The sequence below is a fragment of the Luteimonas saliphila genome, from assembly GCF_016774335.1.
In the GTDB taxonomy this organism is placed as follows: Bacteria; Pseudomonadota; Gammaproteobacteria; order Xanthomonadales; family Xanthomonadaceae; genus Luteimonas; species Luteimonas saliphila.
Map to the genome: position 1 here is coordinate 184823 of NZ_JAETWA010000042.1, position 57200 is coordinate 242022.

Below are 57200 nucleotides of genomic sequence, written 5' to 3' on the forward strand. Positions count from 1 at the left end.
TGCTGGCGGGCGTGGCCGCGCTGCTCAAGTACGCCAACGACCAGGGCTGGCTGCAGTTGCCGATCGAGCTGCGCCTGGCGGGCGTGGCGGCCGCGGCGCTGGCCGGGCTGGTGTTCGGCTGGCGCAAGCGCTTCGACAAGCCGGCGTTCGCACTGGCGCTGCAGGGCGGTGCGATCGGCGTGCTGCTGCTGGTGGTGTTCGCGGCCTTCAAGCTCTACGGGCTGGTCCCGGCGAGCGCCGCGTTCGCGCTGAGCATCGCGCTGGTCGCCGGGCTCGGCGTGCTCGCGGTGCTGCAGGATTCGCGCACGCTCGCGGTGCTGGGCATTCTCGCCGGCTTCCTGGCGCCGATCTGGCTGTCGACCGGGAGCGGCAATCACGTCGCGCTGTTCTCCTACTACGCGGTGCTCAACGCGGCGATCTTCGCGATCGCCTGGGTGAAGTCGTGGCGGGTGCTCAACCTGCTCGGCTTCGCGTTCACCTGGGGCATCGGCATCGCATGGGGCGTGCTGGCCTACTCGCCGGACAAGCAGGCCAGCACGCAGCCGTTCCTGCTGCTGTTCTTCGTGTTCTACCTGCTGCTGCCGATCCTCTACGCACGGCGCCGCCCGACCGGCCGCCGCGACCTGATCGACGGCTGCCTGCTGTTCGGCACGCCGCTGGTTGCGTTCGCGCTGCAGGCGGCGCTGCTCGATGGCGCCCGGATGCCGCTGGCGTTCTGTGCACTGGCGCTGGCCGCCGTGTATGCCGCGCTGGCATGGCTGCTGCGGCGCCGCGAAGGCTACGAGGTGCTGACGCAGGCGCACGCGCTGCTGGCGGTGGGGTTCGCCACGCTGTCGGTGCCGCTGGCGCTGTCGGCCAATGCCACCGCCAGCGTGTTCGCGCTGGAGGGCGCGGCGCTGGCCTGGCTGGGGCTGAAGCAGCGTCGCCTGCTGCCGCAGCTGGCCGGGCTCGGGTTGCAGCTGGTGGCGGCGGTCGCCTACGCCATCGGCATGTCGGTCGCACCCGCGTCCGACGTACAGGCGATCGCCAATCCCGCGTTCATGGGCGCGTTGTTGATCGCGCTCGCCGGATTCGCGAGTGCGTGGACCTATCGCGACGCCGGCGAGCCGCGCATCGCGCTGGGGTACTACGTGTGGGGCCTGCTGTGGTGGTGCGGCAATCTGCAGCATGAGATCGTGGGGTTCGTGGACTTCGATGTTCGCGTCGACGCCATGCTGGCGGCTGCCGCACTGACCGGCTGGCTGGCGGCGGAAGTGCATCGCTGGCGGCCGGCCCGCGCGCTGGCGGCGACGGCGCTGCTCGCGCTCGCCTCGGCGATCCCGTTCGCGCTGGCGCAGACCGCGGTGCATGCGCATCCGTTCGAAGGCGTGGGCCTGTGGGCCTGGCTCGCCTACGCGGCGTTCGGCATGCGCAGCCTGTTGTGCCTGCGCGACGACCAGGACCGGATCGGCGACTGGGCGCAGTTCGCGTGGTGGCTGGCGTGGCCTTCGGTGCTGGCGCTGTTCGCCGGCTGGCTGGCCGAGCACTTCGGCCTGGCGCAAGGCTGGATGCTGGTGGCGATCGCGTTGCCGTGGACGGCGCTGGTGGCGATGTCGATGTGGCGCTGGCGCTGGCTGCGCGCGCCACGGGGCGCCCGGTTCGATGCGCTGCGCCTGCCGCTGCAACTGGTGGCGTTCGCCCTCCTCGCGCTGTGGTGGGTGGGCACCCAGTTCGCGGCCGGCGCCGCCGCGCCGCTGCCGTGGGTGCCACTGTTCAACCCACTCGAGATCGGCCAGTTGCTCGCACTGGTGCTGCTGGTGCGCTGGCTGTGGTCCGACCAGGCCCCACGAGCGCTGGTCTCGCTGCGCGTGCCGCTGCTGTCGGCGGCAGGCTTCCTGTGGATCACCCAGGTCACGCTGCGCGCGGTGCATCACTGGGCCGGCGTGCCCTGGGACGCGGGCATGATGGACGACACGCTGGCGCAGACCGGCCTGACCGTGGTCTGGAGCCTGCTCGGCGTGATCGGCTGGATCGCCGGGTCGCGTCGCGGCCAGCGCATGCTGTGGCTGGCCGGCGCGGTGCTGATGGGCGTTGTGCTGGCCAAGCTCGTCCTGGTGGATCGCCAGCACCTGGGCGACCTGCTCGGCATCGGCTCGTTCATCGCCTATGGCCTGTTGTGCACGCTGGTGGGGTATTTCGCGCCGGCACCGCCGCGAGACGCGGCGGCGTTGCAGGAGGAGCCCGCATGAAGCGCAGTATCGCCGTGGCCTGGCTGGCCCTGATCGCGAACTTTGCTGGCGCTGCGCCGGTCGACGACTACGCCGTGCAGTGGCCGCTGGTCCTGTCCGACGACCGCGCCGGCGCCTATGGCGTGATGCTCGATGCGGCGGTATATCGCGCGGCGCGTTCGCCCGTACTGCGCGACGTCGATGTCATCAACGCGGCGGGTGCCACGGTTCCCGCACAGCTGTTCCGCTTGGACGACGGCGTGGCGGAGAGCCGGCGCGTGCCGGTGCGCTGGTTCGTGCTGCCGCGACACGCCGCGCTGGTGCGGGGCGATCTGACGATGGTGGTCGAACGCAGCCCTGACGGACGGGTGCTGCGCGTGGAGGCGCGCGACGCCAATGCGGGCGAGGTGGCCGGACCGGATGCCTGGCTGGTGGACGCCAGCGGGATCGAGGCGAGGATCGAGGCCTTGCACCTGGACTGGCAGGCAGGCGACGGCGACCTCGATCGCGCCTATCGCGTCGAGGCGAGCGAAGATCTTCGATCGTGGCGGCTGGTACAGTCGGTCGCGCAACTGGTGGCGCTCTCGCGGGACGGCGAACGCCTCGTGCAGCGGCGCGTTCCGGTGGGCGCGCAGGCCCGCTACCTGCGGCTGACGCCGGCCGATGGCCAGGGGATGGCGAGGCTGGTCGATGTGCAGGCCGAACTGGCGCCGGTGGCGAAGCGTCCGCCGTTGCAGTGGCATTCGCTGTCCGGCACGCCGCTGGACGATCGTGGCGTGCGCGCGCACCTGTTCACGCTCGATGGCCGTTATCCGGTGGATACCGTCGACATCGAGTATCCCGGCAACGACACCGGCCAGTGGACGCTGTACAGCCGCGACGACGCCGAGGCGCCCTGGACCCTGCGTGCCGGCCCGTGGGTGGCCTATGCGATCGGCGGCGGCGATGGGGCGAACCGTTCCGCCCCGCAGCCGCTTGCACGACCGACGCGCGATCGCCAATGGAAGCTGGTCGGGGCGACGCCGGCCGCGCAGACACCTGGTCTGCGGCTGGGCTGGCGGCCGGAAACCCTGGTGTTCATCGCCCAGGGCACGCCGCCGTACCGCCTGGTGGCCGGGAGCACCCGCACCGGACGCGCCGACGCGCCGGTGTCCCGTTCGCTCGAGGAGATCCGGCGCGCACAAGGCGCGGGCTGGCGACCGGGCGTGGCGACGCCGGGTACGATGCAGCCGTTGGCCGGCGATCGCGCGCTCGGTCCCGCGCCACCGGACTGGCGCACCTGGCTGCTGTGGGCGCTGCTGGTGGTTGGCGCGCTACTGGTGGCAGGCTTCGCCGCGAGCCTGCTGCGCAAGCCCCGCGCCTGATCGCGATCGGTCGCGGGTGCAACGTTTGCCTGCGGGGAAGGCGCCGCCGACAATAGCCGGCGACGCCAACCCGACGGACGCCCATGACCATCCTCCGCATGACCGATCTCGACCTTGCAGGCAAGCGCGTGCTGATCCGGCAGGACCTCAACGTGCCGATCGAGAACGGCGTGATCACCTCGGAACAGCGCATCACCGCCTCGGTTCCCACGCTGAAGCGCGTGCTGGAGCAGGGCGCCGCGGTGATGGTCATGTCGCATCTGGGCCGGCCGAAGGAAGGCGAGTGGAGCGAGCAGAACTCGCTTGCGCCGGTGGCGCGCCGGCTGGGAGAGCTGCTCTCGATGGATGTCCCGCTGCTGCGCGACTGGGTCGAGGGCGTCGAGGTGGCGCCCGGCCGGGTCGTGCTGCTCGAGAACTGCCGCATGAACCCGGGCGAGGGCAAGGACGACGAGGCGCTGGCGAAGAAATACGCGGCGCTGTGCGACGTGTTCGTGATGGATGCCTTCGGTACCGCGCACCGCGCGCAGGCCTCGACCCATGGCGTGATCCGCTTCGCGCAACAGGCCGCCGGCGGCCCGTTGTTGATGGCCGAGCTCGATGCGCTGGCCAAGGCGCTCGACAAGCCGGCGCGGCCGCTGCTGGCGATCGTCGCCGGCAGCAAGGTCTCGACCAAGCTCGAACTGCTGTCGAACCTGGTCGGCAAGGTCGACCAGCTGATCGTGGGGGGCGGCATCGCCAACACCTTCATCGCCGCGCAGGGCTTGCCGGTCGGCAAGTCGCTGCACGAGCCGGACCTGCTCGATACCGCCAGGCAGATCATGGCGGATGCGAAGGCGCGTGGCGCGGACATCCCGGTGCCGACCGACGTGGTCGTGGCCACGCGGTTCGATGCCGATGCGCAGGCCACGGTGAAGCCGGTCGGCGACGTCGCCGAGGATGAACTGATCCTCGATATCGGCCCGGAAACGGCCGCACGCTACGCCGGCATGATCGCCAGCGCGGGAACGGTGGTCTGGAACGGCCCGGTCGGCGTGTTCGAATTCGACGCCTTCGGCAAGGGCACGCAGACGCTGGCGCAGGCGATCGCGGCATCGAGCGCGTTCTCGATCGCCGGCGGCGGCGATACGCTCGCGGCGGTCGACAAGTACGGCATCGCCGACGACGTGTCCTACATCTCCACCGGCGGCGGCGCCTTCCTCGAATTCCTCGAAGGCAAGACCCTGCCGGCGGTCGCGGCCTTGGAGGCGCGCGGCTAGGAACTTCGGACGCCGGCCCGCGCGAGGATGCAGGTGTTTCCTGATGGCCCGGCAGCTTGCCGCTCGCGCGGTGTTCCCTGCCCGCGAAAGGAGTACGCCGTCGCAGAACGCGACGCGTAGCGTGCCTGCCAAGGAATCTCTAACGATTGCTTCATCGCCAAGTGGGGGCGACCCACCGACGCTGTCCACGGGACAGGGACACGGATCGTCAATCCGGCGACCATTCACACCAGGGAGGAAGGCGACGATGAGAATATCAACGCGAAGCGTGAGGCTGGCGGTACTGGCCACATTCCTGACTTTGTCGCTTGGCGTGGGCGCCGCTACCGAAACGGGAGGCGAGGCGAACTGCTGCTATCCCGGATCGGTGATCTACTACGACGAGGCGGGTGCCGTCGTGGGCGTACGCATGTACGGATGCGGCGATCCTGGCTGGGGCGTGGTGACGCCGCGAGCCAGGGCGGTCGACGGCTGCATCATGTAGCTGTCGCATCGCCATTGCGGCAGTGCCAACGGCAACGGCCCGATGTCGCGGGCCGTTGCGGTCGGCATCAACGCGGACGATCGCGCCAGTCCTGCACGAGCAGGCCGTGGAGCTCGGAGTCGGTAGGCTCGTCGCCGACGAAGAAGCGCTCGCGCAGCACGCCCTCGGGGCGGAAACCCAGCCGCCCCAGCAGGTTTCGCGAAGCCTCGTTGCGCGGGTCGATGTCGGCCTCGATGCGGTGCAGGGCGAGGTCGCGGAAGCCCCAGTCGAGCGCGAGGGCGACGGCCTCGGACGCCAGCCCGCGACCCCACAGTTCGGAACGCAGCGCGTACCCGATCTCCGCGCGCCGGTGGCGGGCGTCGAAGCGGAACAGGGTGCAACTGCCGATCACGCGCCCGTCGCGGGGGTCGGCGATCAGCCAGTTCAGCATCTCGCGGCGGTCGAACGCGTCGAGCATCTCTTCGATCTTGCCCTGCGCCTGCTCAAGTGCCTGCATCGGCGCACTGCTCCAGTAGCGCATCACCGCGGCATCGGAAAACAAGGCGAATACGTCATCCGCGTCCTCCGGGCGCGGGCCGCGCAGGCGCACGCGCGGTCCCGACAGCGTGGGAAACGCCGGGAGGGCGGCGAGGCGGGTGTTGATGTCCACGGACATGTGCGATATCGCCATCTGGCTGGGCTAGGATAGCGGGCTTGCGCAGCGGCGACGCCGCGAATCCTTACGTCTGCAACGAGTCCCTTCATGTCCGAGCATCGCCGCCGCACCCGCATCCTCGCCACCCTCGGTCCGGCAACCGATCCCCCGGGCGTGCTCGAGGCCATCATGCGCGCGGGGGTGGACGTGGTGCGGCTGAACTTCTCCCATGGCGATCCTTCGAGCCAGATCGCGCGTGCCCAGGCCGTGCGAGAGGCCGCGGCGCGGGTCGGGATGGAGGTCGGCATCCTCGCCGACCTGCCGGGGCCGAAGATCCGGGTCGAGCGCTTCGCAGAGGGCAAGGTCGCGCTCAAGACCGGCGACCGGTTCGACCTGGTGGCCAGCGAGGACGCGCCTCCGGGCACGCAGCACGAAGTGGGCGTGAGCTACCTGGGCTTGCCCGGCGACCTGTCGCCCGGCGACGTGCTGATGCTCGACGACGGCATGGTCCAGCTCAAGGTCGAGCGCATCGAGGGCCCGCGCATCGTCAATACCGTGCTCAACGACAGCGTCCTGTCCGACCGCAAGGGGCTGAACAAGCTCGGTGGCGGCCTGTCGCTGGGCGCGCTCACCGAGCGCGACCGCGAGCTGATCGGGGTCGCCGCGCAGATCGGCGTCGATTTCATCGCGGTGTCGTTCTGCCGCAACGCGGCCGACATGGAGGAGGCGCGCTCGATCGCGCGCTCCCACGGCTGCGATGCGGCGCTGGTGTCGAAGGTCGAGCGCGCCGAGGCGATCGAGAACCTCGCCGAGGTCATCGATGCCAGCGACGTGGTGATGGTGGCGCGCGGCGACCTGGGCGTGGAGATCGGCGACGCCGAGTTGCCCGGCCTGCAGAAGAAGATCATCCGCGAGTCGCTGGCGCGCAACAAGGTGGTGATCACCGCGACCCAGATGCTGCAGTCGATGGTCGAATCGCCGATCCCGACCCGTGCCGAGGTGCTGGACGTGGCCAACGCGGTGATCGACGGTACCGACGCGGTGATGCTCTCGGCCGAGACCGCGGCCGGGAACTTCCCGGTGCGTGCGGTGGAGGCGATGGCGCGGATCTGCATCGGCGCCGAACGCCAGTTCGCGCACGACACCGATTTCGAGAAGGCGCAGCGCAACCTCGAACGCGCCGACCACGCGATCGCGATGGCGGCGATGTTCCTCAGCGAACACATCGGCGTCGGCGCGATCGTGGCGATGACCGAATCCGGCGGCACCGCGCGTTACCTGTCGCGGTTCCGTTCGGGCGCGCCGATCTACGCGTTCTCGCGCCACGGCGGCGCGCGCCGGCGCATGGCGCTGATGCGCGACGTGTTTCCGATCGACTACGACAGTCGCGGCCAGACTCCGCGCGAGGCCGCGCGCGGCAGCGTCCGCCTGCTGGTCGAGGCCGACCTGCTGGAAGCGGGCGATCGCGTGGTGTTCACCAGCGGCGAACACATGGAGATGCACGGCGCGACCAATACGCTGCGGCTGCTGCAGATCGGCGAAGACGGCCGAGCCGAGGGCCTGGGCGAGTTGTAGCGGCGCGGCGCGAGTGCTGCCGCGCCGGGCGGGTTCCGCCCGAGGCCGCGCGGCGGCCGCAGCGGCGGCAGCCGCTATAATCCCGCATCTTTCCAGCGGGGCCGAGACCACATGAGCATCGAAACCCTCGCCGAAACCGCCCGGGCGATGGTCGCCGCGGGCAAGGGCATCCTGGCGATCGACGAGTCGACCAGTACGCTCGCCAGGCGCTTCGAAGGCGTCGGCGTCCCCAACAACGAAGCCAATCGTCGCGCCTATCGCGAACTGTTGCTGAGCACGCCGCGGCTGGGCCAGTACATCAGCGGCGCGATCCTGTACGACGAGACGATCCGCCAGTCGACCCGCGACGGCGTGCCGTTCACCCGGGTCATGGCCGACAACGGCATCCTGCCGGGGATCAAGGTCGACAAGGGCACCCAGCCGCTGGCCGGTTGCCCCGGCGAGGTGGTGACGGAGGGCCTCGACGGCCTGCGCCCGCGCCTGGAGGAGTACTACAAGCTGGGCGCGCGTTTCGCCAAGTGGCGCGCGGTGATCCGCATCGGCGACGACATCCCGTCGGGCACCTGCATCGAGGCCAACAGCCACGCGCTGGCGCGTTACGCCGCGCTGTGCCAGGAACAGGGCCTGGTGCCGATGGTCGAGCCGGAGGTGCTGATGGACGGCGATCACGACATCGAGACCAGCTACGAGGTGCACGAGGTGGTGCTGCGCTCGCTGTTCGACGCCCTGTACCAGCACAGCGTCGCGCTGGAAGGCACGATCCTCAAGGCTTCGATGGTGCTGCCGGGCAAGGACAGCGGCGAGGACGCCACCATCGAGGAAGTCGCCGAGGCGACCCTGATGTGCCTGAAGTCGACCGTGCCGGCGATCCTGCCGGGCATCGTGTTCCTGTCCGGCGGGCAGGACGATCAGGCCGCCACCGCGCACCTGGACGCGATGAACCGGATGGGTCCGCATCCCTGGCCGCTGTCGTTCTCCTACGGCCGCGCGATGCAGTCGGCGGCGCTCAAGATCTGGTCGCAGGACCTGGCCGGCAATGTCGGCAAGGCGCAGGACACGGTATTCGCCCGCGCACGGGACAACGGCCTGGCGGCGCAGGGGCAATGGGGCGAAGCGGCCTGACCCGATCCGGGAGTGTTCGCCCCGTCTTCACGCGGCGCCGTTGCGGTGGTCGTCCGGTGGCTGCGGACACACCGAACGTCGATCCAGCGCGTCGCCGCGTCGCGTTCGCCGGTGCAGGCTCCGTAACGCGCGTCGACGGTATCGGTTGACGCGATCGCGCTCGATCGAGGCCCCGCCTAATGGCAGGGGTCCGGGTTCACGCCGGCCCGATAGAATCGAACGGTTTCCCCACCCGCGTCGACGATGCCTGCCCACCTCCGCACCCTGTCGCCCCAGATCCTGCTCCTCGCCGGCGTCTGCCTCCTGCTCGGTGCGTGCGGCAGGGACGCCACGTCCGCCGGCCCGGGGATTGCGGTGCCGGCCGCCGTGGTGACCACGACGCGGGTCGCGCTGGAGCCGTGGAACGACACGATCTCCGCGCTCGGCACCGCGACCGCGCGCGAATCGGTCACGATCACCGCCAAGGTCAGCGAGACCGTCGAACGCGTGCATTTCGACAGTGGCGACGAGGTGGCCGCGGGCGCGACCCTGATCACGCTGTCGGGCAACCAGCAGTTGGCCGCGCTGCAGGCCGCCGAGGCCGAGGCCAAGGAAGCCGAACAGCAGTTCCGCCGGGGCAGTGAGCTGGTACAGCAGCAGCTGATCGCGCGTTCGCAGCTCGATACCCAGCGAGCGACCCGCGACGCGACGCTCGCACGCGTCGCGCAGATGCGCGCGGATATCGGCGACCGCAGCATCCGCGCACCCTTCGCGGGCGTGCTGGGCATCCGCCAGGTGAGCCCGGGCGCGCTGGTCACGCCGGGCACGGTGGTGGCCACGCTCGACGACATCTCGCGCGTCCACGTCGACTTCCCGGTCCCGGAGGTGCACATCGCGCACCTTGCCCAGGGGCAGTCGCTCACGGGCACCAGCGTCGCGTACCCCGACCGCTCGTTCGAGGGCGAGGTGTCGAGCGTCGACACCCGCGTCGACCCCGGCACGCGCGCGGTGCTGGTCCGCGGCGATTTCCCCAACCCCGAGCGCCGCCTGCGCCCGGGCATGCTGCTGCAGGTGCGACTCGCCAAGCCCGGGCGGGAGGCGCTGGTGCTGCCCGAACTGGCGGTGGTGCAGGTGGGTCGCGACACGTTCGTCTGGCGGGTGAAGGACGACGACACGGTGGAGCGCGCCACGATCACCGTCGGCGAGCGCCGCGCCGGGAGCGTCGAGGTGCTGGAGGGCGTCGCCGCGGGCGACCGGATCGTCGTCGAGGGTACCGGCAAGCTGCGTCCGGGAGTGGCGGTGAGCGAAGCGCCGGCGCCCGAGCCGGGGCCGCAGACGGCGCAGCCGCCGGGCCAGGCGCAGCGACAGCCGGCGGCGGGCGTCCGGGAAGGCTGACCGGCCATGATGCTCTCCGACATCTCCATCAAGCGGCCGGTCTTCGCGATCGTCATGAGTCTGCTGCTCGTGGTGCTGGGCCTGATGTCGTTCATGCGCCTGACCCTGCGCGAGCTGCCCAACATCGACCCGCCGATCGTCTCGGTCGAGGTGACCTATCCCGGCGCGTCCGCGGCCGTGGTCGAGACCCGGGTGACGCAGATCCTCGAGGACGCGCTGTCGGGCATCGAGGGCATCAATACGATCCAGTCGCAGAGCCGCAACGGCCGCGCCGACGTCACCATCGAGTTCAACCTCACCCGCGACATCGAGGCCGCCGCCAACGACGTGCGCGACCGCATCAGCCGGGTCATGGACCGGATGCCGGACGAGGCGGATCCGCCCGAGATCTCCAAGGTCGAGGCCGACGCCGAAGTCATCGTGTGGCTCAACATGCGCTCCACGGTGATGGACACGATGGAGCTGACCGACTACGCCGACCGCTACATCGTCGACCGGCTGTCGGCGCTCGACGGGGTGGCGCGCGTGCAGCTCGGCGGCGGCCAGCGCTACGCGATGCGGATCTGGCTGGACCGCGACGCGATGGCCGCGCGCGGGATCACCGCGTCCGACGTCGAGAATGCGCTGCGCAGCGAGAACGTCGAACTGCCAGCGGGCCGGATCGAGTCGGAGACGCGCGACTTCACCCTCCGGGTCGAGCGCGGCTACCGCGAACCGGCGCAGTTCGCGCAGGTCCCGCTGCGCAAGGGCGACGACGGCTACGTGGTCCGGCTCGGCGACGTCGCCCAGGTCGAGCTGGGGCCGGAGGAGCGCCGCGCCTACCTGCGCAGCAACGGCGTGCCGAACGTCGGCCTGGGCATCGTGCGCACCTCGACCGCGAACGCGCTCGATGTGGCCCGCGCCGCGCGTGCCGAGGCCGAGGTGATCCAGCAGACCCTGCCGGCGGGCACCGAGATCTTCATCGCCTACGACGGCACCACCTTCATCGACGCCTCGATCAAGCGCGTGTACTGGACGCTGTTCGAGGCCATGGCCCTGGTCTTCCTGGTGATCTGGCTGTTCCTGGGCAGCCTGCGCGCCGCATTGATTCCCGCGGTCACGGTGCCGGTGTGCCTGATCGCGGCATTCATCGCCCTGTACGCGTTCGGCTACTCGATCAACCTGCTCACCCTGCTGGCGCTGGTGCTGTGCATCGGCCTGGTGGTGGACGACGCGATCATCGTGCTGGAGAACGCGCAGCGCCGGGTCGACCTCGGCGAGCCCTCCCTGGTCGCGGCACGGCGCGGCACGGCGCAGGTCGCGTTCGCGGTGATCGCGACCACCGCGGTGCTGGTGTCGGTGTTCCTCCCGATCGGTTTCATGGAAGGCAACACCGGCCGCCTGTTCCGCGAACTGTCGGTGGCGCTGGCCGGCGCGGTGGCGTTGTCGGCCTTCATCGCGCTCACGCTCACGCCGATGATGTGTTCCAAGCTGCTGCGCCCGCATGGCAAGGTCACCGGCTTCAACGCGTGGATGAACCGGCAGCTCGGGCGCGTGAGCGCCGGTTACGGCCGACGGGTGTCGCGGCTGGTCGCGTTGCCGGCCGGCCGTCTGCTGCTGGTGGTGCTGTCGGTGATGGCGCTGTGCGCCGCGCTGGCGGCGCTGCTGTTCCTGCGGGTGCCGAGCGAGCTGGCGCCGGCCGAGGATCGCGGCCGCTTCTTCGTGATGGTGGACGGCCCGGAGGGCGCCGGTTTCGATTACACGGTCTCGCAGATGCAGCAGGTCGAGCGGATCGTCCTCGGCCAGGTGGGCGAGGGCAAGCCGATCGAGCGCGCCAACTCGCGCGTGCCGCGCGGCTGGGGCGGCAGCGAGGAGATGCACACCGGCCAGGTCATCGTGTTCCTGGAAGACTGGGGAATCCGCAAGGAAACCACCGACGAGGTGGTGGCCGACCTGCGTGCCCGGTTCGCGGCATTGCCCGGCGTGCAGGCGCGCGCCAACGTGCCGGGCGGCCTGGTCGGCAGTCGCGGACAGCGCTACCAGCTGGTGCTCGGCGGACCGGACTACGCGGAGCTGGCGCAGTGGCGCGACCGCGTGCTCGCCCGCATGGAGGACAACGACGGGATCCAGGATCCCGATTCGGACTACAAGGAAACGCGGCCGCAGATGCGCGTGGAGATCGATCGCGCGCGCGCGGCGGACCTCGGGGTCTCGGTCACCGAGATCGGGCGCACGCTGGAGACGATGATGGGCTCGCGCCGCGTCACCACCTACGTCGACAACGGCGAGGAGTACGAGGTGGTGCTGCAGGCGGGCCGCGAGACCCGGATGACGCCCGCCGACCTGGCCGACACCTATGTGCGCGGCCGCGACGATTCCATGATCCCGTTGTCGAACCTGGTCACGCTCGGCGAGATCGCCGAACCGGGCAGCTTCAACCGGTTCAACCGCCTGCGTGCGATCACCATCAGCGCCGGCCTCGCCCCGGGCTACAGCATGGGCGAGGCGATCGACTGGACCCGGCAGGTGGTCGAGGAGGAACTGCCGGACTACGCGCAGATCGACTGGCGGGGCGAGTCGCGCGAGTACCAGAGTGCCGGCGGTGCGGTGCTGCTGACCTTCGCCATGGCGCTGCTGATCGTCTACCTCGTGCTCGCCGCGCAGTTCGAGAGCTTCCTCCACCCGCTGGTGATCATGCTCACCGTGCCGCTGGCGGTGCTCGGCGCGCTGATCGGGCTGTGGATGACCGGCGGCACGCTCAACCTGTTCAGCCAGATCGGCATCGTGATGCTGGTGGGACTGGCGGCGAAGAACGGCATCCTGATCGTCGAGTTCGCCAACCAGTTGCGCGACGAGGGCCAGAGCGTGCGCGAGGCGATCGCCGAATCCTCCGCGGTGCGGTTGCGGCCGATCCTGATGACCTCGGCGGCGACGATCATGGGCGCGGTGCCGCTGGTGGTGGCCGGCGGACCGGGCTCGGCCAGCCGGGCCACGATCGGCGTGGTGATCATCTTCGGCGTGGCCTTCGCCACCCTGCTGTCGCTGTTCGTGGTACCGGCGTTCTACGCCCTGCTGGCGCCGTTCACCCGCTCGCCCGACGCGCTGGCGAAGAAGCTGGAGAAGATGGAAGAAGAAGTCGCGCCGGTGAGCGGGCACGCCTGAGGCGGCCGACAGCGAGCGCGTTCCGGCGACGGGCGGGAGCGACGCGCATCCGCGCGACGTGTAACCTGCCGCCGGCATTTCTTTCGGCACTGCGATGCATCCGCCTGGCACGATCCTCACCGTCGACACCGGCATCCGCCTGCGCGCCTGGCGCGCGGACGACCTCGACGCGCTGCTGCGCCACGCGAACGACGCCCAGGTCTCGCGCGGTACCAGCGACCGTTTCCCGTTTCCCTACACCCGCGCCGATGGCGAGGCGTTCCTCGCGGGCCGGGTCGTGGACCTGTCCGATCCGGTGTTCGCGATCGAGATCGACGGGCAGGCCTGCGGCGGCATCGGCGCGCGCCGGCTCGCCGGCGAGCGCGACGTCGGTGCGGAGCTGGGCTACTGGCTGGGTCGCGCGCACTGGGGCCGGGGGCATATGACGCGGGTGGTGTCGACGTTCGCGCCGTGGATCATCGAGGCGCTCGGTCTGCTGCGTCTGCAGGCGACCGTGCTCGACTTCAACACCGCCTCGGCGCGCGTGCTGCTGCGCAACGGCTTCGTCGAGGAAGGCGTGCTGCGCAGCGCGGTGCGCAAGCGCGGAACGGTGCACGATCTGCGCCTGTTCGCGCGGGTGGTCCTGCCACCCCCGGGGCAGCGCTGAGGCCACGGAACGCGAGGCGAGTGCATGCCGGGGGCCCGGTCCGTGCGCCCGCTAGGCCGTCGCCGGCGCATCCTGGCGGCGATTCCGGTCCCCGCCACCCGCGTTGCCCGGCGAGCGCTTCGCGTTTGCGGGCCGATGGGTCAGAATCGGCCGGTCCGCCAGCCGCGCGCCGGCTGCCGACCTCCCATCCGAAGCAAGGGGAACGTGCGTGGAACAGATCGTCAACACCCTCAACAGCTGGATCTGGAGTCCTCCGCTGATCTGGCTGTGCCTGGGCGCCGGCCTCTACTTCTCGATCCGCACGCGCTTCCTGCAGGTACGCGGCGTGCGCGAGATGATCCGGCTGATGCTCTCGGGCGAGAAGTCCGCGGCCGGCGTCTCGCCGTTCCAGGCGCTGGCGCTGTCGCTGTCCGGGCGCGTGGGCATCGGCAACATCGCCGGCGTGGCGACTGCGATCTACTTCGGCGGTCCGGGTGCGGTGTTCTGGATGTGGGTGGTCGCCTTCCTCGGCGCGTCGACCGCCTACGTCGAATCGACGCTCGGCCAGATCTACAAGGAGACCGACGACAAGGGGCAGTATCGCGGCGGCCCTGCGTACTACATCGAGAAGGCGATGGGCCAGCGCTGGTACGCCTGGCTGTTCGCGCTGGTGACGGTGGTGGCCACCGGCTTCCTGCTGCCGGGCGTGCAGGCCAACGGCATCGCCGCCAGCATGTTCAACGCCTGGGGCATCCCGCCGACCGCGACCGCGACGCTGCTGGTGGTCGCGCTGGGCTTCATCATCTTCGGCGGCGTCAAGCGCATCGCCGCGTTCGCGCAGGTGGTGGTGCCGTTCATGGCGCTGGCCTACATGCTGGTCGCGCTGGTGATCATGTTCCTCAACTACGCACAGATCCCGGAGATGTTCCTGCTGGTGTTCCGCAGCGCGTTCGGGATGGAAGCCGCGTTCGGCGCGGTGCTCGGCCTGGCGATCGAGTGGGGCGTGAAGCGCGGCATCTATTCCAACGAGGCGGGGCAGGGCACCGGTCCGCATGCCGCGGCGGCGGCCGAGGTCTCGCACCCGGCCAAGCAGGGCTACGTGCAGGCGTTCTCGGTGTACGTGGACACGCTGCTGGTGTGCAGCGCGACCGCGTTCATGATCCTGTCGACGGGCATGTACAACGTCAACAGCCCCGAGGGCGGCATGCTGTACGAGGCGCTGCCGGGCATCGAGGTCGGGCCCGGCTTCGCGCAGAACGCGGTCGAAGGGATCCTGCCAGGATACGGCGCGGCCTTCGTGGCGCTCGCGCTGCTGTTCTTCGCATTCACCACGATCCTCGCCTACTACTACATGGCCGAGACCAACGTCGCCTACATCAACCGCAGGGTGCACCGGCCGTGGATGACGTTCGTGCTGCGCGTGGCGATCCTCGCGGCGGTGACCTTCGGCGCGGTACGCAGCGCGGAGATGGCGTGGACGCTGGGCGACATCGGTGTCGGGCTGATGGCCTGGCTCAACATCATCGCGATCCTGATCCTGCAGAAGCCGGCATTGGCCGCGCTGCGCGACTACGAGCGGCAGAAGGGCGAAGGGCTCGATCCGACCTTCGACCCCGAGGCGCTCGGCATCCGCAACGCCGATTTCTGGCGCAAGCGCGACTGACATGGCGGGCAGGCGCACGCCGCCGTCGCCGGGGCGCGACAGCCCCTGGGGCGCACGCGCGCCAGCCGCGGTCGGCCCGGCGCGTGACGACCGGGTCCCGGTCCGCGACAAACCCGGGGAGCTGCGCCTGTACGGGCTGAACGCGGTGCGTGCGGTGTTCGCGCGCCGGCCGCAGGCGATCCGCAAGCTCTACCTCGCGCAAGACCGCATCGCGCAGCTGCAGCCGCTGCTGAAGTGGTGCGTGGCGCAGCGCGTCGGCTACCGCGTGGTCGACGATGTCGACGAGCTGCGGCGGCTGGCGGCGAGCACGCATCACGAGGGGGTGGTCGCGGACGTGCTGCGCGAGGCGCCGCGCACGCTCGACGACTGGCTGGCCGCGCTGCCGGCGGGCCCTTGCTGCGCGCTGTGGCTCGACGGGGTCGGCAACCCGCACAACCTGGGCGCGATCCTGCGTGCGTCCGCGCATTTCGGCGTCTCGGGCTTGCTGCTGGCGGAGCGCTCGCCGCTTGCGCTCTCGGGCGCCGCCGCGCGCGTGGCCGAAGGAGGCGCGGAAGCGGTGGCCATGGTGCGCCTGGCCGACGATGCCGATGCGATCGCGCGCCTGCGCGGTGCGGGCTTCATCCTCGCCGCGACCGTGGTGCGCGACGGTGTCGACGTGTTCGCCGCGCCGTTGCCGCAGCGGCTGGTCTACGTGCTCGGCGCCGAGGGGGAGGGCATGGACGCGTCGCTGGCGGCCGCCTGCGACCTGCGCGTGTCGATTCCCGGCACCGGTGCGGTGGAAAGCCTCAATGTCGCCGCCGCGACGGCGGTGCTGCTGGCGCAGTGGGCGCGTGCCCGGGCCGTCGGTCGCGACACGGAGGGCCGCTGACCTGGCGGCTGCACGGCGAGCGCGCAGCCGTCCGGGCCCCGGTCGGGCGACGGCGCTCAACGCGCCGGCGAAAGCCTGATCGCCGCGCCACCGCCGGACGACAGCTGCAGCGACATCCGCCGTTCGCCCGCGACCAGCGTCCGCACCTCGCGGCGCACGTCGGTGGGCGCAGCGCCGTCCCGCCACAGCGTGGCGTCGTAGCGGCCGTCGCCGAGGAACGACAGGTCGACCTCGAGCGTGCGCGGCGATTCGTTGGTCATCGCGCCCACGTACCAGTCCTCGCCCAGGCGTCGTGCGACCGCGATGTGTTCGCCGATGGCGCCCGACAGCACGCGCGTCTCGTCCCAGCTGGTGGGCACCAGGGTGAGGAAATCCGCGCCCGGCGCGTCGACGTACACGTCCGGGCTGTCGGCCACCATCTGCAGCGGGCTCTCGTAGACCACGAACATCGCCAGCTGGTGCGTGCGCGTGCTCATCACCTGCGGACGCACGAACGACACCTCGAATTTGTCCGGCGTGGTGTTGCGGAAGCCGCCGGGCGTGTAGTCGATCGGCCCGACCAGCATCCGCGTGAACGGCACGGTGACGTTGTGCGTCGGCGTGATCCGGCGGCTCCACTTGTTGTACTCGGCGCCGAGCACGCCCTCCTGGGTGAGAAAGTGCGGCCAGGTGCGATTGAGTCCGGTGGGCCGATAGGCGCCATGCAGGTTGAGCATCAGCCGGTGCTCGGCGGCGCTGCGCATCATGCGGTGGAAGAACGCGACCATCTCCTGGTCGTTGCGGTCCATGTAGTCGACCTTGACGCCCTTCACGCCCCACTTGCGGTACAGCGCGAACAGCTCGTCCATGCGTGCGTCGAGCGCCTTGAAGTGCACCCACAGCCAGATGTCGACGCCGCGCTCGCGCGCATGCGCCAGCAGCGCGGGCATGTCGATCTCCGGGATGGTGCGGCCCGCATCGGCGGACGGATCCCACAGGTCGCCGCCGCTGCTGCCGGGATACCAGCCGGCGTCGATGAGCATGTACTCGAGCCGCATGTCCGCGGCGTGGTCGATGTAGCGGCGCATGGTCGCGGTGTTCATGCCCGCTTCGGGCACGTCCGGCGCCACGCTGCCCGACCACCAGTCCCAGGCGCTCTTGCCGGGCCTGATCCAGGAGGTGTCCGCGATCGGCGTGGGCGCATTGAGCGTGGAGATCAGGTTCGATTCGACCAGCGCGCCCGGCGTGTCGCCGAGCATCACCACCCGCCACGGCGTGAGGTGACCGCCGGCCGCCACGTCGCCGCGCGGGATGCGCACCGCGATCTCCGGCGTGTCGTGGCGTGGCGACAGGCGCGTGTCGAGTCCGAGGCGGCCATCGCCGCGACCGCCGAGATAGAACGCGGCGTAGCGGTCGAGATCGGCCTCGGCGATCGCGAAGGTCGTCTGTCCGTGGCCGGTCTCGCAGACCAGCGGCAGGTCGATCAGGTGCATCGGGCGGATCTTCGAGGCCTGGATCGGATCGAACTCGCCCTCGTGCGCCGTGTTGAAGCGCCCGACGTTGAACGACCAGCAGCGGTAGTCGCGGGGGAACAGGTAGCCGGTGAGGTCCTGCCGCACCACCAGGTCGCCCTGCGCCGGCAGTGGCAGCCTGTAGCGGAACGCGATGCCGTCGTCGTAGGCGCGCAGCACCAGGCCCAGCGTGCGTCCCTGCGCGTCGGCCAGGTCCACTTCGAGCTGGGCGTGGTGATCGCGGCCCTCGTGCGCCTTGCCGGCGACGAAGCGATAGGCCGAATCGTGCTCGCTGCGACGGCTGTCGACGATGCGCAGGCCGCGGTCGAGCCGATCGTCCATGCCGAACTGCACACCGAGCGGCGAGGGCAACAGTATCCGCTCGCCGCGCCAGGACACCGCCAAGTGCGGCTGTGCCTGCGCATCGAGCGTCAGCGTGGCCGATGCGCTGCCGCCAGGCGACTGCAACTGCAACTGCAGCGGTACGTCGGGTGCCGCGTGCGCGAGTCCGGCGACGCACAGCATCGACAGCAGGATCGGCAGGACATGACGGCTGCGCATCGGCGGACTCCTCTCCCTCGGCAGGCCCGGAGCGTAATGCCCCGGCCGCACCGTGTGTGGAATAGGTCGAGTACGAAATCGCATAGCGTGGCGGCGTGCAGACGGGCGTGTTTGCACGCCGACCGCCCGGTGCGTTACCAGACGCAGCGTAGGAGCGGCTTCAGCCGCGACTCCCCAGCGCAGCCACGACCCCAGCGCAGACGCAGAGGCGACGCCCGCCGCGACGCGTGCGGGACGCGAGCCGCCCGGCACGCCTCCCATCCTCGAAACCTCGGGCAACGAACGCGAGAAGCCGGTAGCCCTGCACGTCGCCGGCCGCAGCGGCGGATCCACGCTGCCTTGCGGACCGCAGCGGCAGCACCGAATTCCCCTGCGCGCCGTGGACGTGAGCGCCGATCCGGAGGCGTTCGTCCGCGTGCGTATCGCGCCTGAAGGCGCTCCTACGGGCATGATGAGGATGCGGCGACGGATGATCCATGCAGGAACGGCGTCGGCCGCGACCCCACCGCCACGCGATTGCGCTCAGGGTGTGGCGACCTGCTTCGGCGCGCTGCCGAAATCGCCCTGCGCTTCGGCGGCCAGGTAGGCGAACACCGCATAAGCGGCCACGTTCTGCGCCAGCGCCTGCGGATCGATCTTGTCCAGGGTGTCGTCGGCATTGTGGTGCAGATCGAAGTAGGTCGATCCGTCCTGCCCGAGCCATGCCCAGGCGCCACCGACCGCGGCCAGCGGCGTGATATCGGGTCCGGGGCCGCCCTTGCCGGGCATGTGTTCGATGCCGAGCGGCGTCAGCGCCTGGGCGAAACGCCGGGTGGCGGCGTCCGCGTGCGCGGGCGCGCTGGTGCTGAAGCCGTAGATGCGCCCCGCACCGAAGTCGCTTTCGGCGGCGATCACGTGGTTCGTTACATCGTCGGCATGCCGGCGCGCATACTCGCGCCCGCCGAGCAGGCCCTGTTCCTCGTTCGCGAACGCGATCACCCGGATCGAGCGCCTGGGCCGCTGCGGGAGTTGCCCGATCAGGCGGCCGGCGGCCATGGTGATGCCGACGCCGGAAGCGTCGTCGATCGCGCCGGTGCCCAGGTCCCACGAATCCAGGTGAGCGCCGATCACCACCACCTGCTCCGGCGCCTCGCGCCCGGTGATCTCGCCGATCACGTTGTGCGAGGTGTACTCGGCACCGGTCCAGCCACAGTCGAGCGCCAGGCGCACGCGCACCGGGCCGCGTGCAAGCAGCCGCGCCAGCTGGTCTGCATCGGGCAGCGACAGCGCCGCCGACGGGATCGGCGTGAGCCCTTCGTCGAAACGGGTGATGCCGGTGTTCGCCACGCGATGCGGGCTGGTGCCGATCGACCGCATCAGGTAGCCGATCGCGCCCTTGCGGATCGCCTCCGACGGCCCGCGGCTGCGCACCGCGCCGGCCTTGCCGTAACCGCTGCCGTCGCGCGTACGCTGCATGTCGAAGTCGACGAACGCGATCCTGCCCGCGAGCGATCCTGCCGGCGCGGCCTGCAACGCCTCCATGCTCTCGAAGCGCACGATCTGCGCTTCCACCGTGCCACCGGGGCTGCCGCCGAGCGCGGTGACCACCACCGGCTGCGCGTTTTCTCCGAGCACGGCGGCGTGTTCGCTACGCCGCTCCCATGTGGGAAAGCGCACCGGCTCGATCCAGACCCGGTCGAAGCCGAGTTCGCGGAACTTCGCCTGCGCCCAGGCCACCGCGCGCGCATCGGCCTCGCTGCCGGCCAGTCGCGGGCCGACCTCGGTGGTCAGCGATTCGACGATCTTCCAGCCGGTGTCGTCGGCGAGCGCGCGCTCTCGCAATGCTTCGGCGGTCGCGAGCGCCGCATCGGGCACCTGCGTCGGTTCCGCGGCGGCGGCGAGGACGGGCAACAGGCAGGCGGGCAGCAGCAGCTTGGCCAGGCGCATGGGCGGCTTTCCGGAAACGAAGAAGCCGCCAGCCTACAGGCCGGCGGCTTCGCGTGGATGTGCGGGAAGTCGCGTCAGCGCCTGAGCGAATCGCGGATCTCGCGCAACAGCAGCACTTCCTCGCTGGGCGCGGCGGGCGCGGGTGGCGCTTCGGGTTTGCGATGGAAGCGGTTGATCGCCTTGATCACCATGAAGATGGCGAAGGCGATGATGACGAACTGGATGATGGTGTTGACGAATGCGCCGTAGCCGAGCACGACCGCGGGGACTTCCTCGCCGGCCGCGTCGACAGTCGCCGCGCGCAGCGTCCAGCCCATGTCGGCGAAGTCCACGCCGCCCAGCAGCAGCCCGATCGGCGGCATGATCACGTGATCGACCAGCGAGGTGACGATCTTGCCGAACGCGCCGCCGATCACCACGCCCACGGCGAGGTCGATCACGTTGCCGCGCATCGCGAATTCCCGGAACTCGTTGATCATGCCCATCGGCGTCTCCTGTCTCGGGGGAACGGCCGCCGCGCGGCCCGGGCCACTATGCCGCCGGTGCGCGCACCTGGCAACGCAGTTCCAGCAGGTCGTCGAGCCGCGCCACGCATTCGTCGCCCGGCTGCAGCGCGGCCACGCCCGCGGGCGTGCCCATGAACACCAGGTCGCCCGCACGCAGCGCGTAGAGCTTCGACAGCTCGTGCAGGATCTCGGGCACGTCCCAGATCAGCTGGTCGAGCGTGGATTGCTGGCGGCACTCGCCGTTGACGTCGAGCGACAGCAGGCGCGGCGCGAGATCGCCCACGTCGGTCGCCGGCACCAGTTCGCTGACGGGCGCGGACTGGTCGAAACCCTTGGCGCTGTCCCAGGGCAGGCCCTTGCCCTTGGCGGCGGCCTGCAGGTCGCGGCGGGTGAGGTCGAGGCCGATGCCGTAGCCGAACACCAGCGCGGCCGCGCCGTCCACCGGTAATTCGCCGGGCGGTGCGTCGCGGCCGAGCGCCACGACCAGTTCCACTTCGTGGTGCAGGTCGCGCGTGGCCGGCGGGTAGTCGACTTCGCCATCGACGACGATCGCGTCCGCCGGCTTGTGGAAGAACACCGGGGTGCCGCGCTCGGCCTTCGAGGCGGGGGCGGCGGCGCCCATCTCGCGCGCGTGGTCGGCGAAGTTGCGACCCACGCAGTAGACGCGGCGCACCGGGAACGTGCCGCCGCCGCGCACCGGGACGCGCGGGACCGGCGCCGCTTCAACGACGTCGTGCGCCTGCATGCGATCAGCGCAGCGCGGGCTGGCCCGGCTTGGAGACGATCCGGTATTCGGCGTCGAGCACGTCCGCAGATTGCACGGAACCAGGCTTGCGTCCACGCAACGCGGCCCGCAGCAGCCCGAACGACACCATCGCGGCGCCGACGAACAAGCCCACCACCAGCAACAACGCGAGGATCGCGATGCCGACCAGCCCCAGCGCCACGCGCAGCAGCGGATTGCGCGGCTTGCGGGGCGTGAACAGTCCGCGCAGCGCCGAGGCGTCGTAGCGGGCGTGGAGGGTGCGGAAGAAGACGGAGGACATCGGCGGGGATGAGACAATGCGGGGCGACCAGTATCGTCCGCAGCCTTCACCAAGTTGTAACAAGTTCGTTAAACCCGGGACATGAACCCGTGACATCCGCCAGTGAAATGAACAACGGCGACGCGCCTGTCCGCCTGATCGCGCTCGACGCCATTCCCGACGGCGGCTTCGCCGAGGTCGAGGCGGCGATCGACGGCGATGCGGAGTCGCTGCTGCTGTACCGCGAGGGCGTGCAGGTGAGGGCCTGGCTCAACATCTGCCCGCATGCCGGCCGCCGCCTCGACTGGTCGCCCGGACAGTTCCTCAAGACCAAGAACGGCCTGCTGGTCTGCGCCGCGCACGGCGCGAGTTTCGAACTCGTCCGCGGAGAATGCGTCGCGGGCCCGTGCCGGGGCGAGGCGCTGCGGGCCGTGCCGGTCATGGTGAGGGATGGCGACGTGTTGGTGGATCCGTCGCCGTAGAAGCCCGGATCGTCATTTCGAGCGAAGCGAGAAATCCAGGCTCCTGATCGCTGAATTGCGCTGCTCCTCGTAAGACCAGGTCCGGACGTGCCTGTGGCCTCCAGGTATGGGGCAGTCCAGGACAGGTGTAGCCCGTTCCCCTACCCATAGCAGCCTGTCAGGCACCCGGACTCTGGCCACGTCTCGCCTCGCCTCCCTGGACCCTGCAGCCTGCAGCCTGCGCAGAACGTGTTGCGTGCTGCTTCGCAGCGCGACGCCGAGGAGCAGGAGGCGCGCTTCCTTCTCCATGATTTTCAAGCACATCAGCGCGTCGCCCGGTCGCGCCGAGCGGACCACTTGACAGGGCTTCCCGGGCGGGCGTATTCACGCCGACAGAAGTCGGGGCCTGCAATGCCGGCATCGCCAACGGGGGCAGGGGCGCCCCGTCACGGAAGACTGCCAGTGGTGCAGAAACAGGGAAGGGCAATGCCTGCAACGGGCATTGCGGTTTCGGGGAAAACTCATGGTGAAGACGGCCTTGTCGCGGACATCGGTGCGCGACGCTGCGTTGGTCCTGCTGATCATTGGCAGCCTGCTGGCCCCGCTGGACTTCTTTCTCAGGGACCTGCATGCGCAGGATGGCGAGAAGAACGTCCCGGTTACGGCACCGGATGTGGAATCCGACAAGGTCTCCGCGATCGCAGCGGAGTTCCGCGTGGACGAATCGGGAGCCGCAACCTACTCGATCCCCATCTACACCGTGCCCGGTACCGCGGGCGTTGCTCCCAAGCTGTCGCTGAACTATTCCAGCCAGGGCGGCTACGGGCCCTTGGGGAAGGGGTGGTCGATCGGCGGACTGTCGTCGATCACCCGTTGCCGGGCGACGCGCGAGGCCGGCGATTTCATCAGCGGTGGGGCGCCGACCGATGGCAATCCGCAGCCGATCAACTTCTCTACTAGCGACAAGTATTGCCTGGACGGACAGCGCCTGATCCCCGCGCAAACGCTCAGCTGTACGCCTCCTGCCGGCTGGTCGGCGCAAGAGCTGCACACCGAGGTGCAGTCGTTCCAGCGCGTCTGCCTTTACCAGCAGTCCGGTGCCAACGGGCCTGCCTTCTTTACTGTCGACCGCAAGGACGGCTCCACCAGCTGGTATGGCGACCGCGACAACAACACCACTGCGAATCGTCCCGACGGCTATGTCGAGACCAACGCAGCCGGCCATACCAGCAAGGCCTTCGTCTGGGCGCAAACCCGGCTCCAGGACTCGACCGGCAACTACATCGATTACCTCTACCACGAGAATCCGGGAACGCCCGCGGCGTCGGTCGAACACCTCCTGAAAGAGGTCCGCTTCACCGGCAAGACGGTCCTGGCGGGACAAACAGGCACGGCGCTCGCGCCATACGCCAAGGTGCTGTTCAACTACGCGTGGCGTCCTGAAGCGAAGCGCGCGGTGGGATACGCCAGCGGCGCCACGTTCGTGCAACGGTGGCAGCTGGCGAACATCCAGAGTTGCACCACCGCAGCCGACGGACAGTGCACGACAGCGAGCCAGGCACGGTTCTACGAATTGGGATACGGCACATCCGCCTCGGGAAGCAATCTCGATGTGCTCACAAGCGTGCTCGAGTGCAAGGATGGCTCGAAGGCCGTTTGCGCGTCCCCCACCACGTTCCAGTGGAGCAACGGCGGCTACGATTTCTCGACCAACGAGAGCGCCGCGAATCCGGCCAACCTCACCACCGACAACTTCCGCAGCTTCAAGCTCGGCGACATCAATGGCGATGGACGACTCGACATGGCCCTGCTGTACCAGGCCGGGTCCGGCTGCGTGAACGGTAGCTGGGTAGTCACCATGGTTAGCAGCTTTAATGCTACCGGCACTCCTGCATATCCGGATACGCAGTACAACTGCGTACCTGCGAAAGTCTACGACCGGGGCGATGGCACCTGGCACCTTCTGGATTACGACGGGGACGGAAGGGACGACCTGTTCGTGTCCAGCGCAACCGGTCAGGGGTGGAAGGTGCATCCTTCCACCGGTACCGGCTTCAACATGTCCTTGAACCTGATTGCCGCCCTGCCAGCCATTCCTTCTGTCGACAACGCCGGCCTGCAGGTGCAGATCGCGGACCTCAACGGCGACGGCCTGACCGACATCGTCTATCCCGGCGCGGGCGCGAACGCCACGATGCGCGCGCGCCTGATGGAGCGTCAGGGCGGCAGCTTCGGCTGGGGTGCCGAACGCACATTCAGTGTGAACGTCACCTCCATCCTCCAGCAGTACGGGTGCTTGCCGACGTTTCCGCCTGGCCCCGATCCCTACACCCCACAGTGCGACTGGTGGGTGTCCTCGATGCCGACCACCAAGACCGGCTTCACGCAGCTTGCGGACTTCAATGGCGATGCCGCCTCCGACCTGCTGCTGTCGATCACCGTGCGTACCCGCACCTGGACTGGTCTGCCGGGGTGCATGATCGAGCCGCTGAGCATCCAGGACCGCGGATTGAATGGCGCGGATCAGGCGGAAACGCTTCGTTACGGCCCCTCCGCATCCGCCGTCGAAATGCGCTCTCCTGCCGTGAAGGCACCTATCGAATGCTACGAGGTCACCCATTACGACCATCTGCATGCAATGGTGCCCGGGCAAACGACGGCAAGCACGATTCCCCTGGCGTCGTACTCCTTAATCACGACAGGCAACCCGCATGCGATCACCCTGGCCGATGCCAACGGTGACGGTCTCACCGATGTCTTCATTCGAACGAATTCCAGTGCGGACTGGAACTATCGCCTGAACCGGGGCGATGGCTTCCTCAGCTGGAATCCGCTGCCCCTGGTCAGCTATCGCGACCAGGCGAGGTTCGTTGACGTCAATGGAGATGGCCGGGCGGACATGCTTCAGCTGGCCAACATGGGTGCGTACAAGGCCTATCAGGTCCGGTACGCGCTCCCGAGCGGAGGCTATGCACCCGTCGTTGCGCTCCCAGGAGGCAATGCCCGCCTGTGCAACACGTCGGGATGCAACGAGAACCTGCGAGTTCCGGTCTTCGCCGATCTCGATGGCGACGGGAACCTGGACTTCCAGTCCTTCAACGTCGCTTCCAGCTCGCTCGGGTTGACCGTCGCCAGGAGCAATACTCGGTTCAAGCCGCGGGATGTCATTACCCAGGTCACCAACGGCTTTGGGGCCATCACCAATATCTACTATGCGCCCCTGACCAACAATGCACTTTACAGGCGCGACTCCGGAAGCCGGAACGCGACCAACTGGGGACGGGGGTCGCCGGTGAGCGATCTGTTGATGCCGATGTACGCCGTCTCGGCGGTATCGAGCAGTTCACCTCAGGACGGAAATCCGAACGCAGTGGCCACGGTCCACTATAGGTACGCGGGCGCCAAGATGCAGGCCGGCGGGCGTGGCTTCCTCGGGTTCCGCGAGATCGTGACCTACGATCCGAACCAAGTGGCAAACCAGCACGTGGTCACCAGCACGCTCTACGCACAGAACTTCCCGTTCGTCGGGATGCCTGCGGAGACGGTCAAGCGAGTGGTCAACGCTACCTTCAGCGTGCCTGCGTGCCTGGGCGCGGCGATCACCAACAACTGCTTCTCGACGCCAGGGCAGGCCTTCCCCGCGCTTACCGGGACTATCTTTTCAAGAAGTACCCAAGTCTGGGAGGCCGATCGCGATATCGGCGTCAACACTGTCGGCTTTGCGCCCGGCGTGCAGGCTGCGCTACATGTACGGACAGCGGGCTCCGAGGAAGATGTGCGTGACCCGGCAAGTGGCGCCATCACGAGCAAGGTTGCCACCACGTTCGGGTATGGTGCGTACGGCAACGTGCTGTTGACCGACGTCAGCACCTCCGACGCGGCGAATGCACTGTTGTACACAGTGACCACTTCGAACACCTATGCCCAGGACAATGCTGCCAAATGGCGTCTCGGCCGCTTGACCCATTCGATTGTCACGCATTCGCGACCCGGTGTCAGTTCGGTGGTGAGGAAGACGGCGTTCAACTATGCGATGGGTGGCGCCGCGACGGGGCTGCTCGATGTCGAGCGGACCGGCTACACCGAGAGCAATGGCAGCGGTGCGGCCGACCAGAATCTGCTCAAGATCCACACGCTGGACTCGTACGGCAACCGCACCATGACGCGCATCTGCGCCAACGCCAATGGCCTTCCTTCGGGCACCGACTGCAATGCCGCGCTCACCCAGTTCCGGCCCGCGAACGCGCGGACGATCCATCGCTACAGCAAGACCGTCTTCGACAGCCGCGGCCGTTTCCCGACCGAGACCTGGGAACCCTTCTGGAACGGCACGGGCGCGGTGGAGCGCAAGACCTCCACGGTGCACGCGCGCAACATGTTTGGCGATGTCACCCATGCCTCCGACATCAACGGCGTGCAGACCCGCGCCCTGTACGGCACCATGGGCCGTCCCTACTACACGTGGCAGCAGACGACGGTAGGCGGCCTCGAGACCGATGCCGCCAGTGGCGTACGCTCGGCGACCCGCTACCGCTGGTGCGGAACCGCTGCGGGCGAGGTGACCTGCCCCACGGGTGCGAAGTTCCGACAGGAGACGTTGACCACCGATGCGCCCGGCCAGTGGACCTATCTGGACGTGCTTGGCCGTCCAATCATGCAGGCGACGCAGACGTTCAATGTCGGCGTTTCCGGCAAGGATGTCAGCGCGGTCTGCACCACCTACGACCTGACTGGCAAGCCGCGCCGCGTCTCGAACCCCTTCTTCCTGGCCGGCACCGCCGGCAGCAACGGCCCGACGATCGCAGCCGGCGCGTGTACGGCAACGAGCCTGCTATGGACCACCACGACCTACGATGTGCTGGGCCGTCCAATCGCGATCAGCACGCCGGACGGCGTGTCCGCCGACAGCTATGCCACGGCGACGACGGCCTACAACGGCCTGACCACAACCGTCACCGATCCGCGCGGAAAGACCACGAGCTCGCTCAACTGGGCCACCGGTGAACTCCGGCGCGTCACCGACGCGAACGGGACCAACATCAGTTATGCCTACCAGGCGGACGGTTCGGTCGTGCGCGTAGACCGCGATGCGGGGCGCGGCACGGTGCGTAACTCGTTTGTCTACGATTCGCTGGGGCGCAAGCTCCAGCAGACCGATCCCGACGCCGGCGTCACCACGTTCGAGTACAACGCCCTGGGTGAGCTGACGGCGCAGGTGGATGCCGCGGGCAACCGCATCGAGAACTGGTACGACGCGCGTGGTCGGGTCTGGCGCAAGGTCGCCAAGCGCGCGGACGGGCTGACCGAGTCCGAGTCGCTGTTCAACTTCGACACGGCCACGTACGGCGCAGGCAAGCCTGCGAGCGAAAGCATTACCGGCACCTACGATGGCTGGATCGGACAGGCGGGCACTTCGCTGGCGCAGAGCCGCACCTACACCTACGACGCGCTGGGCCGGCCCTATGGGGGCACGACCACCATCGATGGCGTGGCCTACCCGGCGGCCGTCCGTTACGACGTCCGCGGACGTGTGTGGAAGCAGCAGGATGCAAGCGGCCGTTGGGCGCTGAACCAGTACAACGCTCTCGGCCACCTGCGGGCGATCTGCGACACCACCGAAGCCGCCACAACCACGGGCTGTCCCGGGTCCACCGTTCCCACCGATCCCAACGCGCGCACCGCCGTCATCTACCTCGAGGCCGACGCGCGCGGGAACATCATCCGCGAGCGCAGAGCCCAGTCGGCCGACATGGATGTCGTGCGCGAGTACTGGCCGAGGTCTGGCCGCATCTCCGGTATCTGCGCCGGCAATGCCGCCACCTGCGGATTGATGGACGAAGGCTACGCATGGGATGCCGCAGGCAACCTCACCACCACCCAGAAGGAGACCCGTTACCTGGAGGTCTACAGCTACGACAACCTCAGCCGGCTGACCCTGGCCAGGGCGACGATGGTGGCGGGTGCGACGGCCAATACCACTACCTTCACCGGCAGCTACGACGCCGTAGGCAACATCTGCAAGGTCTACGGCACGCCCTTCACGTACGAGGGCAGGGGCGGCTGTGGTACGGGAACGCTCGAAGGCGGCGGTGGTACCGGCACGACCGGGCCGCACCGCGTGCGGCAGACGACCAGCGCAAGCGGTGTGGTCAGCGACTACTACTACGACATCCGTGGCAACCAGACCCTGCGCGACCAGTCGGGCACCGCAGGCGACCGCCTGATCCGGTACAGCCTGGACAACAAGGCCTACGAGATCGTCCTGGGCGGTACGGTGAGGACACGGTTCTGGTACGGCACGGACGGCCAGCGCTACAAGCGCGTCCACGACGGCAAGACGACGCTGTACCTGGGCAACGTGGAGATCGAGACCGTCGGGGGCGTCAAGACGATCAAGCGCAAGGTCGCCGGTGTTCTGCAACAGAGCATCGTCGGCACGGCGGTCACGACCCATTACCTGTTTCACGACCAGCTGGGCAGCGTGGTGCGCACCACCACCGCCACCGGCACCATCGTCGACAACCTCGACTATCGGCATTTCGGGTACCGCCGCAGCTTCACTAACCCGGCAGGGGTCACCGAGACGGGATCGAGCGTCACTTCGCGCGGGTTCACCGGCCATGAGCACGTGGATGGCACCAATATCGGTGTGATCCACATGAACGGGCGGATCTACGATCCGCAGTTGCATCGGTTCCTGCAGGCGGATCCGATGATCCAGGCGCCGGGCAACCTGCAGAGCTGGAATGCGTACACGTATGTGTTCAACAACCCACTCGCCTACACAGATCCCACAGGAATGTTCAGTTGGAGGCAGGTGCTCGGTATCGTGATCGCTGTCGTCGCGGTTGCGACGCAGCAGTATTGGGCTGTATCTACGGCTGCAAAGTTCTGGGGGACCGTGGCATTTGGGGCGCTTGCAGGCGGTGCTTCCACGGGTACTTGGCAAGGGGCGCTTTGGGGTGCCGTGTCAGCCGCCGCGTTCTTCGGCATAGGAGAGGCATTCGCGAATGCTGGAAACTGGGCTACGCAGGGAGACCAGATCTGGGGATCGGGATTGAATGCGGCCGGCTATGCAGCGAAGACAGTGGCCCATGGTGTCGCTGGAGGCGTGATGTCCAAGCTGCAGGGTGGAAAGTTCGGACACGGATTCGCCAGTGCGGGCGTAACGCAGGCGTTCTCGGCAGGTATCGATCGCATTGGCGGTGGCGCCAGCAACTACGCGGCTGCAAGGGTTGCCGCTGCTGCCGCGCTCGGAGGAACAGCCTCTGTACTATCGGGCGGGAAGTTCGCGAATGGAGCAGTAACGGCAGCATTCAGTAGGGCGTTCAACGAGGAGGTTCATCAGGAGCATGGTAAGTGGCCAAGTGATTTGAAGTACGAAAAGGATGAGCCTTCATACCATCGATATACGGAAGTAAACGAAATATGTGGGATCTCCGAGAACGGATGCACGCTTCAGAACGTTGGCGAACTGATGCTTGATGGGTACAACGCGCCGAGCTTTGGATTGCGACCGCAAGGGGTCTCAGCGCCGGGGCAAGATCGTTTACTGTATGCATCTGCGTACGCGGGAATGGATCTGCCGGGGACTTATACCTTGCCAGGTGGGGTGATACGGCAGATCGCTAACAGAGACGTTTACATGGCCACGAACGTTACTACTTGGAAGCACCCTCTGTTCCCAGGAGAGGTGAACCGGATGGTTATCCAGTCGGGCGGTAGAGTTTGGGCTGTTACGCATGGAGTTGGCTACAACGCCTACTCCAGCAGGCTCGGTGCATCTGCGAATCTCCTCGCTGGGCCTAGGATGTTCCGAGATCAGGATCGAGCGCTTCAAAGGGCTTGGAGGTCAAAATATGGAAACTAGCGCGGTGAGCACTGTCCCGAGGAAATTGCTACTAGGGTTGCTCCTCTTGCTCGCGGTTTGGATGATCCAGATGCTTGTTTTCCTGGCCCCAGACATTGTTCGGGGTAAGATCGTTCCAATTGGACTAGCGCGAAATAGCGCCAACTTTGTCGTGTCTCTGCTGGTCCCTTCAGCGGTGTGGTTGATAGTTTCATCACTCTTGAAGCGTCCCGGCTCGCCCCTCAGATTTTCAGGGGCACTGATTTTGTGGACAATGTCTTTGGCGGTCTTTAGCGACTATTCGGGGGTTGTGAAAAGAGTCTTTCTGGACAGCGGCGGCGCGCTGTCAGAGGGTTTCTTCCGTTCTAGTCAACTCCATCTGATCGGTCGAGATGTTTTATGGTTCACGCTCCTGTTTATTTCGTTCACTGCTGGATATCTTTTCTTCGAATCTCGAGTCGGAAGGGAGAGGGCAAGCTAGGGATCCTCTGAACAAGCCGCTCCCGATCAGCGACACTATCGGCAGCTGATCGAAGGGACGACGCGATGACGCAACTGAGCTTCTCCGACGCCGAGCATGCAGGCAAGCGCAAGCAGACCCGGCGCGAGATATTCCTGGGCGAGATGGAGCAGGTGGTGCCGTGGAAAGCGCTGCTGGCATTGATCGAGCCGCACTACCCGAAAGCCGGTCGGGGCCGTCACCCCTACGCGATGGACGCGATGCTGCGCATCCACCTGCTGCAGCAGTGGTACGCATTGAGCGATCCGGCGATGGAGGAAGCGTTGTACGAGATCGCCTCGATGCGGCAGTTCGCCCGATTGTCGCTGCTGGAGGCGATCCCTGACGAGACGACGATCCTGAACTTCCGTCACCTGCTGGAGGGGCACGATCTGTCCAAGCGGATGCTGGAGGCAGTCAACGGCCATTTGATCAAACGCGGCCTGCTGCTGCGCCAGGGCACGATCGTGGATGCGACGATCATCGATGCGCCCAGTTCGACGAAGAACAGTCTCGGCACGCGCGACCCCGAGATGTACCAGACGAAGAAGGGCAACCAGTGGTTCTTCGGGATGAAGGCGCATATCGGCGTGGACCGGGATTCGGGACTGGTGCACACGGTGTTGTCGACGGCGGCGAACGTGGCGGATGTGACGCAGACCGACAAGCTGCTGCATCGCAAGGAGCAGTCGGTGTATGGCGATGCCGGCTACACGGGCGCGGACAAGCGCGGCGAAGTGAAGGGCAAGAAGATCCGCTGGAACATCGCCGAGCGCCGGAGCCGGATCAAGGCGTTGTCGGAAGGCGAACTGAAGGATGTGAGTGAGCTGATCGAACACCTGATCGCGAAAGTGCGCTCGCGCGTGGAGCACCCGTTCCGGGTGATCAAACGGCAGTTCGGCCATACCAAGGTGCGCTACCGGGGCCTGGCCAAGAACGGCGCCCAGTTGAACGTGCTGTTCGCCTTGTCGAACCTGTGGATGGTGCGCAGGCGATTGCTGGCGATGACAGGGAAGGTGCGTCCGCAGGTCGGAAAGAACAGGGATGTGCAGGTCATTCCGGCCTGAAATTCCCGTAAATGCAGAAACATGCGCATCGAATCCATGAATGCAGGCGCAGGTTCCAATGTGTCGCTCAGCTCGACGGCTTGTTCAGACCTTCCCTAGATCTTTACGATCTTCACGCGCTGTCCAATTTCACGTAGTTTCTTAGCTACCGACTCTAGAATCTCCTTATTCGCCTTTTGGCATACCTCAAAACATCAGGTTCACCATCAGCACCACGATGAAGGTGTACACCAGCGACAGCGGCACGCCGATCTTCCACAGCTCGCGCGGGCGGTAGCCGCCGGGGCCGGTGATCATCGACATCACCGGGTTGGACTGGGTGACGAAGTTGTTGGAGGCCGACAGCGCCACGATCAGCGCGAACGCGGTCGGGTTGCCGCCTGCGGCGAGCGCCAGGTTGATCGCCAGCGGCACCACCACGATCGTCGCGCCGACGTGGCTGATCACCATCGAGAACGCGGCCGTGAGCAGGGCGACCGCGAATTCGATCACCCAGATCGGCAGGCCGGTTGGCAGGCGCTCGATGGTGTGGCCGGCGACCCAGGCCGCGGCGCCGCTGCCGTCCATCGCCCAGCCCAGCGGGATCAGGCAGGCCATCAGGAACACGGTCTTCCAGCTGATCGCCGAATACGCCTCGTCCATCTTCAGCACGCCGAACACCAGCATTCCGGCCACGCCGGTCATCAGCGCGATCGAGGTCGGCACCCGCCCGGACACCGCGATCAGCATGGTCACCGCGAAGATCGTCATCGCGATGCGGAACTTGTGCGGGCGCTGCTCGCCCTTGGGATAGTCGGTGACGATCACGAAATCGCGCTTGGACGAGGCCTGGCCGAGGTCGTGCCAGATGCTGTGCAGCACCAGCATGTCGCCGGCGCGCAGCGGCGTGTCGCGGACGTTGTCGCGGATCACGGTCTTGTCGCGGTTGATCGCCAGCAGGCTGATGCCGTACTGCCGGCGCAGTTGCAGGTCGCTGGCGGTCTTGCCGATGAACTTCGAGGTCGGCGGGATCACCGCCTCTGAGATGCCGGCGCGGCTCGGGTTGAACAGGTCGGCGAACTGGCGCAGCCGCGAATTCATGCGCAGGAACTGGTTCTGAGCGAAATCGGCCACCTGCTGGCGCGGCCCCATCGCGCCGAGCACGCTGCCGACCCAGATGCGTGCGTCCGCCGGCGGCGCCAGCCGCGACTCGTTGCCGGTCTGCAGCGCCAGGAGCAGCGGCGCGTTGTGCAGCGCCTCGGCCTCGCCGAAGGTCATGCCCACCAGCGGGCTGTCGGCGGTGACGGTGAGTTCGTGGACCTCGCCCTCGATGCCGTAGGTGCGCGAGAAATAGCTTTCGGTGCGCGCGGGCGTGACGTTGCTGTCGCCGTCGTCGCGCAGCTTGCGGTCGCCGAAGAACCGGAAGTAGATCAGGCTCGCGGCCAGCAGCGACAGCCCGATCGGCATCGGCGCGAACATGTTCAGCGGCTCGAGCGTCGCCGCGCCCGAGGGCAGGTTGGCGTTGGCCGCGACCAGCAGGTCGTTGAGCAGGATCAGCGGCGAGGTGCCGACCATGGTCAGCGAGCCGCCCATCACGATCGCCACCGCCACCGGCAGCAGCAGCCGCGACAGGCTGAGGCCGGTGCGCGAGGACAGGCGCGAGACCACCGGCAGGTACAGCGCCATCACCGACGGGTTCTGCATCACCGAGGAGTTGATGCCGGCGATGCCCGACACCAGCACCAGCAGCCGTTGCTCGACCCCGCGCGCGCGCCGCAGCAACCACGCGGCGAGGCGGTTGAGCGCGCCGGTGCGGTCCAGGCCCATGCCCAGGATCATGGTGGCGATCACGCTGATCACCGCGTTCGACGAGAAGCCGTTGAACAGGTCCTCGGGCTGCACCAGCCCGGTCAGTCCCAGCATCACCAGTACCACCAGCGCCACCAGGTCGGCGCGCACGCGCTGGAACACGAACAGCAGCATCGTCAGGCCGACCAGCCCGAGGACGATCTTCATGTCGGTCGTCAGCGCGAGCTGGGGGTCCATCAGGGTGGGGAATGGGGAATGGGGAATGGGGAATGGGGAATAAAAAGCCGCGCTGACGGAGACCGGACCGGGCCGCTCAGGATCCAGCCGCGTGCCCGACGCGTTCCATTGCGGCGGGAAGCTCATGCGCCCTCCATTCCCGATTCCCCATTCCCGATTCCCGTCCGGTCGTACAACAGATCCCACACCCCATGCCCCAGGCGCTGGCCGCGGGTCTCGAAGTGCGTCTGCGGGCGCCAGTCGGGGCGCGGCACGTGGCCGCGCGCGCCGGCGCGGTTGCGCAATCCCGGGGTGGCATCGAGCACGTCCCACATCTGCTCGGCATAGTCCTGCCAATCGGTGGCGAGGTGCAAGCGGCCGCCAGGGGCGAGCTTGCGCGCCAGCCGTGCGGCGAAAGCCGTCTGCACCAGGCGACGCTTGCGGTGGCGCTTCTTGTGCCAGGGATCGGGGAAGTAGATGCGGATCTCGTCGAGGCTGGCGTCGGCGATCTCGTGCTCCAGCACCTCCACCGCGTCGTGGTGGTAGACGCGCACGTTGCTCGCGCCGTCGGCGGCCAGCGCGTTGAGCAGGCGGCCGACGCCCGGGGCGTGGACCTCAATGCCGATGAGGTCCCGGCCGGAGTCGTTCGCGGCGGCGAAGCGCAGCGCCTCGCCGTTGCCGAAGCCGATTTCGAGCACGCGTGGCGCGTGGCGACCGAACGTGGCGTCGAAATCGCGTGGCCGGCCGCTGTAGTCGAGACCGTAGCGCGGCCAGAGCTCGTCGAACGCGCGCTGCTGCGCCTCGGTGAAGCGGCCCTGGCGCAGCACGAAGCTGCGGATGGCGCGATGGCCGGTATCGGCGGTATAGGGTTTCTTCTGCAGGGGATCAGGCATACGTTCCCCGGGCAGTCACGCTGCCGTCCATGGCGCCACGACCCCGGCTTCGGACCGTCCGGCCCGGCCATCCATGGCCGGGCGTTCGGTGCGCGCGGCAGTGCCGCGCAAGCAGCACCGGCTCACCCGATCAGGCCGTCGATGGGCGACGAGGCCGAGGCGAAGCGCTTGCGCGGGATGCGGCCGGCGAGGAACGCGTCGCGCCCCGCCTGCACCGCGAGCCGCATCGCACGCGCCATGCGCACGGGATCCTTCGCCCCGGCGATTGCGGTGTTCATCAGCACGCCGTCGCAACCGAGCTCCATCGCGATCGCGGCGTCCGACGCGGTGCCGACGCCGGCATCGACGATGATCGGCACCTTCGCGTTCTCGACGATCTCGACCAGGTTCCACCTGTTCTGGATGCCCAGGCCCGAGCCGATCGGCGCCGCCAGCGGCATCACCGCGACGCATCCGATTTCCTCCAGGCGCCGGGCCAGGATCGGATCGTCGCTGGTGTAGACCATGACCTCGAAGCCGTCGGCGACCAGCTGCTCGGCGGCCTTGAGCGTCTGAACCACGTCGGGGAACAGGGTCTTCTCGTCGCCCAGTACCTCGAGCTTGGTGAGGTTGTGGCCGTCGAGCAGTTCGCGCGCGAGCCGGCAGGTGCGTACCGCATCCTCGGCCGTGTAGCAGCCGGCGGTATTGGGCAGGATGGTGTAGCGGTCCGGCGGCAGCACGTCGAGCAGGTTGGGCTCGCCCGGATCCTGGCCGATGTTGGTGCGGCGGATGGCCACCGTGACGATCTGCGCGCCGGCGGCTTCGGTGGCGCGGCGGGTCTCGTCGAGGTCGCGGAACTTGCCGGTGCCGGTCAGCAGGCGGGAGCCATAGGATTTTCCGGCAATGACGAGCCCGTCATCGGAAGGGGGCATGGAAGTCATCGCGGGATTATCGCGCAAACGCACCGCCCTGCGGCGCGGATGCGAGCGAGTGGTCGGGCGCGGGCGGGTTGCGGATGAGCGCGAACGGGTGTGGTGCACATGGTGTGGTGCAAAGGTGTCGTGGCGCGGGCGCGTGGCTCAGGTGGTGCAGTCGGGTATCCAGTGTCTCCCTTATCCAGTGTCATCCCGAGCGCAGCGAGGGATCCGGCTCTCCCATCGTCGGGCATGGATCCCTCGCTGTGCTCGGGATGACAACCGTGCCTGGAACCATCGCGGCGCTTCGGACGCCGATGGATCCGGGCGCCTTGGCAGCGGCAGTGCAACGCGCCGTGACTTGGATTTCGGGCTCTATGGCCGCCAATGGCTCAACCACCCGGGCTTCGGCTAAGCGCGTTCGCGGTGTTGGGTCGGCGGCTTGGTAGCCATCCATGGCGCCGCCGCGCGTGCTCCGGATCGTCCGGCCCGCACATCCGTATGCGGGCGTTCGCCACCCGCGCGAGCCGGTGGCTGCGCCCTGATCGAGGGGTGGGGCAGCCGTCCATGGCGAGAGAATCCGGGCTTCGGTTGGTCCGGCCCGCACATCCATGTGCGGGCGTTCGCGAACGCAGCCGATGCCGATAGGGCATCGGCTCAGCGCGTTCGCTCACCCCCCTCCCAACGCGTGGACGATCTCGATGCGGTCGCCGGGGTGCAGCAGGTGGGTCGGATGCCGTCCGCGGGGCACGATCTCGCCGTTGACCTCGACCGCAACCCGGCGCTCGCCCAGTCCCTGCCGCTCGAGCAGCGCCTGCACCGTGGTGCCTTCCGCGACGGTCAGGGCGTCGCCATTGAGCTGGATGTCCATGCCGCGATTGTCGCCCGATGCGCAGCGGCCTGCATCCGCCGGCATCGGGCGCTTGCGGCAGTGCGGCGTGAGCCGCCCGGCCGCTTCGTGGACACTTGCGCACCGTGCGGTCCCGTATTGGGACTGCCGTCCCCATTTTCCGGAGTTGCCGCATGGTCCGTTCCCCCTCCCGTCCCGTTCCCGCCACCCGCCTGCTGGCCGCTGCGCTGGCGCTCGCCGCGGCGCCGGCATTCGCCGCGGACACCTTTTCACGCACCGTCTTTTTCGGCGACAGCCTGACCGACGCCGGCTACTTCCGCCCGCTGCTGGTGCAGCAGAACCCGCAGGCCGCGATCCTCGGCCGCTTCACCACCAACCCCGGACTGGTGTGGGCGGAGTGGCTGGCCGACTACTACGGCACGAATGCCACGCCCAACGGTAACGGCCAGTCCGGCGACAACTACGCGGCGGGCGGCTCCATGGTGGCGAACGACCGCCTGGGCCCGCCGTTCGGCCTGACCCCGTCGCTGGCGACCCAGGCGACGAACTACCTGGCCGCGAACGGCGGCCGCGCCGACCCGGACGCGCTGTACACGGTCTGGGGCGGCGCCAACGACCTGTTCTCGATCGCGGCCAATCCTTCCCAGGCGCAGCAGATCATCGGCGCGGCGGTCACCACCCAGGTCGGCATCGTCGGCACGCTGCAGGGGGCGGGCGCGCGCTACGTGCTGGTGCCCAACATCCCGGACCTCGGCATCACGCCTTCCTTCCAGGCGCAGGGGGCCGCGGCTGCCGCACAGGGCACCGCCATTTCCACCGCCTACAACCAGGCGCTCTACGGCGGGCTGGCCGCGAACGGCCTGCGCGTGATCCCGATGGACACGTTCACCTTCCTGCGCGAGGTGGTGGCCAGCCCGGCCCAATACGGTTTCGGCAACGTCACCGGCACCGCCTGCCAGCCGCAGATCACCGCGCAGTCGATCACCTGCAATCCCGGCACCTATGTCAGCCCGGGCGCGGACCAGACCTACCTGTTTGCCGACGGGGTGCACCCGTCTTCGGCGGCCCACCGTGCGATCGCCGACCTGGCGCTGGGCATGATCGAGGGGCCACGCCAGGTCGCGGTGCTGCCGCGTTCGGCGGCGATGACCGGACGCGGCCGCGCCGAGCGCGTCGGTGCCCAGTTCGGCGCCGCGACGCAGCAGCAAGGGCGCCGCTGGTGGGCCGACGTGCGCGGCGACTTCCAGCGCTATGGCCACGGCGACAATTACGATGGTGCCGGGCCGGCGCTCACCGCCGGCGTGGGCTGGGGCAGCGGCAACCTGGTGTACGGCGGCTTCGCCGGCTACGGCCGCCAGGCCAACGACTGGGGCCTGCGCCGCGGCGACTGGGATCAGGGCGAGGCGACGCTGGGTGGCTTCCTCGGCTGGCAGGCCGACGGCGGCGCCTGGGTAGGCGGACAACTGAGCTACACGCAGCTGGACATCGAGACCCACCGCCAGGTCCCGATCGGCCCGGCGCTGCGCGTGCACCGCGGGTCTACAGATGGCAGCAACCTCACCGCCGCGCTGCATGCCGGCTGGCGCATGGGCGAAGGCGCGCTGAGCCACGGCCCGGTGCTGGGGCTGGTGGCGCAGCGGATCGAAATCGACGGCTTCGCCGAAAGCGATCCCGCTTCCTCGACCTCGCTCGCCTTTCCCGACCAGGATTTCGATTCGCTGGTCGGCAGCGTCGGCTGGCAGGCGAGCTACGCGATCAACGCGCATCTCGCGCCGTACGTGCGCCTGACCGTGGACCGCGAGTTCGAGGACGGCGCCGAAGAGGCGTTCGCGCGGTCGCAGACGACCGGGCTGGACTACGGTGTCCCCGGGCTCGATTACGACGACAGCTGGAGCACGCTGACCCTAGGCGCACGGACCTCTCTGTTCGGACTCGACGCCAACCTCGGCGTCAGCCTGAACGCGGGCGAGAAGGGCGGCAAGCAGACCACGGCGTTCGCCACCCTCGGCGGCGGCTTCTGAAGCGCGCGGGACGCCGGTGCCGGCGTCCCGATCCGCGTTGCCAGCCCGCGCCGGGAAGGCTTAGACTGACCGTGACCGCGGGTGTAGTTCAATGGTAGAACTGCAGCTTCCCAAGCTGCTAGCGTGGGTTCGATTCCCATCACCCGCTCCAATCCAGGCGGCGGCATCATCGAACGGTGGTGCCGCCGTTTTTCGCTGGCGTCCCGCGCATGAAGCTCGCGATCCTCTCCCGCAACGGCAAGCTCTACTCGACCCGCCGGCTGGTGGAGGCCGCGCGCGCGGCCGGGCACAGCGTGCGCGTGCTCGATCCGCTGCGCTGCTACATGCGGATCGGCGACGACGGTTTCGCGATGCGCTACAAGGGCCGCGCGATCGACGGCTACGGCGCGGTGATCCCGCGGATCGGCGCGTCGATCACGCGCTACGGCTGCGCGGTGCTGCGCCAGTTCGAACTGATGGGCAGCCACACGCCGAATCCCTCGGCGGCGATCGCGCGCGCGCGCGACAAGCTCGGCTGCCACCAGTTGCTGGCGGCGCAGGGCATCGGCCTGCCGGCGACGGTGTTCGGCGACAACCCCGACGACACCGCCGACCTGCTCGCGCTGCTCGGCCCGCCGCCGCACGTGGTCAAGCTCAACGAGGGGTCCCAGGGCGCGGGGGTGCTGCTGACCGAGAAGCTGTCGGCCTCGCGCGGCGTGGTGGAGGCGCTGCGCGGCCTGTATGCGAACTTCCTGGTGCAGGAGTTCGTGGCCGAGGCGGACGGCGCGGACCTGCGCTGCTTCGTGGTCGGCGAGCGGGTGGTGGCGGCGATGCAACGGCAGGCGCCGGTCGGCGACTTCCGCTCGAACCTGCACCGGGGAGGCACCGCCACCGCGATCGACACCACGCCCGATGAGCGCGCCGTCGCCGTGCGCGCGGCACAGGCGGTGGGGTTGGGGGTGGCCGGGGTGGACCTGATCCGGTCCCGCCGCGGGCCGCTGGTGCTCGAGGTCAACGCCTCGCCCGGGTTGGAAGGGATCGAGGAGGCAACTGGTGTCGATATTGCCGCTAAAATCGTCGAAATCGCAGTATATGGGGCAGAAATGTCCGATTCCGGAAAATCGGCCAGAAGCCGGACACAGCGCCCATTCAACATGTCGCGGCGGCGGGATTTAACACGGGTTTAATCGATCCGGGGATACCTTGTCGTCACCGGATTCCGCGCTCTCTCCTGTTTCCTTGTCCAAGGGTCAGCCAACGGATTACGGTAATCGGGGCAGTCCTTTGGGCCCAGGCGATGGCATCGCCTGGGCTCTTTTGTGGGCGCGCGTCGACACGGCGCGCACCGGCGCGTGTGACAGAATCCCTCTCCCGCGCCCGGCGGAACCGCACAGTGCTCCCGCGGTCCAAGCAGGCCGCCCCTACGGAATCCGTTCATGCGCATCCTCGTCATCGAAGACAACCAGGACATCGCCGCCAATCTCGGCGACTACCTCGAGGACCGCGGGCACACCGTCGACTTCGCCGCCGACGGCGTGACCGGCCTGCATCTGGCCGTGGTTCACGACTTCGATGCGATCGTGCTCGACCTCAACCTGCCGGGCATCGACGGCCTGGAGGTCTGCCGCAAGCTGCGCAACGATGCCCGCAAGCAGACCCCGGTGCTGATGCTGACCGCGCGCGACAGCCTCGACAACAAGCTGGCGGGCTTCGATTCCGGCGCCGACGACTATCTGGTCAAGCCGTTCGCCTTGCAGGAAGTGGAAGTGCGGCTCAACGCGCTCTCGCGCCGCGGCAAGGGCGTGCAGACCCGGGTGCTGGACGTCGGCGACCTCGAATACAACCTCGACACCCTGGAAGTGCGCCGCCGCGGAAAGCTCGTCCAGCTCAACCCGACCGCGCTGAAGATCCTGCAGGCGCTGATGGAGGCCTCGCCGGCGGTGGTCACCCGCCAGGATCTGGAAACCCGGGTCTGGGGCGAGGAGCTGCCGGATTCGGATTCGCTGCGCGTGCACATCCACGGCCTGCGCGCGGTGATCGACAAGCCCTTCGACGTGCCGCTGATCCAGACCCGCCACGGCATCGGCTACCGCATCGCCGCGCCCGATGGCGCCGGCTGACGACACCCCGGACGCACCTGTCCGCAGCAGGGGCCCGCGCTATCGCCGGCGGCTGCGCAGCCGCATCATCCTGTCGTTCGTCCTGCTGGGCGTCGGCCTGACCTCGCTGTTCGCCTTCCTCACCCAGGAAGCGCGCAACCGCGTGGAGAACGCCCTCGTCGAGGACGTGATGAACCGCAACATCGACGAGTACGCGCGGCGCTACTACGTCGATCCGGAAGGCAACCCCGCGGTTCCCGTCGAACAGATCCGCGCACGTGTGGTCAAGCGCGAACGCTTCGAGGTGCTGCGCCAGGAGCAGCCCGACTGGTACGACCTGCCCGACGGCATCCACAACCTGGGCGGCGTGGACGAGGACGGCAGCCCGTTCTCCTACAAGCTGGCGGTGCGCAAGACCCCGGACGAGTGGTTCTTCCTCGCCTACGACATGACCCAGGCGATGCAGGGCGAGGAACAATTCCGGCGCGCGGTGTATGGCGCGGTCCTGTTGTTCACGCTGTTGTCGCTGTTCCTGGGCTGGTGGTCGGCCTCGCGGGTGATGAGTCCGGTCTCCGAGCTGGCGCGCCGGCTCGGGCGCTCGGGAGGAAGCACGACTCCCGAACCGCTGGCGCCGCACTTCCCCGACGACGAGGTCGGCGAGCTGGCCACGGCGCTCGACGACTACGCCGCGCGCCTGACCGAGGTGGTGCAGCGCGACCGCGAGTTCAACGCCGACGTCAGCCACGAGCTGCGCACGCCGCTGGCGGTGATCCGCGGCGCGGTGGAGCTGCTGCTCTCGCGTCCGGAACTGGACGACAAGACCCGGGCGCGCCTGCTGCGCATCCAGCGCGCCGAACAGCAGTGCACCGACCTGATCAGCGCGCTGCTGCTGCTCTCGCGCAACGAGCGCGGCCACGGCGCCACCGACGTGGCGCGCGTGGCCGAACAGTTGTTCGACGCGCACCGTGGCCAGCTCGGCAGCAAGCCGCTGGCGCTGCGGCTCGACGGCGGGCACGGCCAGGTGGTGGTCGATGCCCCCGAATCGGCCGTCACCGTGGCGCTCGGCAATCTGGTCGGCAATGCGGTCAAGTACACCCAGCAAGGCGAAGTGGTGGTGCGCCTGCTCGACAACGCGGTCGAAGTGATCGACTCGGGTCCCGGGCTCAGCGCCGAGGACGCCGCGCGCCTGTTCGAGCGCGGCTACCGCGGCACCCACGCCGAGCATTCGCAGGGCGGTGGCATCGGCCTGTCGATCGTGCGCCGGCTGTGCGCGCTCTACGGCTGGAGCGTGCGGGTGGTGCCCGGCGTGCAGCAGGGGGTGGTCGCCACGTTGTCGTTCGCACCTGAACCGGATGCGGCAGGCACGGCGTGAGTCGGGATCGCGGCCGCTCGGCTTGACGGCGGCGCAACACCTGCCCCTGCATGATCGTCTCCGAAGCCGGCCGGACGACGACGATGCCCGCGAGCGGAACCAGTTGGAAGGCGTGGAGATCGTCGTGCTGGGCGCTGGGCCTGTGCTGCATGCAGGTGGTCGCGTGCGCCCAGCCCGGCCCCGACGCGACCGGCGAGGCGACGATGCGCAGCGAGATGGTCGAGCAGCAACTGGCCACGCGCGACATCGACGATCCCCGCGTGCTCGAGGCGATGCGCGCCGTGCCGCGACACCGCTTCGTGCCGCAGGCGCTGGCCGCGGACGCCTACCGCGACCAGCCGCTGCCGATCGGCCATGACCAGACCATCTCCCAGCCCTACATCGTCGCGCTGATGACCCAGTTGGCGCGGATCTCGCCCGGCGATCGCGTGCTGGAAGTCGGCACCGGCTCGGGTTACCAGGCGGCGGTGCTCGCCGAACTCGATGCGAAGGTCTACAGCATCGAGATCGTCGCGCCGCTGGCCCGGCAGGCGCAGCGCGTGCTCGAGGAACTGGGTTACCGCAACGTGGTCGTGATGGCCGGCGACGGCTACGCCGGCTGGCCGGAGCACGCGCCGTTCGACGCCATCGTGGTGACCGCGGCACCCGAACGCATCCCGCAGCCGCTGCTCGATCAGCTCAGACCCGGTGGTCGGCTGGTGATTCCGGTCGGACCGCTGCAGTCGATGCAGGAGTTGCGCGTGGTCGAGAAGCAGGCCGACGGCAGTCTGCACTCCCGCAGCGTCATCCCGGTGCGCTTCGTGCCCCTGACCGGCGAGGCCGCCGAACGCGACCGGACCCCGTAGGAGCGCCTTCAGGCGCGACCGTGTCGCCTCTTCGTAGCGCCTGCTCCTCGTGTCCCTCCCCGGAGACCGCACCTGCGCGTCCGGGTCGCGCCTGAAGGCACTCCTACACCCGTTCCAGCCAGCCGTGGGTGTCCGCGGTGGAGCCGTCGAACAGGCCGAAGAACAGCGCCTGGATGCGACGGGTGACCGGGCCGGCCTTGCCGGCGCCGACCTGGCGGCCGTCGACCGAACGGATCGGCGTGATCTCGGCGGCGGTGCCGCACATGAACAGCTCGTCGCACAGGTACAGGTATTCGCGCGGCAGGTCGCGTTCGACCACGGTCAGCCCGGCCTCGCGCGCAAGGGTGATGATCGAGTTGCGGGTGATGCCGTTGAGCAGCGCGGCGCTGACCGGGGTGGTGTGCAGCGCGCCGTCGAAGACCAGGAACAGGTTCTCGCCCGCGCCCTCGCTGAGCAGGCCGGTGGACGCCAGCGCGATGCCTTCGCGGAAGCCCAGACGCCGCGCCTCGCGCGCCACCAGGGTGCCGGACAGGTAGTTGCCGCCGGCCTTGGCACCGGCCGGGATCGTGTTCGGTGCGAACCGCTGCCAGCTCGACACGCAGGCGTCGATGCCGTTTTCCAGCGCCTCGTCGCCGAGGTACTTGCCCATCTTCCAGGTCGCCACGGCGACGTCCACCGGCGTCTCGGCCGAGAGGCCGAAGCCGCCGAGGCCGCGGAACGCGACCGGGCGCAGGTAGTCGGTGGTGCTGCCGTTGGCGGCGATCACTTCGCGACAGGCGGCGTTGATCTCGTCGAGCGTATAGGGGATGTCGATCTCGTGGATCTTCGCCGACTGGTACAGGCGCCGGTTGTGGTCGGTGAGGCGGAAGATCGCCGGACCGTCGGCGGTGTCGTAGCAACGGATGCCTTCGAACACCGACGAGCCGTAGTGCAGGGCATGCGCCATCACATGGGTGGTGGCGTCGGCCCACGGCTTGATCGTGCCGTTGTGCCAGATCCAGTCCGGGTACTGCATGGCGCGACCTCGATGCGGAAAGCGCCCATTTTGCCCGATTCGAGGCCTGCGCCGGAGCTGCGGCGGCGATCGGCCTCGTGGACACCGGCCGGCCCCGGGGAAGGCCGATGCGTATGCGTCGCGGCCAGGGATCCTCTGAACGAGTGCCATTTCGGGCGCAGCGAGAAATCCATGCCGCTGATCGTTCGGGATTTCCCGCTGCGCTCGAAATGACGAACCAGACCTGTTCGGAGGTTCCCTAGAGGCTCACCCACCAGCAGCCCAGGTGCCGGCGCAGCGAGAACACGGTCTGCAGCGGGGTGATGCGGTTGGCGACGGTCTGGTCCACCACCAGTCCGGTCGGCATCCGCCGGGAGTGCCGTTCGCGCGCGGCCGCGGCCTGGATCGCCTCGGGAAGGGCCGCGTCGGCAGAGGTCGACGAGCGCTGGGATGCGACCGCCGCGGAGGGCGTCTGCGACACCACCGCACGCGGGGCCGTGCGCCAGGACAGCGGGGCGGGTGCCGGCGCCACGGCGGTCGGTGGCGGGGGCGGAGGCTGCAGCGGGGTGATCTCGACCAGCGGCCGGTTCACGATCGCGTCCAGCCTTCCCATGATCGCGTAGGCGTTGCGCGACGAGGTGCCGGGCCAGTGGTAGATCCCGGCCAGCCGGTTGACGTCGCGGGTGTCGATGGCGGCGGTCAGTTCGAAGACCAGGTCCTGCAGGCGGCGGCTGCAGTCGCGGCGGATCAGGCGGCCTCCCTCCTGTCCGATGCCCGTGCGCGGGGCGCGTTCGGTGGCGCCGATGGCCTTGCACTCGCGATCGGTGTACACGTGGCCGCCGTCGTCGGTCACGCAGCGACGGATCTGGGCGTGCGCAGGTTCGCCGGCGAGGGCCGCCGCGGACAGCAGCAGGAACACGGCGCAGACTCGACACGGAAGGTGCATCGCGCCAGCGTATCGCCGGCCCGGGCGCCCGGGAAGCCCGCGCCGCGAAGGTGTTCAGGTGTTTGTCGCGGGAACCGGAACGCGTCCCGGCGCGCGTCGTTCATGTTCGCCCGTGTGCAGGCGGCAGCCAGACGGTTAGGCTAGACGAGGACCTTCGGGGGAGGGGTGCTGGTTGCGCGTGTCGCGCGACCACGCCAAGGCATGCCGCAAGACGTTTTCAGCCGGAAGCGCGTGGCGCAGCGCGGGCGCAACCTGCTGCTGCAGGAACTGCGCGAGACCTGCGAGCGCGCGCGCCTGGGCGGCTTCTTCTACCCGGTGGCCGCGCTGCTCGCGTTCGCCGCCGCCGGCCTCCCGCAAAGGCCCTGGCATGCCGCGACCGTGGTCGGCGCGCTGCTGCTGCTCGCCGTGGCGCGCTGCCTGATCGGACCCTCGGGGGCGCCCGACGTCGGCGAGGCGCGCCGCAAGCTGCGGCTGCTGTGGGGCGTGGTCCTCGCCACGACGGCGGTCTGGGGCGCATTCAGTGCGTGGACGTTCGTCGCGCTCGGGGAGCCTGCGCCGCTGGTGGCGCTGCTGTTCTCGGGCGCGTTCGGCATGGCCCTGTCGCACACGATGTGCATGCGCACCACGCCGGCGGTCGTGGCGATCCTGTGCGTGATGGTGCCGAGCCAGGCGGTGCTGTGGGCCAGCGACTCGCGCTGGATCGCACTGATGTGGATGGTGTACATGCTGTACATGCTCATGGTGCTGCGGCGCAGCCACCGCGAGTATCGCGCGCGCCTGGAACTGGAGGAGGACCTGCGCCAGCAGCGCGACCTGTTCGAGCGGCAGAGCCAGGTCGACGGGCTCACCGGGATCGCCAACCGGCGCGAGTTCGGCGCCGCGCTGCTGCGCGCGGTGGATTCGCTGGTGCCTGGGCGCGCGATCTCCCTGCTGATCATCGACGTCGACCATTTCAAACGACTCAACGACAGCTTCGGCCACCGCGCAGGGGATGCCTGCCTGGTGGCGCTGGCGAAACGGCTGCGCGAGCATTTCGCGGAGCCCGGCGACGTGCCGGTGCGGCTGGGCGGCGAGGAGTTCGGAGTGGTGATCGAGGCCACGGCCGCCGATGCGTTCCGGCGCGCGGAACGTTTCCGCGGTGCGCTCGCCGCGGAGCCGATGCAGGCGCTCGATCGCCCGGTCACGGTGACCGTCAGCATCGGCTGCGGGCAGTTCGACCCGGCCCGGCACGAGGACGCCGACGCCTTCTACGGCGATGTCGATTCGGCGCTGTATCGCGCCAAGCAGGCCGGGCGCAACCGCACCGAACACGCCTGAGGCGGCGCCTCGCGCGTGGCCGCGCTCAGGCCATGCGCGCGAGCACGGCCTGGGTCGGCCTGGCGAGGTTGAGCGTGTAGAAGTGCAGCGCCGGCGCGCCGCCCGCCACCAGCTGCCGGCACAGGCGCGCGACGACGTCGGCGCCGAACTCGCGGATGCTGTCGGCATCGTCGCCGAAGGCCTGCATCTTCTTCGAGATCCAGCGCGGGATCTCCGCGCCGCACTGCTCCGAGAAACGCCGCAGCTGCGCATAGTTCGAGATCGGCATGATCCCCGGCACGATCGGCGCCTCGACGCCGAGCGCGCGTACCGCGTCGACGAAGTGGAAATAGGCGTCGGCGTTGTAGAAGTACTGGGTGATCGCGGCGTCGGCGCCGGCGTCGATCTTGGCCTTGAAGTGGCGCAGGTCGGCGAGCGCGTCCTCGGCCTGCGGGTGCATCTCCGGGTAGGCGCCGACCTCGATGTGGAAATGGTCGCCGTGGCGGTCGCGGATGAAGGCGATCAGGTCCGAGGCGTAGCGCAGGTCGCCGGGATGGCCCATGCCCGAGGGCAGGTCGCCGCGCAGGGCGACGAGCCGGCGGCAGCCGAGTGCGCGGTAGCGCGCCAGCAGGTCCGCGATCTCCTCGCGCGTGCCGCCGACGCAGGACAGGTGCGGCGCGGCGTCGAGCCCATGCGCCTGCAGCAGGTGCTGCACGGTGTCGGCGGTGTAGCTCAGGGTCGAGCCGCCGGCGCCGAAGGTGCACGAGACGTACTCGGGCGCGTGTTCCTTGAGCCTGGCCACGGTGCGGTCGAGCTGCGCGCGCTGTTCGTCGGTCTTGGGCGGATAGAACTCGAAGCTGATCGGGGTCATCGAGGCAGGCCGGGCGGGAACGGCGGAATTATATCTCTATATCGCGATGGATGTTAAGACTTCCTGCGGGCGCGGTGTCGTGGGCCGGGCAGCCGTAAGGTCGCTAACCTGTCCGGCCCCGTCCCCGCATCGCGCGCCATGGCCATCGTCCTGACCCCGTTCGCCCGCACCCGCCTGTTCCCCCGCGAGCCGCGCGGCAACACCATCCGCGACTGCACGCCCGAAGCGTTCGAGCGGCGCATCGGCGAGCAGGCGCCGCTGGCTGTGCTCGAGGGCTATGCGCCGTTCTGCCGATTGCACGTCCACCGCAACTGGACGTCCACGCGCTGCCTGACCGTGCCGATCACTGGCGACAACCGCCACCTGCTGCGCTCCGCCTACGAGGCGCGCACAAAGGGCGAATTGCCGGTGCTGGTGCGCTGGTTCGAGGGCGTGGAGCCGCCGGTGGCGGCGTATCTGGTCGTGATCCTCTACAGCGCGGCGCAACTGGAGAAGGAGGGCGCGCCGATCGATGGCGACTGGGGCATCGTCGGCTGCCTGTACACCATGACGCCCGAGGAGATCCCGATGGCGCCGGTCACGATGATGCGCAATGCGCTGGGCGTGGCGGAGGGCGGTTCCGGCGTGGCGCTGGATCGGACCGCATATCGGCGCAGCGTCGGCTTCTGGGAGCGCAACGCGAACTGGCGGCCGTAGTGCGGAGACTGCGCAGGGGGGTGGGTCAGATCTCGCCTGTGTTCCGGTTGCCCGCGTCCGGCCCCGCATCGCGAACCTGGCGCGACAGCAGCGAGAGGCCGCGATGGATGTTCACCTTGACCAGGGATTCGGATTGCCCGGTGGTGCGGCTGGCTTCGGCGACGCTGAACCCTTGCAGCTTGACCAGTCGGATGACCCGGGCCTGCGCCGGTTTCAGCCGGGCGAGCAGTGCGTCGAGCTCCGCCGCGGCCTGCACGGGTGCATCGCGCGGGACGTCGGCGAGGTCGTCGGCCAGTGGATCCTCGCGGCGCGGCATGGCGCGCAGCCAGTCGATCCACTTGTAGCGCGCGATCGCCGCCACCCAGGGCAGGAGAGGCAGGCCGGGCCGGTAGGTATGGCGTTTCTCGTGCACCGCGATCAGCGCCTCCTGGACCGCGTCGTCGACCGCCGACGCGGGCAACCGGGAACGGAAGTAGCTCCGCAGCCAGCCGCCCAGCCCGTGCAGCAGGGTGGCGTATGCGGCCTGGTCGCCATCCAGCGCGGCACGCATGAGCGCCTCCCGGTCGTCGAGGCGGCCGGGGCCGGCGGCCTGCGTCGAAGCGTCCGTCAACCTCGTCCTCCCTGTGTGGGGCTCCATTCTGCGGCAGGACACCGGATGCTGGGCGGAGACGTCCCGCAACCCTTCGCCCGACGCACGCGAATGCACGGCACTCATGCGTGCCCGCGGTCGTCCGCGGTCTGCGGCGGGGACACCGCCGCCAGCAGGCCGGATTGCAGCCACCAGGCCAGCATCCTGCCCGCCTCGCGCGCGACATCCTCGGGCGCAGTAGCGTGCGCGAACAGCCATTCGCACAGGGCGCCATACGAGGTGCCGGCCGCGATCCGGCGCAATGCCTCGCCTTCCTCGCGCGTGGCCAGACAGCAAACCGGTTGCCAGCCGTCACGCCAGACGATCGCGGACGCCGGGCGTGCGAGCGGCGGCGCGGGCGCGACGCCATCGTCGGCCAGTGCCCGCCACAGCGCGACGCAATCGCTGCCCACGTCGAGCACGGTCAGTCCCGCGCACGTTCGCAAATGCATTCCGGCCCAGTCGTCGCCCGAGAAACCGCGCGTGGCCGCCTGCCACGTGGCCAGGTCCAGGCAAGCGCTGTCGCCGGCAGTGAACGCCGCGTGCATCGCCCATTCGAGTGCGGCGAGGTCCCGCACCTCCGGGTCGCCGGGGAACAGCGCGGCGACGGTCACGGGGAAGCCGTCGCCGATCGCGTCGAGCGTCCAGCCGGTGGGCGGATGCAGCACCAGGTGGTGCGCGGCGGCCGCGGCGAACGCCGCGTCCCCCACCCAGCGCCGCGTGCGCTCGAACGTGGCCTGCATCGCCTCCATCAGGGCATGGCGATGGTTGTCGCGGTAGACCGCCAGTCCGCGCGCCATGCGCGCGTCCCACTGCGCCGGCCATTCCGCCGCCTCATCGAGGATGCCGGCGAGGAACCGGTCCTGCACATGGGCCAGCTTCATGCCGCCCTCTCCTCCGGACAGGCACGGGCGGCCAGGGCCCGCGCGTGGTCGAGTTCGGCCTCCAGTACGGACAGTGGTGGGATGTCTCCGTCGCGCTCGATCATCGTCGCCACCGGCCCGCAGCGCCCCACCGCATGCGCGTACAGTGCCCAGACCTCGTCGCAGACCGCACGGTCGTGGGTGTCGACCAGCAGCTCCCCGGGACTGTGCCCGGCGAGGTGGAGCTGCCGCACCTGCTGCAGCGGCAGGCCGTCGAGATAGACGCGCGCGTCCCATCCGTGGTTGCGCGCGCTGACGTACACGTTGTTGACGTCGAGCAGCAGCTGGCAGCCGGTGCGCGCGACCATCGCGGCGATGAACTCCCATTCGGCCAGGGTGTCGTGCGGGAAGCGGCAATAGCTGGATGGATTCTCGAACAGCATCGGGCGTGCCAACGCATCCTGCGTGCGGTGGATGTTGACGCAGACCGCATCGAGGCTGTCTTCGGTGTAGGGCAGGGGCAGCAGGTCGTGGCTGTTGTGGGCGTGGGTGCGGGTCCAGCACAGGTGGTCGGACACCCACAGCGGTTCGATCCGGTCGGCGAGACGTCGCAGCCGGGCCAGGTACGCGTCGTCGACGCCGTGCGCCGAGCCGATCGACAGCGAGACGCCATGCAGCACCACCGGATAGTGCGCGCGCACGCGCCGCAACGTGTCCAGGGGCCGACCGCCCTCGACCATGAAGTTCTCGGAGATCACCTCCACGAAATCCACGTTCGCCTCGCCGGCCAGGAACGCCGGGTAGTGCTCGCGGCGCATGCCCAGGCCGAAACCCGCGAACGGGGCGATCGCCGGCCGGATGGATGCGTGCGGCGGCGGCCCCGCCCGCCCGGCGGGAAGGCGGGGCCCATGTCGCTCCGTCACCCGAGGTCGCCGATGGTGCCGCCCCGCGACAGGCATTCGCCGGCCTTGAGCGCCTTGAAGCCGTGGCCCTTGCACGCGTTCTGACCCTTGCATGCGTGCTCGGCGGTGGAGCAGTCGGACTGGCCCTTGCACGAGTGGATGCCGTAGCAGTGCACGGTGTCGTCGCTGTCGAGCGCGCGGCCCTTGCTGCCGGTGGGGGCATCGGCGGCGATGGCCGCACCGGTGAGGACGAGGGCGGCTGCAGCGGCGGCGATCGCGGACATGCGCGAGGCGGAAATGTTCATCGGGTCTCCTGGTTCGGTTGGGAAAGGCGCCGCCGGAATCCGGTCGACACCCGGGAGGTTCGGAGCACGGGGGCTTCGGGTTACACGCGGAAAAAAGAATCCGGGTGTAACCGCGGCGCGCCCTGCCACGAACCTGTGGATACGCGCCGCGCATCGTGCGTGGTCGCACCACCCGACAAGAGGAATCCACCGATGCAGACCCCCCGAATTTCCGGCCTGGTCCTGGCCGCCGGCGTCGCCCTTGCGCTGGCCGGCACCGCGGTCGCGCAGGAAGCCAAGCCCCAGAAGGAGAAGTGCTACGGCGTCGCCAAGGCCGGGCAGAACGACTGCGCGGCGGGGCCCGGCACGAGTTGCGCCGGCACGTCCACCCGCGACTACCAGGGCGACGCCTGGAAGCTGGTGGACGCGGGCACCTGCGAGAAGATCCGCACGCCCAAGGGGGCGGGCTCGCTCGAGCCGGTGCAGCGGTGACCGCGTGCACGGCGCTCGGCGCCGGGCTGCGGGCGTGCGACCGGGCCTGCGCCCTGCTTGCGGGCCCGGTCGGCGAAGGCCTCGGCCTGCTGGCCGCGCGCGCCGGACTGGCGGTGGTGTTCTGGCGGTCCGGCCGCAACAAGGTGGTGGAGGGCAGCTGGCTGCAGGTCAGCGACTCGACCCGCTTCCTGTTCGCCGAAGAGTACGCGGGCGTGCCCCTGCCCCCGGACCTCGCGGCCACGCTGGCGACCTGGGGCGAGTTCGCACTGCCGCTGCTGCTGCTCGCCGGCCTCGCCACGCCGGTGGCGGCCGCAGGCATCCTGGCGATGACCCTGGTGATCCAGGTCTTCGTCTATCCTGCGGCGTGGCCGACGCACCTGCTGTGGTCGGCGCTGGCGCTGCTGCTGCTCTCGCGCGGCGGCGGGATGTTCTCGCTCGATGCGTTGTTGCGACCGCTCATCGACCACCAGCGGACGCGACGGGGCGTCGCGCGGACCTGAAGGGTTGACGCCATGGACCGAGAGAATCCGCTGATCGCACGGCTCGCCGCCGGATTGCAACCGGTGCGGCCGCAACAGTCGCGCACGGGCTGGATGTCGCTGGCGCTGGCGGTGCTCGCAACCGGCATCATCGTGCACCTGCTGTTCGGCCTGCAGCCGGTCACGATCCTGCGTTCGGCCGGCAGGTGGTTCGTGCTCGGCGAACTGCTGCTGGCCGGGCTCGGGCTCGCGGCGGCGTTCGCCACGATCCGCATGGCCTGGCCCGAACGTGCCGGCCGGCCGGGAGCGTTCTGGGTGGTCTGCCTGGCGTCGCTCGCACCCTTGTCCGCGCTCGCGTTGCTGGCGATCCCGGGCGCGCATCCTTCCGCGGCGGCCGGCGTGGACGGGCACTGGCAGTGCGCCGCAATGGGCACCGCCAGCGCCGCGCTGGTGGCGGGGGTGCTGGTGCGCTGGTTGCGGCGCGGCGCGCCGGCGTCCCCGACGCGCGCCGGATTGTATGCAGGCATCGCCAGCGGCGCGCTGGGCAGCGCGGTCTATGGTCTGTCCTGCCCGCTGGGGGATTTCCACCATTGGACGTTGTGGCACTTCGTGCCGGTGCTGGCATGCGCACTGGCGGGACGCGTCCTGCTGCCGCGGTGGCTACGCTGGTGATGGAGGGGCGCGCTTGCGGCGTCCTGGGCCGGGGTCTGCGCCTTCGTCGCAGTGAGTCCGCCGCGCAGGCCGCATCCGCCTACCGCGGCCGGTGAAATGCCGCGCGCGCCGCCTCGACCTCCGCACGGACCACGCATGCATGCGCGTGGTCGTTGACCAGGCCCATCGCCTGCATGAACGCGTACACCGTGGTCGGGCCGACGAAGGCCCAGCCGCGGCGCTTGAGTTCCTTCGACAGCGCGATCGATTCGGGCGAGGTCGACGCGGTCTGCGGATCGACCCCCGCCTTCGGCCCGGCTTCGTAGCGCCAGAAGAAGGTGGCGAGAGAGCCTTCCGTCTCGACCAGTTCGCATGCGCGCGCCGCGTTGTTGACCACCGCTTCGATCTTGCCGCGATGGCGGACGATGCTGGCGTCCTGCAGCAGGCGCCCGACGTCGTCCTGGTCGAAGCGCGCGACCGCGCGGAAATCGAAGCCGCGGAACGCGGCGCGGAAGTTGTCGCGCTTGGCCAGGATCGTGCGCCAGCTCAGGCCCGACTGGAAGCTTTCCAGGCACAGCTTCTCGAACAGGCGCCGGTCGTCGGCGACCGGGAAGCCCCACTCGCGGTCGTGGTAGTCGAAGAATTCGGGCGCCGCCGCGCACCAGCGGCAGCGCGGTCGGCCATCGGGGCCGGGGATCGTGGGGTTCATGGCGTCGGCCAGGCAGCGTCAGTCGAGCAGGAATCGCAGGCGTGGATCGACCGTGCCGGGCGAGATCTCCAGGATCTCCGGCTCGACCACGCCCGCGGCGACGAAGGGGTCGGCCTGCACGCGTTGCAGCAACTCGTCGTGCGGCACGCCGTGCGCAAGGATTGCGCCGCCCAGGCCCGGCTGCAGGCTGCCGGCGAGCAGGAACACGCCATCGTCGACGCCACACCGGAGCCATTCGTTGTGGCCGGCCATGTGCGCCGCGGCCTGGTCGCGGCGGCTGGAGAACCTGAGCAGAACGACGAACATGGGGTTCCTCCTGGGCGAAAAGCGGTCAGGCCTCGACGGCGCGCATGGACGACGCGACGTCCGCCAGCCAACGGGTCATGCGTTCGACCTCGCGTTCGACGAAGGCCTCGTCGCGCAAGGCGTTGTCCATCACCGCGACGCCCTGGCTGAAGGCGAGTACGTGCATCGCCAGCGCGTCGGCGTCGCGTTCGCGCCCGAGCCGCGCGAACTGGACCGCCAGCCACTGGCGGAACTCGCTGAAGATCGCGCTGGCGCCCGGACGGGCGGGATGGTCGAGCTTGGCCAGTTCGCCGGTCAGGGTGCCGACCGGACAGCCGTGGCGCACGATCGCGCCGCGGTTCGCGACCACGATGCGGATGTAGCACAGGATGCGGGCCGCGGGATCGGCGGCGATCGCGTCCCAGGACGCGATCATGTCGCGCGTCGCCCGTGCGCGCAGGCCGATCACGGCGTCCAGGATCTCGTCCTTGCTGCGGAAGTGGTAGTAGAAGTTGCCGCGCGAGATGCCGACGGCGGCGGCGATGTCGGAGAACGAGGTATGGGCGAAGCCCTGCTCGTAGAACAGCCGGTCGGCCACGGCGACGATGGCGGCACGGGTGGTGTTTGCGTCCCGGGTCGATCGGGGCTGCTTCGAAGCCATCGGGGGATCGTCCTATCGCGTCGGTGACAGATTAGGACGTTCGTCCTAATGGCGTCAAGCCGTCGTGCGCCGGAAACGAAACGGGCGCCCGTGGGGCGCCCGTCGCGATGTCGCTGTGCCGGTGAACCGATCAGTAGCGGTAATGCTCCGGCTTGTAGGGCCCCTCGACCGGCACGCCGAGGTAGTCGGCCTGGTCCTTCGTGAGCTTCGTCAGCTTCACGCCGATCTTCTCCAGGTGCAGGCGCGCGACTTCCTCGTCGAGCTTCTTGGGCAGGATGTAGACCTTCGACTCGTAGCCATCCTTGTTCGCCCACAGGTCGATCTGCGCCAGGGTCTGGTTGGAGAACGAGTTCGACATCACGAAGCTCGGGTGGCCGGTGGCGCAGCCCAGGTTCACCAGGCGGCCTTCGGCCAGCAGGAAGATCGCGTTGCCGTTGGAGAACGTGAACTTGTCCACCTGCGGCTTGATGTTGGTCTTCACCGCGCCCGAGGCGTACAGCGCATCGACCTGGATCTCGTTGTCGAAGTGGCCGATGTTGCAGACGATGGCCTGGTCCTTCATCGCCTTCATGTGCTCGAGGGTGATGATGTCCTTGTTGCCGGTGGTGGTGACGTAGATGTCGCCGCGGCCGAGGGTGTCCTCGATCGTGGTGACCTCATAGCCTTCCATCGCCGCCTGCAGCGCGCAGATCGGGTCGATCTCGGTCACGATCACGCGGGCCCCATAGGCGCGCAGCGAAGCGGCCGAACCCTTGCCGACGTCGCCGTAGCCGCAGACCACCGCGACCTTGCCGGCCAGCATCACGTCGAGCGCGCGCTTGAGGCCGTCGGCCAGCGACTCGCGGCAGCCGTAGAGGTTGTCGAACTTCGACTTGGTGACCGAGTCGTTGACGTTGATCGCCGGCACCAGCAGCTTGCCCTGTTCGGCCAGCTGGTAGAGGCGGTGCACGCCGGTGGTGGTCTCCTCGGAGACGCCCTTCCAGTCGGCGACGACCGTGGTCCAGTACCCGGGACGCTCCTTCGCCACGCGCTTGAGCAGGTTCTTGATCACCTGCTCCTCGTGGCTGCCGGAGGCCGAGTTCACCCAGCTCTCGTCGCCCTGTTCGAGCTCGTAACCCTTGTGGATCAGCAGGGTCACGTCGCCGCCGTCGTCGACCACCAGCTGCGGGCCGAGGAAGCCGCCACGGCCGTCGGGGAAGGAGAGCGCGTCGAGCGTGCAGTCCCAGTACTCCTCCAGCGTCTCGCCCTTCCAGGCGAACACCGGGGTGCCGGTGGCGGCGATCGCCGCGGCGGCGTGGTCCTGGGTGCTGAAGATGTTGCACGAGGCCCAGCGCACGTCGGCGCCGATGTCCTTGAGCGTCTCGATCAGCACCGCGGTCTGGATCGTCATGTGCAGCGAGCCGGTCACGCGCACGCCCTCGAGCGGGGACGTGGCGGCGTGCTTGCGGCGGATCGACATCAGCCCGGGCATCTCGTGCTCGGCGATGTCGATTTCCTTGCGGCCCCAGTCGGCCAGCGAGATGTCGGCGACCTTGTAGTCGCCTGCCTGGGAGGATGGCTTCGTGGAAGCGGGTTTCACCTGTGCGTTCATGCGGAACTCCGTGAGTGCAATGGATTGCGGTCACGGGCGCCGTTGTCGCGTGGTGGAACCGCCGAGCCTGGCCGTGCCTCGCACGGTCGCAGCGCCCCTCGACGGGCTGCCGATTATAGCGTCCACGGCATGGCGGCGTGCGTTCGCGCGCTGAACGTCACCGCCGGCCACGGTCGGGCGGGATCTCCGCGCGACAGCCGCGGTGATCATCGCAAGCCACTGATTGACAATAAGAATCGCCGGGAGACAGTTTCCGGCGCGGACGATGTGGCCGACATGCGCGCTCAGCCCTGGGTCTGGGATTGGCCGTGGCCGGCGTCGAGCGAGACCATGAACTGGGCGTGGATCGCCTCGCCCAGTTCCACCAGGCGCGACAGCGTGGCCTGCAGGTGCGGCTCCAGCCCGCGCGCGATGATGTCGTCGATGCGCGCGTAGCGGGTCTGCGCCGACAGCGCGCCGGCCAGGCGCACGACCTCCTGCGATTCGCCGCCGGTCATCGCGCGCAGCACCTCGTGCAGGGTGTTGAGGCAGGTCTGCAGCGAGCGCGGATTGACGTCGCGCAGCAGCATCAGGTCGGTCACGCTGCGCGGGGTGACCGATTCGCGGTACAACCGGCGATAGGTCTCGAACGCGGACTGCGACTGCAGCAGCGCGCTCCACTGGAAGTACTCGGTCGCATCGCGCGCCTCGCCGGACTCGTCGATCTCGCCGTCGCTGCCGACCACGTCGAGCAGCCGGATCGCCCAGTCCGAGCGTTCGATGAATGCGCCCAGTTGCAGGAACTGGTAGGCCTCGCCGCGGCCGAGCGTGCCGATGGTGACGCCGCGGAAGGAAGCCGAGCGGGACTTCACCCATTCGACGATGTTGCTGATGCCGTCGCTGCGCACGCCCGCCCAGGTGCGGCTGCGGATCTCCAGCCACGAGGCGTTGAGGTCCTCGTACATCTCGGCCGTGATCGCACCTCGCTGCGCGCGCGCGTTCTCGCGGGCGGCGCGCAGGCAGTGATGGATGGACGAGGGATTGTCGGGCGACAGCAGCAGGTGGCGCAGGACGCCCTCGGGTTCGATCGTGCCGTAGGTGGCGGTGTAGTGGCCGCCGGTGCCGAGCGCGTCGAGTGCGCGCCGCCACGGCGCCGCCTGCGACTTGCCGCGGTCGTAGCGCTCCGGGAGCATGGCGATGCGCAGCGCGAGGTCGACCAGGCGCGCGGTGTTCTCCGCACGCTCCATGTGGCGCGAGACCCAGTAAAGGTCGCTGGCGGTCCGGCACAGCATCAGCTTTCCAGCACCCAGGTGTCCTTGGTCCCGCCGCCCTGCGACGAGTTCACCACCAGCGAACCCTCGCGCAGCGCGACCCGGGTCAGGCCGCCGGGGACCACGTGGATACGCTTGCCGCTGAGGATGTACGGCCGCAGGTCGATGTGGCGCGGCGCCAGCCCGCTCTCGACGAAGGTCGGGCAGGTGGACAGCGACAGGGTCGGCTGGGCGATGTAGTTCTCCGGGTCGTCGAGGATGCGCTGGCGGAAATCCTCGATCTCCTTCTTCGTCGCGGCAGGCCCGACCAGCATGCCGTAGCCGCCGGCGCCATGGACTTCCTTGACCACCAGCTCGGGCAGGCGCTCGAGCGTGTAGCGCAGATCCTCGGGCTTGCGCAGCACCCAGGTGGGCACGTTGAGCAGGATCGGCTCCTCGGACAGGTAGAAGCGGATCATCTCCGGTACGTACGGATACACCGACTTGTCGTCGCCGACGCCGCTGCCGGGTGCGTTCGCCAGCGTCACCCGCCCGGCCTTGTAGGCGCCGAAGATGCCGGGCACGCCGAGCATCGAGTCTGCGCGGAACACGGTCGGGTCGAGGTAGTCGTCGTTGATCCGGCGGTAGATCACGTGCACCCGCTGCGGTCCGCGCGTGGTGCGCATGTAGACCATGTCGTCGCGCACGAACAGGTCCTGGCCCTCGACCAGCTCCACGCCCATCTGCTGGGCGAGGAAGGCGTGCTCGAAGTAGGCCGAGTTCGCCGCGCCCGGGGTGAGCACCGCGACGGTGGGGCCGTCGATGCCGTCGGGCGCCGCCTCGCGCAGGATCTCGAGCAGCGCGTCGGGATAGCGTTCCACCGGCGCGATCTGCTGGCGCGCGAACAGCTCGGGCACCAGCCGCGCCATCATCCGCCGGTTCTCGAGCATGTACGACACGCCCGAGGGCA

The 57200-nt window shown here is 69.0% G+C and carries 47 protein-coding genes, 1 tRNA gene and 1 riboswitch (2 of these 49 running past the window's edge); of the genes, 25 read left to right on the forward strand and 23 right to left on the reverse strand.

The window, feature by feature from the left end; genetic code table 11:
* From JMO03_RS13450 to JMO03_RS13465, 4 genes are all read left to right on the forward strand, one after another.
* On the forward strand, positions 1–2228 hold the 3' portion of the coding sequence (locus JMO03_RS13450) for a DUF2339 domain-containing protein (protein ID WP_202844121.1). The gene continues 586 nt to the left of window position 1, outside the view; only the last 2228 of its 2814 coding nucleotides appear in the window; its start codon lies beyond the left edge, outside the window; it ends in the stop codon at positions 2226–2228.
* Positions 2225–3571 carry a DUF3999 domain-containing protein gene (locus JMO03_RS13455; protein WP_202844122.1) on the forward strand — a complete coding sequence of 449 codons (1347 nt, stop codon included), beginning with the start codon at positions 2225–2227 and terminating at the stop codon, positions 3569–3571. Before JMO03_RS13450 ends, JMO03_RS13455 begins: the two co-directional genes overlap by 4 nt.
* A gap of 83 nt (positions 3572–3654) precedes the next feature.
* A complete protein-coding gene (locus JMO03_RS13460) occupies positions 3655–4827 on the forward strand; it encodes a phosphoglycerate kinase (protein ID WP_202844123.1) in 1173 nt (390 codons plus the stop codon).
* Positions 4828–5074: 247 nt separating this feature from the next.
* Entirely contained in the window at positions 5075–5311 is a 237-nt protein-coding gene (locus tag JMO03_RS13465) for a DUF6289 family protein (protein WP_238346165.1), read from the forward strand.
* Between the two features lie 67 nt (positions 5312–5378).
* On the opposite strand, the gene JMO03_RS13470 is transcribed toward JMO03_RS13465, so the two are convergent.
* Complete coding sequence (locus JMO03_RS13470; protein WP_202844127.1) at positions 5379–5966, reverse strand: GNAT family N-acetyltransferase; 588 nt, start codon at positions 5964–5966, stop codon at positions 5379–5381.
* 87 nt (positions 5967–6053) lie between these two features.
* On the opposite strand from JMO03_RS13470, the gene pyk reads away from it, so the two are divergent.
* From pyk to JMO03_RS13505, 7 genes are all read left to right on the forward strand, one after another.
* Entirely contained in the window at positions 6054–7520 is a 1467-nt protein-coding gene (gene pyk / locus JMO03_RS13475; RefSeq protein WP_202844128.1) for a pyruvate kinase, read from the forward strand.
* A 111-nt stretch (positions 7521–7631) separates the two neighbouring features.
* Complete coding sequence (locus JMO03_RS13480; RefSeq protein ID WP_202844130.1) at positions 7632–8642, forward strand: class I fructose-bisphosphate aldolase; 1011 nt, start codon at positions 7632–7634, stop codon at positions 8640–8642.
* Positions 8643–8885: 243 nt separating this feature from the next.
* Positions 8886–10016, forward strand: coding sequence for an efflux RND transporter periplasmic adaptor subunit (locus JMO03_RS13485; protein WP_202844138.1), 1131 nt, complete (start codon positions 8886–8888; stop codon positions 10014–10016).
* 6 nt (positions 10017–10022) lie between these two features.
* Positions 10023–13157 carry an efflux RND transporter permease subunit gene (locus tag JMO03_RS13490; RefSeq protein ID WP_202844140.1) on the forward strand — a complete coding sequence of 1045 codons (3135 nt, stop codon included), beginning with the start codon at positions 10023–10025 and terminating at the stop codon, positions 13155–13157.
* Positions 13158–13251: 94 nt separating this feature from the next.
* Positions 13252–13803, forward strand: coding sequence for a GNAT family N-acetyltransferase (locus JMO03_RS13495; RefSeq protein WP_202844142.1), 552 nt, complete (start codon positions 13252–13254; stop codon positions 13801–13803).
* A 208-nt stretch (positions 13804–14011) separates the two neighbouring features.
* The gene (locus JMO03_RS13500) at positions 14012–15445 is read left to right on the forward strand and encodes an amino acid carrier protein (RefSeq protein ID WP_202844144.1); all 1434 of its coding nucleotides are present in this window, start codon (positions 14012–14014) and stop codon (positions 15443–15445) included.
* A gap of 1 nt (position 15446) precedes the next feature.
* Positions 15447–16313: a TrmH family RNA methyltransferase gene (locus tag JMO03_RS13505; RefSeq protein WP_202844146.1), complete on the forward strand. Its 867-nt coding sequence runs from the start codon at positions 15447–15449 to the stop codon at positions 16311–16313.
* A gap of 56 nt (positions 16314–16369) precedes the next feature.
* Here the strand turns inward: JMO03_RS13505 and JMO03_RS13510 are convergent, their stop codons facing one another.
* The 5 genes from JMO03_RS13510 to JMO03_RS13530 form a co-directional block, all read right to left on the reverse strand.
* Positions 16370–18364: a glycoside hydrolase family 97 protein gene (locus tag JMO03_RS13510; protein ID WP_202844148.1), complete on the reverse strand. Its 1995-nt coding sequence runs from the start codon at positions 18362–18364 to the stop codon at positions 16370–16372.
* A gap of 522 nt (positions 18365–18886) precedes the next feature.
* The gene (locus tag JMO03_RS13515) at positions 18887–20290 is read right to left on the reverse strand and encodes a M28 family peptidase (protein WP_202844150.1); all 1404 of its coding nucleotides are present in this window, start codon (positions 20288–20290) and stop codon (positions 18887–18889) included.
* Positions 20291–20364: 74 nt separating this feature from the next.
* The gene (mscL, locus tag JMO03_RS13520; RefSeq protein WP_202844152.1) at positions 20365–20775 is read right to left on the reverse strand and encodes a large-conductance mechanosensitive channel protein MscL; all 411 of its coding nucleotides are present in this window, start codon (positions 20773–20775) and stop codon (positions 20365–20367) included.
* Positions 20776–20821: 46 nt separating this feature from the next.
* Positions 20822–21541, reverse strand: coding sequence for a fumarylacetoacetate hydrolase family protein (locus tag JMO03_RS13525; protein ID WP_202844154.1), 720 nt, complete (start codon positions 21539–21541; stop codon positions 20822–20824).
* A gap of 4 nt (positions 21542–21545) precedes the next feature.
* On the reverse strand, positions 21546–21842 hold the full coding sequence (locus JMO03_RS13530) for a hypothetical protein (RefSeq protein ID WP_202844155.1): 297 nt from the start codon (positions 21840–21842) through the stop codon (positions 21546–21548).
* Positions 21843–21949: 107 nt separating this feature from the next.
* Here JMO03_RS13530 and JMO03_RS13535 point away from each other — a divergent pair, with 107 nt between their 5' ends.
* The 3 genes from JMO03_RS13535 (at position 21950) to JMO03_RS13545 (ending at position 31697) form a co-directional block, all read left to right on the forward strand.
* Positions 21950–22303 (forward strand): Rieske (2Fe-2S) protein, encoded by a 354-nt coding sequence (locus JMO03_RS13535; RefSeq protein WP_202844517.1) that lies wholly within the window; start codon positions 21950–21952, stop codon positions 22301–22303.
* Between the two features lie 502 nt (positions 22304–22805).
* The gene (locus JMO03_RS13540) at positions 22806–30152 is read left to right on the forward strand and encodes a toxin TcdB middle/N-terminal domain-containing protein (RefSeq protein WP_202844157.1); all 7347 of its coding nucleotides are present in this window, start codon (positions 22806–22808) and stop codon (positions 30150–30152) included.
* Between the two features lie 525 nt (positions 30153–30677).
* Entirely contained in the window at positions 30678–31697 is a 1020-nt protein-coding gene (locus JMO03_RS13545; RefSeq protein ID WP_202844159.1) for an IS5 family transposase, read from the forward strand.
* Positions 31698–31883: 186 nt separating this feature from the next.
* Here JMO03_RS13545 and JMO03_RS13550 read toward each other — a convergent pair whose 3' ends face one another.
* The 4 genes from JMO03_RS13550 to thiS form a co-directional block, all read right to left on the reverse strand.
* Complete coding sequence (locus tag JMO03_RS13550; protein WP_202844161.1) at positions 31884–33722, reverse strand: SLC13 family permease; 1839 nt, start codon at positions 33720–33722, stop codon at positions 31884–31886.
* Positions 33723–33844: 122 nt separating this feature from the next.
* On the reverse strand, positions 33845–34594 hold the full coding sequence (gene trmB, locus JMO03_RS13555) for a tRNA (guanosine(46)-N7)-methyltransferase TrmB (protein WP_202844163.1): 750 nt from the start codon (positions 34592–34594) through the stop codon (positions 33845–33847).
* A gap of 122 nt (positions 34595–34716) precedes the next feature.
* On the reverse strand, positions 34717–35514 hold the full coding sequence (locus tag JMO03_RS13560) for a thiazole synthase (RefSeq protein ID WP_202844164.1): 798 nt from the start codon (positions 35512–35514) through the stop codon (positions 34717–34719).
* 643 nt (positions 35515–36157) lie between these two features.
* A complete protein-coding gene (thiS, locus tag JMO03_RS13565) occupies positions 36158–36358 on the reverse strand; it encodes a sulfur carrier protein ThiS (protein ID WP_202844166.1) in 201 nt (66 codons plus the stop codon).
* A 194-nt stretch (positions 36359–36552) separates the two neighbouring features.
* On the opposite strand from thiS, the gene JMO03_RS13570 reads away from it, so the two are divergent.
* From JMO03_RS13570 to JMO03_RS13595, 6 genes are all read left to right on the forward strand, one after another.
* Positions 36553–38358 (forward strand): autotransporter domain-containing protein, encoded by a 1806-nt coding sequence (locus tag JMO03_RS13570; RefSeq protein WP_425491856.1) that lies wholly within the window; start codon positions 36553–36555, stop codon positions 38356–38358.
* Between the two features lie 77 nt (positions 38359–38435).
* Positions 38436–38509 (forward strand) — tRNA-Gly (locus JMO03_RS13575).
* Positions 38510–38567: 58 nt separating this feature from the next.
* A complete protein-coding gene (gene rimK / locus JMO03_RS13580) occupies positions 38568–39524 on the forward strand; it encodes a 30S ribosomal protein S6--L-glutamate ligase (RefSeq protein WP_202844170.1) in 957 nt (318 codons plus the stop codon).
* Positions 39525–39773: 249 nt separating this feature from the next.
* On the forward strand, positions 39774–40457 hold the full coding sequence (locus JMO03_RS13585; RefSeq protein WP_202844171.1) for a response regulator transcription factor: 684 nt from the start codon (positions 39774–39776) through the stop codon (positions 40455–40457).
* Positions 40444–41808, forward strand: a complete 1365-nt coding sequence (locus JMO03_RS13590) for a sensor histidine kinase (protein ID WP_202844172.1) — start codon at positions 40444–40446, stop codon at positions 41806–41808. The genes JMO03_RS13585 and JMO03_RS13590 overlap by 14 nt, the downstream gene beginning before the upstream one ends.
* Positions 41809–41891: 83 nt before the next feature.
* Positions 41892–42653: a protein-L-isoaspartate(D-aspartate) O-methyltransferase gene (locus JMO03_RS13595; RefSeq protein WP_238346166.1), complete on the forward strand. Its 762-nt coding sequence runs from the start codon at positions 41892–41894 to the stop codon at positions 42651–42653.
* Positions 42654–42756: 103 nt separating this feature from the next.
* Here JMO03_RS13595 and JMO03_RS13600 read toward each other — a convergent pair whose 3' ends face one another.
* Entirely contained in the window at positions 42757–43668 is a 912-nt protein-coding gene (locus JMO03_RS13600) for a branched-chain amino acid transaminase (protein ID WP_202844173.1), read from the reverse strand.
* 238 nt (positions 43669–43906) lie between these two features.
* The gene (locus JMO03_RS13605) at positions 43907–44593 is read right to left on the reverse strand and encodes a hypothetical protein (RefSeq protein ID WP_202844175.1); all 687 of its coding nucleotides are present in this window, start codon (positions 44591–44593) and stop codon (positions 43907–43909) included.
* Between the two features lie 201 nt (positions 44594–44794).
* Between JMO03_RS13605 and JMO03_RS13610 the strand changes: the two genes are divergently transcribed.
* Complete coding sequence (locus tag JMO03_RS13610; RefSeq protein ID WP_202844177.1) at positions 44795–45910, forward strand: GGDEF domain-containing protein; 1116 nt, start codon at positions 44795–44797, stop codon at positions 45908–45910.
* Between the two features lie 25 nt (positions 45911–45935).
* On the opposite strand, the gene metF is transcribed toward JMO03_RS13610, so the two are convergent.
* A complete protein-coding gene (gene metF / locus JMO03_RS13615) occupies positions 45936–46760 on the reverse strand; it encodes a methylenetetrahydrofolate reductase [NAD(P)H] (RefSeq protein ID WP_202844179.1) in 825 nt (274 codons plus the stop codon).
* Positions 46761–46898: 138 nt separating this feature from the next.
* Between metF and JMO03_RS13620 the strand changes: the two genes are divergently transcribed.
* A complete protein-coding gene (locus tag JMO03_RS13620; RefSeq protein WP_202844181.1) occupies positions 46899–47456 on the forward strand; it encodes a DUF3228 family protein in 558 nt (185 codons plus the stop codon).
* A 25-nt stretch (positions 47457–47481) separates the two neighbouring features.
* Here the strand turns inward: JMO03_RS13620 and JMO03_RS13625 are convergent, their stop codons facing one another.
* The 4 genes from JMO03_RS13625 to bufA2 all read right to left on the reverse strand — a co-directional run bounded on the left by JMO03_RS13625 (position 47482) and on the right by bufA2 (position 50154).
* A complete protein-coding gene (locus tag JMO03_RS13625) occupies positions 47482–48066 on the reverse strand; it encodes a sigma-70 family RNA polymerase sigma factor (RefSeq protein ID WP_202844182.1) in 585 nt (194 codons plus the stop codon).
* Between the two features lie 101 nt (positions 48067–48167).
* The gene (locus tag JMO03_RS13630; RefSeq protein WP_202844183.1) at positions 48168–48968 is read right to left on the reverse strand and encodes an HvfC/BufC N-terminal domain-containing protein; all 801 of its coding nucleotides are present in this window, start codon (positions 48966–48968) and stop codon (positions 48168–48170) included.
* Positions 48965–49765 carry an MNIO family bufferin maturase gene (bufB, locus tag JMO03_RS13635; RefSeq protein WP_238346167.1) on the reverse strand — a complete coding sequence of 267 codons (801 nt, stop codon included), beginning with the start codon at positions 49763–49765 and terminating at the stop codon, positions 48965–48967. The genes JMO03_RS13630 and bufB overlap by 4 nt, the downstream gene beginning before the upstream one ends.
* 101 nt (positions 49766–49866) lie before the next feature.
* Complete coding sequence (bufA2, locus tag JMO03_RS13640) at positions 49867–50154, reverse strand: BufA2 family periplasmic bufferin-type metallophore (RefSeq protein WP_202844185.1); 288 nt, start codon at positions 50152–50154, stop codon at positions 49867–49869.
* A 192-nt stretch (positions 50155–50346) separates the two neighbouring features.
* Between bufA2 and JMO03_RS13645 the strand changes: the two genes are divergently transcribed.
* The 3 genes from JMO03_RS13645 to JMO03_RS13655 are packed head-to-tail and all read left to right on the forward strand — an operon-like array spanning position 50347 to position 51776.
* The gene (locus JMO03_RS13645) at positions 50347–50625 is read left to right on the forward strand and encodes a BufA1 family periplasmic bufferin-type metallophore (protein ID WP_202844186.1); all 279 of its coding nucleotides are present in this window, start codon (positions 50347–50349) and stop codon (positions 50623–50625) included.
* Positions 50622–51125, forward strand: a complete 504-nt coding sequence (locus JMO03_RS13650; RefSeq protein ID WP_202844187.1) for a DoxX family membrane protein — start codon at positions 50622–50624, stop codon at positions 51123–51125. Before JMO03_RS13645 ends, JMO03_RS13650 begins: the two co-directional genes overlap by 4 nt.
* Positions 51126–51137: 12 nt before the next feature.
* The gene (locus JMO03_RS13655) at positions 51138–51776 is read left to right on the forward strand and encodes an NrsF family protein (RefSeq protein WP_202844188.1); all 639 of its coding nucleotides are present in this window, start codon (positions 51138–51140) and stop codon (positions 51774–51776) included.
* 79 nt (positions 51777–51855) lie between these two features.
* Here JMO03_RS13655 and JMO03_RS13660 read toward each other — a convergent pair whose 3' ends face one another.
* The 6 genes from JMO03_RS13660 to JMO03_RS13685 all read right to left on the reverse strand — a co-directional run.
* Complete coding sequence (locus tag JMO03_RS13660; protein ID WP_202844190.1) at positions 51856–52464, reverse strand: DNA-3-methyladenine glycosylase I; 609 nt, start codon at positions 52462–52464, stop codon at positions 51856–51858.
* 18 nt (positions 52465–52482) lie between these two features.
* Positions 52483–52770, reverse strand: coding sequence for a YciI family protein (locus tag JMO03_RS13665; RefSeq protein ID WP_202844192.1), 288 nt, complete (start codon positions 52768–52770; stop codon positions 52483–52485).
* A 25-nt stretch (positions 52771–52795) separates the two neighbouring features.
* A complete protein-coding gene (locus tag JMO03_RS13670) occupies positions 52796–53410 on the reverse strand; it encodes a TetR/AcrR family transcriptional regulator (RefSeq protein ID WP_202844194.1) in 615 nt (204 codons plus the stop codon).
* Between the two features lie 130 nt (positions 53411–53540).
* Positions 53541–55001, reverse strand: coding sequence for an adenosylhomocysteinase (gene ahcY / locus JMO03_RS13675; protein WP_202844195.1), 1461 nt, complete (start codon positions 54999–55001; stop codon positions 53541–53543).
* 27 nt (positions 55002–55028) lie between these two features.
* Positions 55029–55107: riboswitch (S-adenosyl-L-homocysteine riboswitch) on the reverse strand.
* Between the two features lie 178 nt (positions 55108–55285).
* Complete coding sequence (locus JMO03_RS13680; protein WP_202844197.1) at positions 55286–56272, reverse strand: alpha-E domain-containing protein; 987 nt, start codon at positions 56270–56272, stop codon at positions 55286–55288.
* On the reverse strand, positions 56272–57200 hold the 3' portion of the coding sequence (locus tag JMO03_RS13685) for a circularly permuted type 2 ATP-grasp protein (RefSeq protein ID WP_202844200.1). 484 nt of this gene lie beyond the right edge of the window; only the last 929 of its 1413 coding nucleotides appear in the window; its start codon lies beyond the right edge, outside the window; it ends in the stop codon at positions 56272–56274. The genes JMO03_RS13680 and JMO03_RS13685 overlap by 1 nt, the downstream gene beginning before the upstream one ends.

Bases quoted from the DNA above. Each gene is read 5' to 3' on its own strand.
- metF (WP_202844179.1), bottom strand. From the start codon at position 46,760: ATGACCCCGATCAGCTTCGAGTTCTATCCGCCCAAGACCGACGAACAG.
- JMO03_RS13460 (WP_202844123.1), top strand. From the start codon at position 3,655: ATGACCATCCTCCGCATGACCGATCTCGACCTTGCAGGCAAGCGCGTG.
- JMO03_RS13645 (WP_202844186.1), top strand. From the start codon at position 50,347: ATGCAGACCCCCCGAATTTCCGGCCTGGTCCTGGCCGCCGGCGTCGCC.
- rimK (WP_202844170.1), top strand. From the start codon at position 38,568: ATGAAGCTCGCGATCCTCTCCCGCAACGGCAAGCTCTACTCGACCCGC.
- JMO03_RS13465 (WP_238346165.1), top strand. From the start codon at position 5,075: ATGAGAATATCAACGCGAAGCGTGAGGCTGGCGGTACTGGCCACATTC.
- JMO03_RS13610 (WP_202844177.1), top strand. From the start codon at position 44,795: ATGCCGCAAGACGTTTTCAGCCGGAAGCGCGTGGCGCAGCGCGGGCGC.
- JMO03_RS13630 (WP_202844183.1), bottom strand. From the start codon at position 48,968: ATGAAGCTGGCCCATGTGCAGGACCGGTTCCTCGCCGGCATCCTCGAT.
- JMO03_RS13485 (WP_202844138.1), top strand. From the start codon at position 8,886: ATGCCTGCCCACCTCCGCACCCTGTCGCCCCAGATCCTGCTCCTCGCC.
- JMO03_RS13600 (WP_202844173.1), bottom strand. From the start codon at position 43,668: ATGCAGTACCCGGACTGGATCTGGCACAACGGCACGATCAAGCCGTGG.
- JMO03_RS13590 (WP_202844172.1), top strand. From the start codon at position 40,444: ATGGCGCCGGCTGACGACACCCCGGACGCACCTGTCCGCAGCAGGGGC.
- trmB (WP_202844163.1), bottom strand. From the start codon at position 34,594: ATGCCTGATCCCCTGCAGAAGAAACCCTATACCGCCGATACCGGCCAT.
- JMO03_RS13535 (WP_202844517.1), top strand. From the start codon at position 21,950: ATGAACAACGGCGACGCGCCTGTCCGCCTGATCGCGCTCGACGCCATT.
- JMO03_RS13655 (WP_202844188.1), top strand. From the start codon at position 51,138: ATGGACCGAGAGAATCCGCTGATCGCACGGCTCGCCGCCGGATTGCAA.
- bufA2 (WP_202844185.1), bottom strand. From the start codon at position 50,154: ATGAACATTTCCGCCTCGCGCATGTCCGCGATCGCCGCCGCTGCAGCC.
- JMO03_RS13620 (WP_202844181.1), top strand. From the start codon at position 46,899: ATGGCCATCGTCCTGACCCCGTTCGCCCGCACCCGCCTGTTCCCCCGC.
- JMO03_RS13550 (WP_202844161.1), bottom strand. From the start codon at position 33,722: ATGGACCCCCAGCTCGCGCTGACGACCGACATGAAGATCGTCCTCGGG.
- JMO03_RS13455 (WP_202844122.1), top strand. From the start codon at position 2,225: ATGAAGCGCAGTATCGCCGTGGCCTGGCTGGCCCTGATCGCGAACTTT.
- pyk (WP_202844128.1), top strand. From the start codon at position 6,054: ATGTCCGAGCATCGCCGCCGCACCCGCATCCTCGCCACCCTCGGTCCG.
- JMO03_RS13530 (WP_202844155.1), bottom strand. From the start codon at position 21,842: ATGTCCTCCGTCTTCTTCCGCACCCTCCACGCCCGCTACGACGCCTCG.
- JMO03_RS13495 (WP_202844142.1), top strand. From the start codon at position 13,252: ATGCATCCGCCTGGCACGATCCTCACCGTCGACACCGGCATCCGCCTG.
- JMO03_RS13515 (WP_202844150.1), bottom strand. From the start codon at position 20,290: ATGCGCCTGGCCAAGCTGCTGCTGCCCGCCTGCCTGTTGCCCGTCCTC.
- JMO03_RS13665 (WP_202844192.1), bottom strand. From the start codon at position 52,770: ATGTTCGTCGTTCTGCTCAGGTTCTCCAGCCGCCGCGACCAGGCCGCG.
- JMO03_RS13525 (WP_202844154.1), bottom strand. From the start codon at position 21,541: ATGCAGGCGCACGACGTCGTTGAAGCGGCGCCGGTCCCGCGCGTCCCG.
- JMO03_RS13595 (WP_238346166.1), top strand. From the start codon at position 41,892: ATGCCCGCGAGCGGAACCAGTTGGAAGGCGTGGAGATCGTCGTGCTGG.
- JMO03_RS13660 (WP_202844190.1), bottom strand. From the start codon at position 52,464: ATGAACCCCACGATCCCCGGCCCCGATGGCCGACCGCGCTGCCGCTGG.
- JMO03_RS13545 (WP_202844159.1), top strand. From the start codon at position 30,678: ATGACGCAACTGAGCTTCTCCGACGCCGAGCATGCAGGCAAGCGCAAG.
- JMO03_RS13480 (WP_202844130.1), top strand. From the start codon at position 7,632: ATGAGCATCGAAACCCTCGCCGAAACCGCCCGGGCGATGGTCGCCGCG.
- JMO03_RS13505 (WP_202844146.1), top strand. From the start codon at position 15,447: ATGGCGGGCAGGCGCACGCCGCCGTCGCCGGGGCGCGACAGCCCCTGG.
- JMO03_RS13470 (WP_202844127.1), bottom strand. From the start codon at position 5,966: ATGTCCGTGGACATCAACACCCGCCTCGCCGCCCTCCCGGCGTTTCCC.
- JMO03_RS13490 (WP_202844140.1), top strand. From the start codon at position 10,023: ATGATGCTCTCCGACATCTCCATCAAGCGGCCGGTCTTCGCGATCGTC.
- bufB (WP_238346167.1), bottom strand. From the start codon at position 49,765: ATGCGCCGCGAGCACTACCCGGCGTTCCTGGCCGGCGAGGCGAACGTG.
- mscL (WP_202844152.1), bottom strand. From the start codon at position 20,775: ATGGGCATGATCAACGAGTTCCGGGAATTCGCGATGCGCGGCAACGTG.
- JMO03_RS13585 (WP_202844171.1), top strand. From the start codon at position 39,774: ATGCGCATCCTCGTCATCGAAGACAACCAGGACATCGCCGCCAATCTC.
- JMO03_RS13605 (WP_202844175.1), bottom strand. From the start codon at position 44,593: ATGCACCTTCCGTGTCGAGTCTGCGCCGTGTTCCTGCTGCTGTCCGCG.
- JMO03_RS13670 (WP_202844194.1), bottom strand. From the start codon at position 53,410: ATGGCTTCGAAGCAGCCCCGATCGACCCGGGACGCAAACACCACCCGT.
- JMO03_RS13560 (WP_202844164.1), bottom strand. From the start codon at position 35,514: ATGACTTCCATGCCCCCTTCCGATGACGGGCTCGTCATTGCCGGAAAA.
- ahcY (WP_202844195.1), bottom strand. From the start codon at position 55,001: ATGAACGCACAGGTGAAACCCGCTTCCACGAAGCCATCCTCCCAGGCA.
- JMO03_RS13680 (WP_202844197.1), bottom strand. From the start codon at position 56,272: ATGCTGTGCCGGACCGCCAGCGACCTTTACTGGGTCTCGCGCCACATG.
- JMO03_RS13510 (WP_202844148.1), bottom strand. From the start codon at position 18,364: ATGCGCAGCCGTCATGTCCTGCCGATCCTGCTGTCGATGCTGTGCGTC.
- thiS (WP_202844166.1), bottom strand. From the start codon at position 36,358: ATGGACATCCAGCTCAATGGCGACGCCCTGACCGTCGCGGAAGGCACC.
- JMO03_RS13540 (WP_202844157.1), top strand. From the start codon at position 22,806: ATGGTGAAGACGGCCTTGTCGCGGACATCGGTGCGCGACGCTGCGTTG.